This window comes from Nitrosomonas mobilis (genome assembly GCF_900103035.1).
GTDB classification, from domain to species: domain Bacteria; phylum Pseudomonadota; class Gammaproteobacteria; order Burkholderiales; family Nitrosomonadaceae; genus Nitrosomonas; species Nitrosomonas mobilis.
The window spans coordinates 1-56,884 of the sequence record NZ_FMWO01000063.1 but is presented as its reverse complement, the minus strand read 5'-3'; the positions used below and the strand labels follow the sequence as shown (position 1 = coordinate 56,884).

Sequence of the window (56,884 nt, the reverse complement as noted above, 5' to 3'; positions counted from 1 at the left end):
TACGGAATTAGCTATCGTGAATTGGAAGAAATGATGTTGGAGCGTGGATTTGAAGTCGATCACACAACGCTTTATCGTTGGGTTCAACATTATGCACCCGAAATGGAAAAACGCATGCGGTGGTACTACAAGCCGACGATGGGCTACAGCTGGCGGGTAGATGAAACCTATGTGAAGGTTAAAGGGAAATGGACATATTTGTACCGAGCTATTGATAAGCACGGTGACACGATTGATTTCTATCTTTCACCTACCCGTAATAAGAAAGCCGCCAAACGGTTTCTAGGCAAAGCGCTCAAATCCATAAAACCATGGGCACATCCGCAGACGATTAATACAGATAAAGCGCCGACTTTCGGTCCTGCCATTGATGAGTTGAAGGAAGAAGGGAAATGCCCTGAGGATACGGTACACCGGCAGGTAAAGTACTTGAACAATATTGTCGAGGCTGATCATGGAAAACTCAAACAGCTGATAAATCCCGTACGCGGGTTCAAATCCATGAAGACCGCCTATGCAACGATCAAGGGGTTTGAACTCATGCACATGTTCAAGAAAGGACAGATGGATGCATGGAAATATGGGCAAGGTCTCATAGGAGAAATCCGTCTTATTGAAAGACAATTCGATATTTACACCGCATAATCAAAAATATCAGAGATTTACTCTAGCCAACGCTATTTTTTGCAACAGAGCCGATTGTGGAGCTTGGAAAGTGGATTACAGCCGTATTACGCGAGGTTGCAAATTGAGTCCAACAAACGGACGTTTTTTGTACTAATGCTTGCAGTAACCGATTGTGATTACGGCCTAGATTGTCACTTTCTGATAGCGAAACTCTACTAATCTCAGAGCGGGAGAACAGCTTTAATTCAGAATGTAGTTCCATCAGCACGATTTCTCACTCCTATATCCACTTGATACTTTCCTGTAATGAACCATTTCTTCCCACTATCGTATACCCAACATCCCAACTGTCCGTGAAAAAATTGCCTCTGCTTAATACTTGAGGATAGAAATAAGGTTGATCAAATCAATTATTTCGAATATATTAGAAATATGGAAATATATATTGCTACTAAAGCTCTTGCTGCTTTAGCTCACGAAACCCGATTAACGATATTTCGGAAGCTGGTGCAGGTGGGAGAATCAGGAATGTCGGCGGGTGTATTAGCTGAAGAATTACGTATTCCAAACGCTACCCTGTCATTTCATTTGAAAGAATTAAACAGCGCAGAGCTGGTTACTGCCCGACAAGAAAGTCGATTTATTTTTTATTCAGCAAACTTTGAAACTATGAATGGTCTTCTGAGGTATCTCACTGAAAATTGTTGTGCTGGTATGGCGTGCACTTCCACTGACATCTACTGTAATGAAGAAAGAAGCTAAATATTTTTTATATTTCGTTTTAACTAAGGAAGTGATGCTATGAAGCGATTTCATATACATATTGCTGTCAATAATCTGGAAGAAAATATCCGTTTTTATTCGGCACTATTTGGTGCAGGTCCGGTTATGAGCAAAACGGACTATGCGAAATGGATGTTAGAAGATCCTTGTATTAATTTTGCAATATCAACGAAGAGTACCAAAACTGGTGTAGATCATGTTGGAATTCAAGTTGATTCAGACGATGAGCTCAAAGAAATAGATCAGCGGCTTAATGAAGCTTTATTAAGCGCAATCGAGCAGAAAAATGCTCAGTGCTGCTACGCCGCTTCTAACAAATATTGGACAGTTGATCCTCAAGGGATTGCCTGGGAAGCGTTTCATTCATTAACTTCCATACCAACATTTGGCCAAGATGCTGAAATTCCAATCAAAAACGAATCTTGCTGTGCACTCCAGAAATGAACATACTTTTTCTTTGTACTGGTAATTCTTGTCGGTCTATCCTTGCAGAAGCCACTTTCAATCACATTGCGCCCAAAGGTTGGCGTGCGATGAGCGCAGGAAGCAAACCGGCTGGCAAAGTTCATCCCCGGTCATTAGCGTTACTTGAGCATGAAAGAATTTCAACAGAAGGGCTTCATAGTAAATCTTGGGACGATTTACCAATTGTTCCAGATATTGTGATTACGGTGTGCGGGAATGCGGATAAGGAAACTTGTCCAGTTTACCTTGGCTCCGTTTTGCGTACTCATTGGGGTGTCGATGATCCCGCCACAGCCACGGGCACAGAAGAAGAGATTAATGCAGCTTTCGAAAGAGCGTATCGTATTTTACGTACTCGTATTGAATATTTCTTCGATTCAAAGTTAGAAGATTTAATTAGAAATAAATCCCCTTTATTACAGCAAAAATTGGACAGCATAGGTATCTCAGTCACAGGTTAGAAAACGAGTTCTTTCAATCGACCTTTCATTTCAAAAGGGCCTTCTCAATGCTGATTGCTGTTCTGATTTTTACATTTACGCTCGTGTTAGTTATCTGGCAACCGCGCGGTTTGGGCATTGGGTGGAGTGCTTCCATTGGTGCCATGATTGCTTTGGCTCTGGGAATAGTGAATTTTAGTGATATTTCAGTTGTATGGAGTATCGTTTGGAATGCTACTACTGCTTTTATCGCCATCATAATCATTAGTCTGTTACTTGATGAAGCAGGCTTCTTCGAATGGGCTGCTTTGCATGTCGCGCGTTGGGGCGGTGGAAACGGGGGGTTGCTGTTTGTATTTATTGTTTTGTTAGGTGCGGCTGTTTCTGCTTTGTTTGCTAATGATGGCGCTGCATTAATTTTAACGCCAATTGTGATGGCCATGTTAATAGCGCTTAGATTCAGCCCCGCTGCAACCTTGGCTTATATTATGGCTGCGGGATTCATAGCAGATACTGCAAGCTTGCCACTTGTAGTATCAAACTTAGTCAATATTGTTTCTGCTGATTTTTTCAAAATCAGCTTTTCCGAGTATGCAAAAGTAATGATTCCGGTTAACTTCGCATCGATCGCAGGTAGCTTGGTAGTGCTTTATTTATACTTCAAACGAAGTATACCAACGCATCATGATCTAAGCTTACTCAGGGCACCTAGCGAAGCAATACGGGATTTGGCAACATTTAAGGCTGGCTGGATAGTGCTGGTTTTATTGCTCGTAGGTTTTCTTGCATTGGAACCGTTTGGAATTCCAATCAGTTTTGTGGCAATGGTAGGTGCGCTTATATTGCTTATGGTTGCAGCAAACGGTCACATTATCAGCACTCGCAAAATACTGCGTGATGCTCCGTGGCAAATCGTTGTTTTTTCTTTAGGAATGTATTTAGTAGTATATGGACTGCGTAACGAGGGTTTAACCGAGTACATTGCTAATTTATTGAATGTTTTCGCTAATTACGGTGTATGGGGTGCGACACTTGGAACAGGGTTACTGGCGGCTTTTCTTTCATCAATCATGAATAACATGCCAACAGTGCTAATTGGTGCTTTATCAATCGACGCAAGCAGCGCAACCGGAACAACAAAGGAAGCCATGATTTATGCGAATGTGATTGGTTGCGATCTAGGGCCAAAAATAACACCAATAGGCAGTTTGGCAACTTTATTGTGGCTGCATGTATTGGCACGTAAGAATACGATCATTACTTGGGGGTATTACTTTAAAGTTGGCATTGTTTTGACTCTGCCGGTCTTGGTGATAACGCTTTCTGCTCTTGCACTATGGCTTAGCATCAATTGAATTCAATGATTGATTTGAATACGCCCTCATTCGCAGTTATTCCTGGTTAGCGACGATAGAATGCAGGTAGAAGGGGATAAATGCAGGTTCATTTGCAGTTTTCTCTGGTTTGCAGGGGTGGATAGATGCAGTTATTGTTGGTTCAAAACCGCGTTGAATGCAGGTCGGATCAGTTTTAAAAGCAGGTTATTACACTTACCTTGCACTGATTTTCGCTGTTGGGTCGGGAGCCTTGCATCTGACCCATGGAAGAGACCCAGAGGTAAAGGTGCCACTGTTTGTCTTTGGTAGTTTGATTGGCTTCTGCCTTCTGACCGCTAAATTTAGCGCAGCTGTAGGATTTCTTGCGTTGCTAGCCGTCTCGGTGATTTTCATGCTCTCGAGCCTGATTGGCCTCATGAGTGGAGCGACAAACAAATCGAGCATTTACGAACCACAAATGCCTCAGCAGGTGGAATACAACCATTATGTAATCACTGAGGGGAATGAAATGTCGGAGCCCATGAGACAGCTCAAATAAAAAACCGGCCATTAGGCCGGTTTTTTTGCTGCGCCGTGAGCCCTTTTACTGACCCGAGCGCGGGATACTCAAACTCATGCGATCTGTTACCGAATCACGATCGTTTAACGTACGAATATCCGCGAGCTGTGCTCCTGACCCGTTATCGTGCAAGCCAGCTTGAATCAGTTGCTGGTACATGCCGTCACGCAAGTCATGGTCCATTCCAACCGAATCCGCATAAGCGTCCCAGTGATCTTTGGAGTTGTCACCGAAACCACCAACACGCGCAGTCGCAAAGACTTCAGCTTGCGCGTCATTCAACCCCAGGTGACGGCCTTCCTCAAGGTATTCCTCCCTGTTACCTCGCATCCCAAGTGTGCTACCAATGTTGTTGGTGATAGCAGCAATCCCCCCGCCGGAGGACTCCCCAAAATCATGCACGTCCTTAGCCAGGCCACGAATGCGACTCTCGGCTTGATCAACTGCAGGTTTTATAGCTGATTGGCCGTACACCTGCGCGTCGTTTTCCACCACCGGCTGCATGCGCTGGTACTCACCACCAGGATTGGAATTATGGATCGCAGCATCTTTCCTTCCAGCGAATGAAGAATTGAAGCTGGACGTATCAACAGAATGGCCAGCACGCTGCGTTTCTCCTTCGAGGTTACCGGCGGCAGGTGCTCGAAGATTTGCATAGCGGTCGTAATCAACAGCTGGACCGTCAAGCGACGAAAAATCACCATGCTTAGCAAGTGTCATAAGAGCAGCAGCAGCATCAGCTCGACGAGGATCAAGCATTGTGTTGCTCAATTGGCGCTGATGCTCCTGGAACTCTTCACCGTACTTGTTCATCGCATCGGAAACGACAGCACCATCGCGACCCTCACCAACAACCTTACCTGCCCAGGAATCCAATTTAAAATTCTCACTGTAGCCGGCGGACCGCACAAAGGATTCAGCTTGTTGGAACGCCTTCTGATCGGATAGCGTTTGCTGAGCTGATTTAGAAAGACTCTCCTGATCTGATTTGGAGACACCAGATCTCTCTGAATGGTCAAAATTTTGAGCGAGGTTATAACCCTGTGTACGATTCAAAGAGTTGGCAATTCTCTCGCCAAGAACGGCTTTTACCGCATTGTTAACGTTCTCGGAGCTGTTCATGTTGTCAGATCTGGACGACTGACTGGTATTGGATGCATCCACACCACCGCTAACACCCACCCCAGCACTCCCTCCAGTTCCGCCTGGTGCTTCGGCCTTAGCACTTAGCCCCGCGGTACCAGAGGCACCGCCACGCAAAGCGACACTGGCAATGCCGGCCTCAATTTGAGTCGAGGAATACCCTTGCTGCCGTAACTGGTCGATACCGGCTTGAAAGCCAGCATCGCTATTCATACCAAAGGAGCTCTGCAAACCACGGCCAACTGCTGCCTGGTCACCGATGCTGTTTGAACTGTCCAGTTGACGGCCGTAGGCGCTGGTAAGTTGTTTCGAGAAACTTTCAGCGGAAGCTTCGGCACGAGTGCGCGTGCTGGAGAGCCCCTCACTCATCATTGAGCCTACCGAAATATCGCCGCGTTGATTTTCTGAACCATTAATACGCAGGCCTTTGTCGTAATCACTGGTAGCGAAAGGCGTCGTCTGAAGCCCTGCTGCAGGCGTGATGACGTCGGGAGAAGCTATTTTTTCGTTGATCTGATCGGAACCGTTCATACGCCCGGCGATACCAGATGCAGCGATGGCGGTTCCCGAAACAAGAAACAAGCAGATTGCTGGCACTGACGAGGCCATCAGGCCTGCAACGCGAACAGCTTGCTCAAGGGCTGGCTGCATTTGCTTCAGCATCTCAAAAGATACAGCCGCACCGCCCACGTCAAATGACGAGGTATTCAACAACCCCTGCATCACCGACGCGGTGGAGGACACAGTGTATAAATTCACGATGGACAGCGCCGGCATCCACAACACCATCCATGCGAGCAGCATCATGTACTTACCGATCAGGCTAATGCCAAAACCACCCATAGCAATTAAGAACGCCATTAGGGGGGTGATCGCATAGATCAAACCTTCAAAGAACGTCATAAAGGGCCGAACGTACTTCGTGAACATCGTACCTTCTGCTGCCCACTGGGTGTTTTGCTGAGCTTGGGCCTGACTCATCATCACTGCATAACTACCCTGAAGATCCTCAACCGCCTTTTGACCAGGTGCTTGAGTGAAAATCGGGTAAAGGATGGAAGCCATCGTGAACGCGCGGGCATCCATCGAGGAAAGGTTCAAAGCATAAAGAGAATCACCGATCCGTGTGGTGACCTCATCACCACTCACAATCTTGCCTGGACGCTGGAAACCAGCCGTAGCCACTTCCTCCATCACGTTGTCAGATGACGAATTAGTTGCAGAGACCAAAGCGCTATGAGCATCTGAACAACTCAACGTCCGGCCGCCGGCGGTACCATCAAAAATTTGTGTGTAATAGACGTTGCTGGAGAATTTCGCTGATTGCATTGGATCGTTGCTACGAGCGACATTCGCATAAACCGTCATGTCGTCCCCCATGCCAGCGAGGGTGCATTCGCGAAAGTAATTGGACCAGGATGAAAGTAGGTCCTGATTGACGGTACCACCGTTTGTAAAGGCAGGTATCGACATCAAGTTGCCCGTCACCGACCGAACTCTCATAAGAGTCTCGATTGGGTCAGCAAAACCATAATTTGTCATCGAAGGTGTAGAGAACGCCTGCTCCATCAGGTGGGTGATGTTGTAGCCGACGTTGGAGATGGTTGAGCCAACCATCAGCGGCCCCAACGGAACATTGTCTACGACCGTGACGGTGCCGTCATACACGTCTTCGATGATTGCGCGTCCGGACGGACCATACATCGCCAGATAGAGGATTAAGCAAACGCCAACCTGGTGGAATGGTATCGCCTGATTTTTATATACAGCCTGGAAACCAAGGAAAAGCGTGCCAATCAAAAAACCAATTTTGGCCAAAGACTCAACATCACCGGTGCCGCAGATCATGGCCACGGCATTCAAGACCTCTTCAAGGTAGGAGGCTGAACCTACCGAATAGATAGTGAACTCCATTACTGAGCCCTCACAGAACGATTGCCCATAGTCGAAATAAAATTCGGAGGCGGGATAACTTCCATGCGGACAGTCCAATCCTTATACATGTCATTATCGTTACCGTATTTAGCTTGAAGTGCCAGATGCTCCGAGGTTAAACGATTACGTGCGTCGACAATAAAATCTCGACTCTTCTCGCCTAATTGATCAACCATTTTCCCCCGTTGAAGCACAGATTCAGCGGTATTAATGTAGGAGGATGTGAGCGAATAAGCCCCTTCCAAAGCAAGCATTTTGGCGTGTGCGGCAACAAATCCTTTTGCCATCGACTCACTTCGCTGAGCAATGCGTTGAATCATCGCGGAGAAACCAGCTTTCTGCAGTGCGCTAATAACAGCTACTTCATCTGCATTGAAAGAACCAACATTGGTTGCCCACTTATAAACGATACCTGGAGAGTTCGAATTACCATTGAATGACTTAACAATCTTTTCGGCAAGACCATCGAATGCAATTTGCTGGCTCTTGATCTCCATGCATGCAGCTTCATCTGCAGAACAGTCGTAGATCGACACCTGTTCTTCTTTTTTCCCCTCAACAATATCCTGTAGTGTAATACCCGTGGGACCGAAATACTGGGTCTCAGGAACTTTCCCCTTACCGTCTTCGGAATCAGTCAGTGACTTAATAATCACGGTCCCCGTAAAAGACATGATCATTTCATCAGTCTGCCTTGAACCGTATGTGAAGAAACTTCTTGCACCATACTGCTCCATAGAGCACCAGAGAACGTTGCCGATATCTTCGCAGGACTTAAAATGCCCGGCGTCGTTTTGCTGTTCTTTAGGAGATTTCGAAGTCAAGCTACCAGGCATAAGAGAAGCAAACGCATCGCCCACCCCCGAAGTGACGTTGATGTTGGCTGCGCGCATTGTCTCCTTAGAGGTGAACGAACTGAAAGCGTCAGTTACCAAACCTTGGGCGAGTTGGCAGGAGTTAGACATCAAACTATTGATGTCCTGCATAACCTCCTGGAGATTCTGAATAACGTTATGAACTGTAGGGCCCATAGCATTCAGTGCAAGCTTGAATGCGTAGCCAGATGCAACGCCGACGGCGTTCGACGCTACAGACCGGAGCGATTGAACGAATTGTTGTGCGTTGATAAACGAGAAAGACCCCGCGAACATATCGATCCCGCCACACCCAGCCTGAAATGACGGTGGTCTGAAGGATACAATAGGTGTAGTTGAGATCTTATTGCGAACTCGTAAGGAGCCCCCAGTGATGACGCCTCGTGTAGCTGTCTCATAAGCACCGGCGTCGGTAACATTCGACATCGAATCAAACATTGAGTCGAGTTGAGACTGTATATCCGCGTGTGCACCAAGCGGCGCTAAACCCAATAGCGCAGCAAAGATTAAGGTATTACTTTTCAGTCTCATTGTGAGGCTCCCCATCAATAGCCTTGCGTGCCAATTTCTTCTTCATTGCTTCAACGAATTTCTCAGGACTATTCAGAAGATCTTCATCAATGCCGTCGTTATCATCTAGGGATAGAAGTCCGTTATCAAAGAATGGTTGTGTACTGTCAAACGTCTTCTTATCAATAAGACCTGTATCGCGCGCAGCAATTAATATTCGATTAAACAGTACGTCAAGCGTAATTGCGCCATAGCCGACTATTTCAGTCTTATTTGGAGGAATCGCAAGCGCTAAAGCCGGGGTTTGAAACACTTCGAGTTTTTTAGACTGGCCATCGTCGATACGATAATCAGGAAAAGCGTTGTTATCTAGAGGCTTACCATCCACTGAGACTGGAATAATATTTATTCCAGTGGAATTTGTCAGCGATTGCAAGACACTGGCCTGCTCAGCACAAAGAATGCAGTTCGATTTAAAAAAGAAAAATAAACCAACCTTGTTGCCAAGACCTCGAAGAACCTTGTCTTTGTTTGATGTAACTTCCCGATTTAGAGCATTAGCTGCGTAAGTTGCAACAGGGCGACGACTATCCTCATCCAGGAATGGATCCTTCATGATTACTCTCGACGAAGCTTCAGAGAACTGTGAGGCTTTGTCCATCATGACGCGCTGCAAGTAATAATAGGCCTGAACGTTAGCGTCAGTCGGGTTATCAATTGCTCGATCACGATAGACGGGGAGATTTTTCTTAATCCACGCCACGCTGAAAACCTCCGGACCTTTTGGCGCAGGAGGTTCTTGTTTTTCCGGCTCTTTCTCAGGAGCGGGGGAAGGCGGAGGAGGGGGGGGAGGCTTTAAAGGTTCCTCAGGAATCTCCTCAGGGGGATCTTTGTACCAAAACCAGCCTTCTGCCTTCCCTTTATAGAAATTTTCACTTCCTGCAGATGGCAGAGAAGGTTCTTCTTGAGTATCCGCTTTAACTGAATGAGCTAGCGAAATTAACAGAGCCGAAGCTAATGCTAATGAAACCCGCATATTCAACTTCCTTTGTAGTGGTCAAGTGTTTTAGGCCACCGTCTTTTGAGTTTTCCAGTAGGCCTTCTCTGCCGCATTCGGCGGCAATCCACCGTTGTGTTTGTGCGGTCGCAGCGCACTGTAATAACCGATCATATAGTTTGTGACCGATTGCTTCGCTGAGGCAAAGCATGGATACCCAATTTCTGGCACCCATTCTGTTTTCAGACTCCGGAAGAAGCGCTCAGTCGGGGCGTTATCCCAGCAATTCCCTCGCCGGCTGAGGCTCTGTTTCATTTGATAACTCCAGAGCAACTGCCGGAACCTCAGGCTTGTGTACTGACATCCCTGATCCGAATGGAACATGACTCCTGATGGCTTCCCACGGGATTCATACGCAATCGTCAGAGCCTTCTTCACCAGGTCTGTATTCGGCGACAGGGATATGGCCCAACCCACCGGTTTACGGGAGAACAAATCGATCACAACAGCCAGATAAGCCCAGCGCGCACCGGTCCAAAGATAGGTGATGTCTCCGGTCCATACTTGATTGGGCTCCTCTACGTCGAACTCCCGGTCAAGAAGGTTTGGAATATCCAGGTGCGGCTGATCGGCCTTCTTGTAACCGTGGCTTGGCGGCTGCGTACTTACCAGTCCCAGCTGCTTCATCCGTCGGCTGGCACGGTACCGGCTCAGCGGTATTCCGGCCTGTGTCACCATGCTGGCAATCGTTCGTGCCCCAGCTGAACCATTGCTGGTCTCGTGTGCCTCGATAACCTGCTCCTGGAGCGCTTGCTCAGCCTCACAGGGCGTTCTATCCCGGTCACGCCATGCCCGATAGCTACTGCGATGCACCCCAAACACCTGACACAGGCGCTGCACCGCATGGCTCTCTTCAAGTCGCTCGATTATCGAGAATTGCTCAGGGAGTCCGACATCAAGAGAGCGGTAGCCTTTTTTAAGATTTCTTTCTCTTCCTCCGCCCGACGAAGGCGGCGCTTCAGTTCCTGAATCTCACGCTGCTCTGTGGTCAGGGCCTCGCCTCTGGGCGCTTTGCCAGCCCGTTCGGAACGAAGTTTACGGACCCAGTACTCCATGGTGGATTTACCGACACCCATGGCATCGCAGGCAGCTTTTACTGTGTATCCTTGGTCGACCACCAGTTGGGCTGCCTCCAAACGAAATTCCGGACTGAAGTTTCTAGTTTTCGCCATTGTCTTCACCTGATTCATTATGTGAGTGATCATACACTCAAAATCAGGTGGCCAGATCCACTATGCCACTACACTTGCCCAAGATAAGTGGCGACAGCAGCAGTTCCATATACCCAGAATCTGCCCTTTTTTTTGCGTGCTGGGTTGATCACCTTTACCCAAGCCAGGTGTTGATATTGAGCATTACCTATTTTTTTCCTGAAGTAGTTTTCGGAATAATTAAGCTCGCGAGAGACCTGTTCGCTCGTCATGTAATCGCCGTATAGGGCAAATAAGCGCTTGAGGGTTTCTTCAAGAAGTTTTTCATAGTTAATGGCCACAACCGCAGCTGAGGACTGCTGTCCATGGTCAGACGTGAGTTGAAGCATCGCAGCACCGCATTGTTGATCTGATGCCTTAATGCTATTGACCGAGCGCCTCTGACGGAGGCCAATTGGCACCCTGCCGGGGTACGGAACGCGTCATGTCTTAATTGTCTACGTTACGTCTAACAGCACGTTTTCTAACAAGAACAATTTCTGAGACACGTTCCAGGCGCAGCACAGGCAGATGAGATAGACTCGAAATTTAATGTCTACGTTATGCAGGAAGACCAGTATGGCCACGTCGAAGTGCGTAAACCGCTGAAGGTTGCCACCCATTCCACGTGAAGCCTGCCACCCGGACCGGGGCAAGGCTGCCACCCATCGGAGTGTAGCGACGCGGGGTTTCTCTTCTTACTCCGAAGTCTCAGTGCCCGTCAACTTTGCCTGCTGTTTTCGCATGGATTCGCCCCGTAGATTGATCTTGTAAGCGTTGTGAACGAGTCGGTCCAGAATGGCGTCTGCTAGTGTGGCGTCACCGATCACGCCGTGCCATTCCTCAATGGGTAGTTGGCTGGTGGCAATGGTGGAGCGCCGGCCATGCCGGTCCTCCAGTACCTCCAGCAAGTCTCGCCGGTTCTCGGCGCTCAGCTTCATCAGCCCCCAGTCGTCCAGGATCAGCACGTCGACCTTGGCCAGGCTGGTCAGGAGCTTTGAGTATTGGCCATCGCCTTTGGCGATGGTCAGTTCCCGTAGCAGTCGGGTCAGGCGGACGTACTGGGCGGTGTAACCCTCCCGGCAGGCTTTGTGTGCCAGAGCACAGGCCAGCCAGGTTTTCCCGACCCCGGTGGGACCGGTGATCAGCGCGTTCAGGTGTTCCTTCACCCACTGGCAGCTGGCCAGGCTCTGGATAAGCCCTTTATCCAGCCCGCGTGAGTTCCGGTAATCAATGTCTTCGAGGATGGCGGCGTGTCGCAGTTTGGCCCGGCGTAGCCGGCTGCTCATGCGCCGGTTGTCCCGTTCCGTCATTTCCCGGTCGACCAGCAGCCCGAGGCGCTCCTCGAAGCTCAGATCGGTGATGTCGGGGGTGGCCGACTGATCCTCTAGGGCGGCGGCCATGCCGGTCAGTTTGAGGGCGTGGAGCTTATCCAGTGTGGGGTGTTTTAGCATGTCAGATTCCTTCAGTGGTAGTAGGCAGGGCCGCGGATGTTGTCGTGTGTGTCGGGTAAGGCCAGGTCTTGTTGCTCTTCCAGGGGCTGCTCATCCAGGCGGTGTTTGAGGATGGATTCGATGCTCTTGTATCGGCAACTGCCCAGCATCAGGGCGCGTTGGCAGGCACGTTCTAATCGTGCCTCGCCGTAACTCTGGCCCAGCCGGAGAATGCCCAGACAGGACCGATAGGCCTGTTGCGGGTGCTTTCTTGCCCCCAGCGCGGTACGGATAAGCTTTTCAGTTGCCGGTCCAGTCTTGGCTGCCCAGGCGGTCAGTCGCTCTGGGGTCCACTCGCCGGCTTGGCGATGGGACTCCGGCATGTGAGCGGCGATGGTGCTATGCCGACCCTTCTGATCCGAACGCCGGTGGCTGGCGATCCGGTTGCCCCGGTGGAAGCATTCGATGGTGTTGTGGGTGATCCGGACCTCCACCTCTTTCTTGATCAGGGTGTAGGGCACCGTGTGCCCAGCATAGTCCACGAACAGCTTTTCACCGGCTCGGTGGTCCTGACGCATCACCAGATCCAGTTTGCCCTGCCAGGCCCGGTAGTGCTCGCAGAACCAGCTGTACTGGTAGCCATCCGGATTGGCTTCCCGGTACTCCTGCCAGAGCAGGAACAGGGTGACGTTCTTGCCCCGGAGCTCATCGTGGATCCGCTGCCAGTCCGGAATGCCTCGGGCCTGTGCCGGCAGATCCGGTGGTGGCGGGAACAGCCGTTGCTCCAGCTGGGCTTCACTCAGATCCTCTGGCAGCGGCCAGCCAAGCTCCGCCTCAGCAGCGCGCCGCAGATACTCGCTCACAGTGGGGCGACTGATGCCGCAGGCTGCGGCAACCTGTCGGTTGCTCAGACCTCGCTCCCACTTGAGCCGAAGGACTTCTTTGATTTTACGCATGGATAACCTCATCGCTGGCATCTGGCCCTCTCCGGATGAAAAGGAGCAGAGTACCGTTAGTTATCCCGCGCCGGACGTTTTGATGGGGAAATCAGGCAGCTTGCCAAGGTGGCAGCTTTGCCGTGGAATCAGTGGCAGCTTTCGCGTGGAATGGGTGGCAGGCTTCGTCTGGAATCAGTGGCAACCTTGGTCTGGAATACGCAGTCGAAGGTAGTGAAGGCCGAAATCAGCGCTGAGCACGTTCGCATAGACGGCGGTATGGACATGCTAGTCAAATGCACCTTGATGGATTCACAGACCAAGTGGATGGCTTACCGATCGACAAGCGATTCCGCATGCGTAGTTCATCAGCACATCAAGCGAGATCAGGGGAGGAGGGGGACGTGCCTCAGCACCAAACCTGCCCCTGTACCAGTTGAAAGCATTGAGAGGAAAAGAACCTTTCTATCAACGACCAGAACAGCGCTGACAACCGCCAAATATGCCTTTAAAGCAGAATACTCAGACGCCTTCGCTGATTTTCTTCTTCTGAAAGGCGATGATGAATATGCGCGACAACATATCGTCAACCTTAAAAGGGTATGGCGCATCCATGAGCTAATGTGGCCCAAAGAAAAAGGCCATGACGGTGGCAGATTCCTAGCTCGACTATCCTGCACCAGGAGTGACAGTTACAGCTTTGCGACCACCCAATTTGTTCTAGAGGCGGCCCGGTTTGGCCAGATCGGCCTTCGTAGTCTAGACCCCCGCGGTTACTCACCAGAACCCGAATATGACAAGAAAATTATCGAAGGGATTTCCAACGCTCTGCTGAAAGATAATCAACGAATCCTTTCACAGCTATTAGTTGATCTCGAAAGAGGAATAGAAAACGCCAGAGACGCGCAAATTGTGTTCGACCGCCGGCGCAAAGAACTCGGTGACGGATTTACGTATCTCGACCTGCAACGGCCAAACTCAGTTCGACAAAAGGGCGGTGATCTTGAAGCCCGACTGGAGGTCATCCACTCGTACGATGGGCGACTAGCGCAAGCGTTCTTGATGAAAAACGACGAATTCTGGTTCGTACTACTCGTCTCGCAAAATGTTTTTGGCAAGGAAAAGATGGCCAAGATCACAGGAGGGGACGGGCACTACAAGGAGGTTGTATTCACCACTCCTATCGAAACAGCGCGACGTTTGCTTGGTCTAGCATCATCTGAAAAGACCGAGGCAGAAGCAAGAATTGAGCTCCAAAAAACGGTTGATCGCGATTTCCAACGGTTGCTGACCGATCACAGCTCAAGGGCTCTAATCACCATCTGCGAAATTGCTGAATTAGGGAGCGGAGGTGCTGCTGCCTTCTACTCAGTCCTACCATCAACCCCGATGAGCTTGCCGGCGAATTGTCCGCGGCCGATCTATCGAATCAAGGTGCTACAACCTAAAGATTCCAAAGTTGGCACAAAAAAAATCTACAGTCTCACGACCCTCCCATCAGGCAAAGATTCATCTGCATTTAATGGAAAGGCACCTAGGGATGCTCCGATCAACTTGCTGCGCGGCGGCCGCAAGTCGTAATTTGCACGGCACGCAGCGCTATTTGCTCAAAACGACCTGATGCAGTGTTCATCGAGGGCGTTTTTCGCCCGGTTTTCCATGTTAAGCGCGCAACTCGCCCATACCCATCAGTTGTTTTCGAGCCATCCACAGGTTCGACAGGGCGAACAATGTGGTCAACTGAGCCGTGTTTTTCATCAGCCCACGAAAGCGCACTTTCACGTACCCAAATTGGCATTTGATCACCCGAAACGGATGTTCGACCTTGGCCCGTGTCTGGGCTTTGCAGTACTCAATCTTGCGCTTGGCCTTGTAGAGCACGCTGCGTTTATTCAACTTGGAATAGGTGCTGCGGCGCGCCGCGATTTGCCAGATCACTTCACGATTTTCATGCTCTTCACGCTTCTCAACGCCGGTGTATCCGGCGTCTGCATACACTGCATTTTCTTCGCCATGCAAAAGCTCGGCGACCTGTGTGACATCGGCGACGTTGGCGGCGGTGCCGTGGACGTGATGAACCAAGCCGGACTCGACATCAGCGCCAATATGGGCCTTCATTCCGAAGAAATACTGGTTACCTTTTTTGGTCTGATGCATCTCGGGGTCGCGCTTTCCCTCTTCGTTTTTAGTCGAACTGGGAGCATGAATAATGGTGGCATCGACGATAGTGCCCTGACGCAGAGACATGCCTTTGTCCTGCAAATAACCATTGATGACCGCGAGGATTGCAGGTGCAAGCTGATGCTTTTCCAATAAGTGCCGGAAATTCATGATCGTGGTGTCTTCAGGTATCGGGGCGCTCAAGGTCAAACGTGCAAACTGGCGCATGGGCGTGATTTCGTAGAGCGTTTCTTCCATGGTCGGATCGCTCAGGGAAAACCAATTCTGCAACAGATGAATACGCAGCATGGTTTCCAGAGGATAGGGTTTTCTGCCGCCACCGGCCTTGGGGTAGAACGGCTCGATCAGGCCCAGCAGACCCGTCCAGGGCACGACCTGATCCATCTCGGCGAGGAAGCGTTCGCGGCGTGTCTGCTTGCGCTTGCCGGCGTATTCGAAATCGGAAAAGCTCATCTGGCTCATAGGCGGCTCGGATCAGGTGGTCAGGCGTATTTCAGCACATTTGAAAACTTGTTCGGAGATTCCTTAGAGGGTGTAGACAAAATCAAGTAGTAAGTCGACGAGCGAGCATGCGAGCCTCAGCCAGCCATACCCAAGCCTCACTCACATCCAGTAACCGATCGTGGTGCATGATCAGCCGCCTGGCTCGCTCATTCCAGGCATGAGTCCGTTCCACCACCCAGCGCTTGGGCATGACCACAAAGCCGCTCGCAACCGGCGCTGCCGTGAACAAATCGCCTTGCTCTGAATGCCATTTCCCGGTGCGGCGATTGTTCGCTCCTCGTATGACCTGGATCTCGAGCGAATGAGTGTGCTGCATACGCTGGGCCCACTTTCCAGCGTAGGCACTGTCGACGAACAGGGTATTTAATGACGGGTACTTGTCCATCGAGGAGGTCACGGCGTCGTCTGCCGCATCTCGATCCTGCACACTGGCTGCGCTGATGCTCACGGCCAAAAGAAGGCCCAAGGTATCTACGATAAGGCTTCGCTTACGTCCTTTTACCTTTTTGCCTGCGTCGTAACCGCTTTCACCGCCTTGGGGAGAGCTGCGCGTTGATTGGGAATCCAGAACAGCGGCTGACGGCCGCTCATCACGATCCACCCGCTCTCGCCATTGGGCACGGAGCCGGTCGTGCATTTGCTCAAACTTGCCCTGAGCGCTCCAGCGCCGAAAGGTTTTATAGACATTGTCCCAATGGGGAAACTCGCGAGGCAGCATTCGCCAGGAGCACCCTGTGCGCACGACATAACAGCAGGCTTCCAAAAGAGTGCGCCGGGAGTGGCGAGGCGGTACGCCTCGACCTCCCGAGACTTCAAATAAATCAGCGACCAACGTCCATTCTGCATCAGTCAGGCAACTGGGGTAGCGTTGCTCCGGCAACTGACGCCGGTGTGCCTCGGTATAGCCATAAGACTTACGAGGCTCGGGAGGCTGGAAGCTACCTTTGGCACGTTCCTTTACTCGAACGATCCCGGCCAGTCTCAGCGCTTTTGCAAAGGTGTCGGGATGCGCGGTGATGCCCGTTTCTGCATGGAATGCTTGCGCCAGTTCGGCTTGACTGGAATAAGGCTGCGTATGAGCGAGCCTGGCCAGCAGAGGATAATGGTGCGCAGCGATTACCGGTGGGCGTCCAGTTTTAGGCATGGCTCAATGCTGCATAGAAAGGAGGCAAGAAGTTTACTTTATTTTGTCTACACCCTCTTAGGGGCATATGATTTAGTTATAAATTTCAGAAAAAATCGTTGACAGAAGGGGTCCCTTGTGAAATTCTGTCGTAAGGAATAAAACGCCCATAAAACTGAGGCCTCTAGAACGAGGCGTTAGAGATAAGTACGCGTGATAAAACGGACCATTTACACCTTTCTCCCCGGCCGTTGATAGCAAGTACCAGTTCGATTATCTCAAGTCGGTAACGGCGACTGGAAAAAGCAACCCTGTGCATACTCACTTCAAGCTGCGTGGCGTATTCAAGGGCGATCCAGTACCGGCTGTTCGCGCAACACTTCAGGAAGATGCGCCTGAGCCTGAATAGCGATGAAAGTTACGCGAGGACGTTTTAACAGCCTGGATCCTGTTCAAGAAATGAGGAATCAAATGAATAGTCTTATCGACGAAGCAGTTGTTGGAAGAATCGACCAGTCATTGGCAAGCAGCCGTGTATATAGCTTGCTTGCTATTGGATTGGGATTTCCTGATCTTGAAAGCTATGCCGGCTTTTCGGACGGACGGCTAATCATTGAGATGCAACAGGCACTAGAGGTCTGTATGCCCGATCTGGCTGATTATTTTAGCGAGCAGATTGCTCCTCGCCTTACGTTGACATGCTCGTTCGAGGATTTCGAAGCATTGTTTCTTACTGCTTTCGAGACAAACATGCCGGTACCCAGCGCAGCCTTGTATGAGGGTGTGCATGTTCAGCAGAGTAACCGTCCGGCATTGATTCTCGAACTAAAAGGCTTTTATCGGAATTTCGGACTAACTATGGACGCCCGAGGGAATGAACTCGAAGACACGCTTACCGCTGAGCTTGAGTTTATGCATTTTCTTACGGCAAAACAGGCACAGGCAGAATTGGAAGGCCTGCCCCCAAATGCATACCAACGGGCTCAACGAGATTTTCTGGAGCGTCACTTGGTGGTCTGGTTACCTCTTGTGCGTGAAGAGGTAAAAGCAAAGGTGGCAACCCAGTTTTTTGTTGCTTTGACAGAGCTGGCTGAACAATTTGTGACGGCCCATCTGCAACACGTGTGCTGCGGGAAATTGATTCATAGATTCAGTTAGCCAAGAGTTTTTATGTATGAAAACACCAATTTTTTAGATTCTAGAATTTCATTTATTCATTTCACACAAGGGGATATCCATGACCAACATGTCGATTCGCAGTTTCAAATTGAGTCTCGCTGCCACTGCTATCGGGGCAGCCATAGCGATGGCTTCGTCACCTGTTGTTGCTCAGCAGGCAATGCAACCCATGCAACCGATGAAAATCGAGCGGGGAACCATCCTGACCCAGCCCGGGGTCTTCGGCGTTTTTACAATGTTCAAATTGCGCCCTGATTGGAGCAAGGTGCCAGCAATGGAACGCAAGAGCGCCGCGGAAGAAGTTAAGAAACTAATTGAAAAACATAAGGATAACGTTCTGGTTGATCTCTACCTAACACGTGGCCTAGAAACCAATTCCGACTTTTTCTTCCGCATCAACGCCTACGACTTGGCAAAAGCCCAGACCTTCATGCGCGAATTCCGCTCGACAACGGTCGGGAAGAATGCCGATGTTTTTGAGACCCTTGTCGGTGTAACAAAGCCCTTAAACTACATCAGCAAAGACAAGTCTCCAGGGCTGAATGCGGGACTTAGTTCGGCTACCTATAGCGGGCCGGCACCAAGATATGTGATCGTAATCCCCGTCAAGAAAAACGCGGAATGGTGGAACATGTCGCCGGAAGAGCGTCTGAAAGAGATGGAAGTTCACACGACACCTACCTTAGCCTATCTCGTGAACGTCAAGCGTAAGTTGTACCACTCAACTGGCTTGGATGACACCGATTTCATCACCTATTTTGAGACCGATGATCTGACAGCATTCAATAATTTGGCGCTGTCTCTGGCGCAGGTCAAAGAGAATAAATTCCACGTTCGTTGGGGCAGTCCGACAACGCTCGGAACCATTCACTCTCCGGAAGACGTGATAAAGGCGCTTGCCGAGTAAACGGCAAGGCTGTTCCTCCCATGCGCGCCTGGAACAGCCTTGTCTCGCGATCCTTGGGCCAGACCCAAGGATCGCCATACCCCAGTATTTGAGCATTTGAGAGTCTGAAGCTCACCTTGCTCGTTTCAGATCGCCGAGTAACCGACTCGCTATTATGCATGCCAATTAAATGACAAACATTCTCAAATCGCTGCGCCAACCAAGCACTAAATACTCACTATTGGGTTTGCTCTCGGTCGGCTTTATCGCAGGCATCTTCTTTTGGGTAACCGGAAAATCTGGTTGATCTCTAGGTATTGCGGGGAGGTCGCAATCCCCCATCTCAACGGATTTATTGGTTGATGTGCCCCAATACGATTAAGGTGTCTGTCAAGTTGGGAAATGACGCTTTCCTGGATTGATGGATGCGGATTTAATTATGGCTGGGACGTTTGCGTATTCCGGCAAACGTGGCACCACCCTAGGGCGCTTTATAGATCAGAGAATATGCCCATCAACCATCAACCATCAACCATTTGTCATCGTTCAGGATAGTTGTTATATTGCCTCCTCTTTGGGGAGTAGCCTGCTTCCGAAACTCGTATTTTCTTTAATCGGTTTTGAGATAAAACATTGCAACGCCTCAGAGTTTCTGTCGTTGTTGCCGATAAACTTTGTCATGTGACTGTAGGCGGAGGCGGTGACGCGCTGAAAGCCGAAAAAGTGGCGTGTGACGCAGGGCGTTACTTCAAAAACTAATGTAGGAAAACGTGGTGTGAGCCAGATTTTAATAGTTACCGACTTTATTATCAGAAGGTACCTGCCCTGTAGCGATTTTTAGTTACCAATTTTTTTACGACCCCACAGACGTGGCCAAGAACCTCGGCGTGTCCGTTCCTACGCTGTACCGCTGGGTGCCAGCCTCGGCACACGCTTAGCGTACGATTTTTTTCGTTTTCTGAAGCAACCCCTAACAGAAAAAATTGAAGATTACGCAAAAAACTATAAACTAACATTAGCTGTATAACACATGAACAGTATCATTTATTAGAAAAAGAAGCGGTGATCATGGTAAACAAATTCGTCATTGCACTTAAAGGGGTTGTCTCAGAAAACGGAATTGGCGGCAAAACCTCGAGTCTTTGGATCTCTTGCGTGCCACGTTTGCAAAGGAGGAGATTCCCCGTGAATTTTTGTAACATTACAAGCTGTATGAACCCTTTACATTCCTTAGAATAAATTACGGGTTAAGTGACAAATTTTGACGGTCTAAACTTTCCGGTGCATACTGTCACATAATCGAACGTATATGTGACAGGAGGAATAGGTGCTGATTGGCTATATGCGTGTTTCAAAGGTGGACGGATCACAGTCGACAGATTTACAAAAAGATGCTCTGCTGTCTGCGGGTGTTGATCCTTCTCAACTCTATGAGGATAAAGCTTCCGGTAAGCGCGAAGATCGTCCAGGACTCGCAGCGTGCCTCAAAGCACTACGCGAAGGGGATACGCTCCTGGTGTGGAAGCTGGACCGCCTCGGGCGCAACTTGCGGCACTTGATCAACACGGTGCACGACCTTACCTCGAAAGGAGTTGGACTCAAAGTGCTCACCGGGCATGGCGCGGCCATTGATACAACCAGAGCTGCCGGGAAACTGGTTTTCGGAATATTTGCCGCCTTGGCTGAATTCGAACGTGAATTGATCTCAGAGCGCACCATCGCGGGACTTGATTCTGCGCGGGCTCGAGGCCGCAAAGGTGGACGTCCGTTTAAGATGACTACTCCCAAACTTCGATGGGCTATGGCGGCAATGGGTCAGCCAGAAACGAAGGTGAGTGATTTGTGTCAGGAACTCGGTATTACACGGCAAACCCTGTATAGGCACCTTTCACCGAAAGGTGAGCTGCGCCCGGATGGGAAAAAATTGCTGACCGGGCAGTAGATTGTTGGTGAAAGTATTGTACTTTTTAAAGAGGGAAAGAAAATAGCCGCTACATTTAATAAGGCTATGTCATCGTTAATTGTTGGTTACTGTTTATAAATGATAACCTGTGTTTATTTACAGTAACCAACAATTAGCGCGAACATAGCTCTGGAGAAACAGGTAAGAATAAACAAACGTGGGCTGTGTAAACTGTCTGACAATGAAAGAGTGCCGCCGCGGTTATGGCCCAGGCATAATTAAAAAAAAAAGCGGAAGAGGAGTTAGAGTTTTTTACTTTTTTAACAAAACAACTGTGAAGAAATTATCGAAGCACAGCAAGATAAAATTACTACGTAGACTTAGAGCAATCCAGAGAAAAAATCACAAAGAAAGTAGCAGGAATAACAACAAAAGAAGACTTTCTTCTCTATTGGATGGAAACAAAGGCACTTGCAAGGTTATTGTTGCTCCTAAAATTTTTGACTTAGGCGCAGATGAAAACCGGAAAAATTTAACAAAATTTCTTGAAAGATTGAGAATATTTGTAAAACACAATAATTTACGAAAAATAACCATTGATTTTACGAATACCCATAGATTTATCGCTGCGGGAACACTGTTATTTTATTCGGAATTATCTTACTTAAAGCAGCTTATAAATAATAAAACAAAGCTCAGGTATATACCACCAAAGAATCCTAAAGCATTCGAAGTACTTATCCAGATCGAACTTCATAAACTTTGTGGAATACGAAAACCAAAATCAAAAAACGCCAATAAGTACGATGATGTATTGAATTGGAAAGTGGCGCATGGCATCGTAGTAGATAATCAACAATGCGCGCCAGCAATTGAGCCACACGAGGGGCAGCTAGCCGAACCCCTAATTAATGGAATATTTAAAGGACTTGCAGAAGCGATGGCAAATACGGTTCATCATGCCTACGCTGAGATCCGAAAAGATGGGCTAAACCATAAACCCTCCGAGAACAATTGGTGGATGTTTTCTCAAGCAAGAGATGGAGAACTCACTGTTGTTTTTTGTGATTTAGGGATAGGTATACCAAGATCATTGCCAAAGAAACATCCATCAATATTTCATAAGATGCTTTCACTTGGCAAGGTTAGCGATCACCAATGCATTGTTTCATCTGTTGAGTTAAATGCTACAAGCACTAAGATGCCTGGCAGAGGGAAAGGTCTTACGAATATCATAGAAATTGCCAGCAAGAACAAAGCAGGTAGCGTCTTCATTTACAGCAATAGAGGGATGTATAAACTCACCCCAGGTGCAACCAAACCTTTCTCTTGTGATCTAAAAGATAGTATATTGGGAACAATTATTTGCTGGAATGTAACGCTAAGCAAGGTGGTTTCATGAAAATTATTAATATAAAGAAAAATTTTTCCAGATACCCTGCAGGAAGATATTTTACCGATGGCCCATATAATGGTCAAAAATTCAGAGAAGAATTTCTCATTCCTGCTCTGTCCGAAGCCATAAACAAAGGCGAAAAGGTCAAGGTAGAGTTAGATGGTGTACGTGGTTACAACTCTTCATTTCTAGAAGAGGCGTTCGGTGGATTGGTGCGATCAAGTCAGTTTGCATCAACCCAGGATTTACCAGAAATACTTGAGTTCGTCTCCACAGACAAGAGTTTAATTGAAGAAATACATGGATACATGGAAGAAGCTGCAACTGCAGTAGCGCAATAATGCCTTTTTGTTACCAGAATTACTGGTCATTGGTTCCACCTCTGTTCTCAGGGGTGTTAATAATAGGCGGGTGGTTCGTTGTACATAAAGCCACCCTTAGCAGAGAAAGAAGAAAAGAGAAAAGGGAAATAATTAATAATGTACTTGAAGAAATTAGAGCCATAGAAAGTATCGCAGTTGATTTCCACAACTCGGTAATCTTTGATGGAAAAGTTAACAGCAATATCACTCTTAGAATAGACAGGCTCAGCAGAAAACTACAAGCCACTCCCTTCGCAGAGCTTGGGATTTCAAGAGATTTGATGATCCAGATTAGGCAAGCAATTACTCTCAAGCATTTCGATAAATCAGATTTCCCTACCGTATTCCAACGTATCACGCAACGAAACCCTTACTCAGCTTCTCATATTGAGATTTTGATTAAAGATATTAATGCCGCTACTGATGATTTGATAGATTGTATAGAAACCGCAAAAAATACTAATTTTCCATAGATTTTCTCCAGGGCCTGTTCCTGTTTGGCCGCCGTCATAGTAATAGATTAAATTGTCCTTCTCGCCAAGTGCATCACCATTTGAATACACTCTGGCATAGTACCCAAAAACATCCGGTTTTTCGGCCATGTGCGGCGCATAGACCGTGGAGCGGTTAACTCCCGCCAGTTCGCATTGCCGCGCTTGGAATCAAACAGGCTGGATGCCTGCTCTTGCAGTTCCTTCTTCCACATACCAACCTGCGTCGGATGAACCCCAAACTCCTGGCCAATTTCGTTAACCGTCTTGATGCCACGGACCGCTTCAAGTGCCACCTTGGCCTTGAACTCGCCACTAAAATTCTTGCGCTTCGTTTCGCTCATAACCTGCTCCTCAATTGCAGCAGGTTACCACCTTAATTTATTGTCTGAAAATCGGGGGCCACTATATGGTTCGGGAACATGTTCGGACATGTAATAATGATTTCCGCTCATAATTATGCTAGCCGATGTGATATTAAAGTTATCATTATCATCGAAAAGCGTTATGAAAAACGGACCACCAGGCGACCTCGTTTGTATTGGGCCCTTTATCATTTTATCCTGCCCTAGATGGGGTTCAAAACTAAATTGCATGCTGACTATATTCCCTAATCTTGTTGAATTTACAGGCTTGATCGAAATACCATTCGGTGAATCAAAGAGTATTTGTTTCCATGTCATTGTTCCTGCTGAATCAATTGAGAAAAAAATGTTAACTAGTGTGATATCGGAAATTTCGTAAAAACAGTTTGGGATGGGGGATCGAGCAGGCTCAGATTCTAAATTTATTCTAAACTGAAAATCGTTGAAGTGACCTGCATTTTCTGCTGGACGGTAATCTGCAGGTAAAGCGGGGTTCACTAAGCGGGCAAACGAATCTCACGGAACGCCTCGCCAAGCTGAAGCGCCGCACTTCGCCGGTCTCCCATGTCGACTAGCATGTCAAGGATTCGCAGGAATTTCTGTGCCAGGGTTAGCGTCATCGGCGCGTCACGATGTGCAAAGTGTTGCACCAGCCCTGCAATGCGTGCTGGGATGAATGTTCCATGCCAACCTTTAATGCCACCGGGACCGTCGCCTATAATTGCGAGCACCTGCTCTGCGAAGGCTTCGGCCGGGTAGTTCGCTCTAGCTCGTTCACAGAGCGTCAAGAATGGGCTCATCACTGAAGCAGCCCATCCGCCAGCGCGAATGAAACGATCAATCAAGGGCAGGATGCGGGTGATTTCAGACCAGTCGCCATTCACATAGCGAGCGGCCAAATCCGCGCGTTCGACTGAGACGAACATCAACGTGTGAACAAGCTCGGGTTTACCGAAGCCTGAAAATTCTCCGCTCCGGTAGGTGTCGCGCTTGAAGGTAGGGTCCTGGAGGAGCCGTCCGAGACAGAGATCGAGTATCGCAACTGTGTCGACTGGAACGACCGGAGCATCGTACACGTAAGCGCAGACAAAGGTGCTCGAGAATGGCGAAAGAAGAGACCAGCAATTGTCGCCTTCGAGGTCCAAAATCGGATCAAGAAAGCGCGCCTGAAAGTCGGCAAGCGGCATAAGGCCAGCCATGTATCCCAGCCTTGATCCGAGCGTATGCGTCCACTCAAAGATTTGGGTCTCCGACCGATCGCGGCGTCCGGGCTTCACCCACGGTGGTGCATTCTTCTGGTTGGTCCAGTCGAGAACACTGGCAAGGAAGTCGAGAAGCACGCTCTTTGCACTGCTGTTTAGAACCTCGTCCAAGGGGATGCGCTGAAGGACTTCTGCAGCCTGCTTTGAGTGCCAGAAGACATCCGGTTCACCCCATACTTCAGCAGCGTCGGTTGCATCATCCAAGTCGTAATCTTCATATTTTTGAAACCCACGCCGGCCCTTCCCAGGTTCGACCTTCACCCAGGCTGGAGGCGGCAACGGGAGAGGCGCCCATTCGCTTTCATGTTCATAGAACGCAAGCGCCGAGTTGACAGCGGCTTGTGCTTCATTTGATGTATGGAGTGCTTCACCGTGTTGACGGGGCTGGTCACGCGGCCGCGAAGGAACGTGGCAGAGTGAAAACGCCAAGATCAGCGCGGCCCAAGTCAACTTCGAGTCATTAGGCCAAAGCTTGCAGGCCTCTTCGAGTGCGGTCAACGCAACAATTTCAAGTGGGTGCGCGATTAGCCAGAGGAGGTCATTAGCCGTGCTGCGCGCTGCTGTACCTTCCCGGAGATCCGCTGCGAGCCCCCGTGCCACATAGATCCCCTGGTGCCACGGGACGACGGAACCAGGGAACCACATCGAATCGAACTTTTCTGGCAGACGGATTGCGCGTCCTAGGACACCACGAGCCCACTCAAGGTCTTCGTGTGTACACCCTTCTCTAAAGTTAAGTGCTATGGCCGCTGTGGCGGCGACTGCACCCCGACGCATTCCCAACTGCTCTTCTTCATTCTCGCTGTTCGGGTGGTCGAATAAGTCGCTGGCGTCCGCTTCCTTGGACAATACGATGGCATCCTCGATCGTATAGGTGTCGTTCAATGTCGTTTCTTCGAATGATTTGGATGCCCACGTCCAAATTCCGTTAATTTTAAGGTACTTAATAGCATTTTTGGCCCTAGAGATATTTTCAGGCTGCGCGGCAGATGGGCTGACGTGGACAATCGCTACTTGGTCCGAACCCTCTTCGGTGCGGTAGGCCTGATAGTTTTCGAGGTCTGCCAACTCGGCATATTTGAGTGCCTGCTTTGTGAGGTGTTCCCGCACCTCCAGATTGTCGAGGTGTTCTTCGTACTGGAAGGGCAGATCGTTCTTGAAACTGAGGATCGCTTCGCGTGCTCGATCGCGGAGCGGCTCCGTCGCAAAGACAAACCTGGGTAGCATCCAACTAAGCTGTGTCTTGCGGGTAGCCCTAGCATTTGCCGTCTGGATTGCTTCAATGTGGGGTTTGTCAGTACTACTTCTGAAACCGATCAGGTTCGACGCTGACGAAAGGTCTTGCGCCATTCGATTGTGATCTGCGGCCAACAGACTCTGCGAGGTGAAGAGCGGTAATGTTGTTTCGGACACTGTCTCGGTGTGAAGCGCGAGCATCGACGCTATACCTAGGATGGCGATGCACTCGTTTCCCTCGACGATTTTCTGGATCAGCTCGTCAACGGGACGGCCGTGCTCAAGCTCGGCAAAGCACCACTCCTCGAGCGCCATAAATGCGCAGCCGATGGCCTCAGGCGCCCACGTTGATCGAAACCAAAGATACTCTCGATCGGTGCCCCAGAAAATTTGGGTACCCCAGGGAAAGGTGAGTTCGAGCGGTATAGGGGTACCTCCACGGTCGCACGAGTGATTATGCAGCTGTCGCCATGCGGTCATCGAATGATTGCAGAGTTCTCGAAGGAGCCGCAGTGCATGGTCGGGAGATGATTGGGAAAGCGAATGAAATGGCTCTCGAAGTGGCGAAGGGGGCCAGAAGCTTCGGTAGTCGTCGTGGATCGAAAGCCTTTCCCAGTCGTGGTAGTTGAAATCGCCGACGGTTCGCAGATATAGTCCGCCCGAAAACGCCTTTTTTTCTGTATGCGTCCGCTCGGCTTCCGGCTTTGCTAAAACTGCTTTGCGCCACTCAGCCGTGTCATGAAGTTCCTGTTTTTTTCGGGCAACTTGCTCATTCGGAAGCTCCCCTAGCAGGAACGCTAGTGAAAGCTCGACCACTGACTGGGGTAGCGATTGGGCGAGGACGGGTGAGTAGGCGATGATGTCATGAAATGCATCGCCTCGGATGCGCTCCGAGTTGGTGACCCGTCGCAAATAGACGGCTGCAAGGGACGGCTCGGCTCTCGACGATCTTAAGAGGAGCTGGCCCAGCGATTTTCTGAGAGCATCCAAGCCGGGAACATCCCCCCAATAAGCAGAGTTCTCGTCAGGTTTATCGGCGATACTGATCGCGTCGATGGCGGCGAGCCAAGTAGCGCATTGTTGCAAAAGTGCATGAGACGTCGGGTCGCGGAAGTCGGCCAAGGCATTCTGCCAGACCTTGAAGATGGAGACGATATCTGGATAAAACCGCTGCGGAATGTCTCCAACGCGCCGTAGTATAAAATTGATGAGTCGACGCCACGCGGAGAAGTCGGAAGGCCATCCGAGAAGATCAGCGAACCGTTGGCGTTGTTCTTGTGGGAGACCGCCGGTAAGGATATTCTCATTCGGGGTGGTCTTCTCAGCCTGAAACCAGACGAGCATCTTCCTGAAAAGTCTGAAGTCGTTGGCAAAGACGGCCGACGCGAATTGGTCTTCATCAACTTTGAATCTCGCAGTTCCGAGGGGACCAACCAGCCACGCTCGCAGCCATTGTGACCTAAATTCCGAATTCTCCGTTTGGGCAAGGTAAGCCGGCCAGTTTGTTCCCTGCGTATACTCCCATTGAGAGGTGAGTTCGACGACGCGCGCGACTGCCGGTGGCTCTCCGCAGGCCTTGATAACCTCCATCCATTGTAGTCCGCGATCGGCTAAGACATGAAAGAAGGCCCATTCGAAAAAGATATCGTGGGCGAAGCTGACGGAAACCCCTTCACGGGCATTTTGGAGTATGCCGTCTGATTTTAGGTCATCGATGTGTGCAACTGAAGTTAACTGGCCAAGGGCAATCGGTTGGCTAAGCTGGCGGGCACGAACACTTGCCAAGTCGAGTAGTCCGCGCTGGCGTTCAAGTGCGTTTTGACCCGTTTCATTGTAGCCGCCCCGCCGCCACCAATTCTCAAGCAAATCGACTTCAGATTGGGGGGCGAATGTCGAAGCGCTGGGGTCGGCCATGTAGCTCTGGTTCAGCACTTTCGCGAAAAAAGGCCGTCGGACTATTTCTTGCACTTGAGCGGATCCAAACAGAAGCGATCTCAGGTGTGGCTTGGCTTTTGCAAGCGACTCGGCCTCATCGCCGCTCAACTGACCAACGCTTAGCGTTTCGACCTTCAGGGCATCGAGGAATTCGCCCAACCAATTGCGAAGCATCTCAATGCCGGTGTCGCGAAGGGAAACGACAATGCGCCAGTTATCAAGCTGTGGTGATTTCACAATGGTGTGGATCACATCGACGATGATGGGCTGGTGTTCTTTGTCGATGCGGTCGATCGCATCGACAAAGAGTACCGGAGTACCGGCAGCGCCGATCTCTACGAGAAGTTGCTCTAGGTGAGCACCCGATAAACCCTGCGAGGTCGCATAGCTGATCCAGCTGGTCCCTTCGAGCTGTTCGGCTTTGAGGAAGATGATCGGCCCGTTTCTCAGCGCACGCTGCACTGCTCGCCTCACCACGACTGATTTGCCACTTCCTGGCAGGCCGCGGACCTGGACGACACGGGCTGTTGTGAGTTTTGCGTCCATGCTCTTAAGGAGAGAAATACGGTCGAGCCTTGTTCCCCCAATATCGTCCGGAATGAGGTTAGCGCAGCTCTTAGCTAGCTCCGTTAACTTGTCGAGGTCGAGGCGTAGTGAGGACGCACTGCGGAGTCGTGCGACAGGTGAGATCAAACGAACAAGTCGTATGCGATCAAACTGACCTGATTTACCGGCTGATGAACGGGCTAGCTGAACTGCTCGCGACCAGACAAGCGGCGCCTTGGCTGCGTCATCTGGCGCGAGGCAATCCTGAATACGATTAATGGCATCAGAGGGATCAGTGGCACCTTCGCGGAGGAAGTCGAATTGTATGAGCACGAAGTGAGCAAGGAACTGATGCTCTTCTTCACTCGTGCACGGTGCCCCCTTCGCTGCTTTCAGTAGATTAACAATTTCTTTATTAACCGTTTTGATGTCTTTGCTGGCGCTACCACCATTCGCAAAGCGAGCGTGGAAATGCTCCGCCGTCAGGCTTTCGCGGGCCCAATCGCAAAGGGTCTTTAATGCCCGCTCTTTGACAGGAGTGACCGTACCAACCGCGGCCCCGTAGCGGTCAACGTCGAAGCGAAAGTCTGACTTGTTGAGGGTTGCCCAACTATCGCGGATGATTTCGCGAAAGTCTTTGTTCGTTTTTGCACTGCTGATCGTGAGCGAACGCTTTACTTGGAGGCTAAGTCTGGAGAGGTTCTTTGAGGTATCTTCAAAATCGACGATTACATCATCTAGTGGTTCACCGAAATCGCGTTGCTGAACCGAAACTCGAACAACGGTTCGATCATCGATGCCGGGTGCATAGGCCTCGGCTAGCAGTGCGGTGAGATAGAATGCAGCCGCATCGCCCTCAAAGGTGAAACCTTCGCCGCCAGCGAGTTCGGGTGATTGTGTCATCGGCTATCTTGAAACCTTCGCTAGTTGTCCGCTTCCACTGTTTACCATGATTGGATTGATTCCTGTGTTCTCTTCATCGTGTTCATCCTAAGTTGGGAAATTGAGAGACCGTATTTGTAGCTTGACGGGCTCTGTTGCAAAAACCAATCAACTTGGTGCATTATTGAATTTTCTCAGGGTATTTCTCGATGACTGATTTCAAATGGCGTCATTATCAGGGCGCTATAATATTGGGCTGTAGCTGGCAGGTAGATGAGACCTATGTGAAAGTTAAAGGAAAGTGGACCTATTTATACAGGGCTGTTGATAAGCACGGCAACACAATTGATTTCTATCTGTCGTCTACCCGCAACAAGAAAGCGGCGAAACGGTTCCTTGGCAAAGCGCTCAAATCTATTAAACCATCGGCACATCCAGAAACCATCAATACAGACAAAGCGCCGACTTTCGGCCCCGCCATCAATGAACTAAAGGAAGAAGGTAAGTGCCAGAAAGATACGGTTCACCGGCAAATAAAACACCTGAATAACATTGTTGAAGCCGATCACGGAAAACTCAAGCGGCTGATAAATCCTGTGCGCGGTTTTAAATCCATGAAGACCGTCTACGCAACAATTAAGGGATTTGAACTCATGCATATGTTAATAAAAGGACAGATGGATGCATGGAAATATGGTCAGGCATTAATAGAAAAAATCCGTCTTATCGAAAGACAATTCGATATTTATAGCACATAATAAAACAGATCAGAGGCATACTCTGAAATACGATATTTTTTGCAACAGAGCCAGGAATTTTACATTTTAGACCGGTGCTGATTTCGGGACGGATCAGAGGAACTTGAGTGAAACGTATAACACTGTTACTTTTTGGTTTTATAAGCCTGTTACCACAACTCATTTTTGCAAGTCCAATCCATGACCATTGTCAGATCACACCTTGGTTACAAACCAATTCTACGCTATTCGACCCTACCTAACAAAGTTGCCATGGATAAAAGCGGCGCCAACTACGCGGGTTTGGAGAGCATTAATATGTTGCTATTGATGGCAGGTTTATTGAGTTTTATTGAAATATGCCAAGTGAAGTATTTGAACAATATCATCGAGCAGGACCACCGTTTTATCAAGAAAATCACGAACCCCATGATGGGATTCAAAGCCTTTCATTCAGCGCAAGCAACTATCGATGGCATTGAAACCGCACATATGGTCCGAAAGAGGCAACTGTCTGATAAAATATACCCGCTTATAAGCAATTTATGGATTTAGCAGGATAACTGTGCCCGTAGATGAGTGTGGCTTGCACTTTACGAATATTTGCGACAGAACCCGTAATCTTGGATCACCGCGCTGTTTGGGGAAGGCGAATATCGAGGACTTCCGGTTCAAACTGTACCTGAAAGCAAGTCCGGTGAATCCCATGCGCAGCCACTGCGCCACAAGAAAGACCCCCGGTCAGTGGTTGTTTGTCGCGCCACGGTGCCACTACATCGATAGGAAAAGCTTCTTCCGTAACCAGACTCAATAACTGAACCAGTGTCCACGCTGTCGAGCGAATTGACCAGGTAACCCTATACTCAATGAGCTCGCCGTGGCGGGTCAATACTTTTATGATATGCCGGATGATCTGGTCAAGCAGTATCTGTAGTTGTTCAGTCGCCGGTGTGCGCACGCTGTGGGACATCGGCACATCGTCTAAAGTGCAAATTAGATAATAAATTTGACTAGTGACTGTAACACGGGCTGTAGAATAGAAAGAACCACATACACAATACCAAATAGCCAGAACGGCGCTGTAAAAAACCCGATGATTAACAGAATAAACCAGCTTTCATCTGCTTTACTTCTTCCTTGCCTTTTATACCCTCTATGGTCGTAATAAGTACTTGGTTTAGCCCTATGTGGTTCTGGTTTGGTAACATCTTTTATGATTACACCTATCCTATCGATCAACCAGAATATTAAAAAAGCAACTACAGCAAAACCAATTTGTAAACTTACTATGCCCATTGGGATAAAGATTCCCCAAAACTCAAGAGCATCTTTGTAATCACCAGACGGCAGAATGAGCGATATTACTATTCCTACATGCACTATTAACAAAGGAACTATGATAGTCCAGAACCCGATGTTTTTTTTCATCATTCACCTGTGTGATATCTGTAATCAAACATTTCATCTTCTCGCATATTCAATTAAGGGCACCTCTAAAAATCCACATTTCGCCACAACACTGTGTCGCTTAACAAGTTTCAGCCAATGAATTCAGAGTGGTCCGTTCTTGGTTGCTATAACGCAATTCATATTTATCTTTGATACGTTCCCAGCGCTTCCCATACTCACACCAAAATGATTTCATAGGCGGTAGCCATTCATGCGGCGCTTTGTCTGATTTAGCCTGGTTGGTTGCGTCATGCACCACAAGCAGATTTTCATAATCGTTCGCAAATACTCGTCGTTGTGCTCTTGTCCATTGGTCAGCGCCATGCCGATGCGCATGAGCTAAAGGCACAACATGATCAATATCCAGGTCTGATGCGCTGGTAAATGTTTGTCCGGTGTAGACGCCAACCCATTTGCCTTGCCTGACGGTGCAACGGCGATAATCTTTGAATTGAACGGGCACTTTGCTGGTGGCAATCAATAATTCCTGCCTGGTATTCTGACAGTCCCCATCTGAATCAATCCAGTGCGGCCAATCTTTCCGGTTATAGACCCTGCTGTATGTGCCGGGTTTTGCCTGTTCGTATGCTTCTTTTGATTGCTGTTGGATTGAAAAACAAGGTTCCTTGTGGCATTCGTAAGTGTTGGTCTTACGATTGAAATGACCACCTTGCTTATCCAGGCCACCGCCATGTGAGAAGGCGAGGGCAGGGAACAACAGGCACAGCAGAAAAAGGAATTTCATTTATAAGAGCGGGCTCAGCGGTGTGGGGGCTAAAAAACGATTAACGGCAAATAACGTTAAGCCTTAATTGTAAGGGCTCTCAAAAATCATTTACTGATATATACAATATTTTGTATAATCCGGGTATGGGAGATTTCAAGCCGATCGAATTCCGTGGCCGCTCTCTTGATGACCTTCAAGCCTTTCCGCTCGCGGCCAGGCGTGAGGCTGGCCACCAGGCGTTACCGCGATTTATTGAAGGAGCTAGACCAATGAGTAACGAACGATTTTCCAGTGTCTGGGATGCCATCGAAGATACCCCGGAGGAAGCGGAAAACATGAAACTGCGTTCCGTCCTGATGAAGGCGCTGAAAAACCACCTTACCCGGACTGAAATGAGTCAGACGCAGGCCGCCAAACTCTTGGGGGTGACCCAACCACGTGTCTCGGACCTGATGCGCGGCAAGATCGATCTATTCGGCCTTGATGCACTGGTGAACATGGCGACTGCCGCCGGGCTTCGTATCGAAATACGAGTGCTTGAAACTGCCTGACCGGGGGTATTCAGATTTTTTATGTCTCTTTCTTACTGGTACCACCTGTTTCCGGCTGCGACTTAATTTCTAATAGTTCTTTCTCGCTTTCTGAATCGAGACGTGAGCCCAGGATATGAAGAATCTGCTCTGAAAACTCACCATTGTTCTCAATATAATCCAATATTATTGCACCCGTAAGCATGCACTTCTGAGTTACTTTTTCCTTCTCTTTTTCTTTTGCTTTTTGCTTTTCAAGCCTAATCTTCTGATTTAGCTTTTTTTGTCTTTCGAGTAACTTCTGTAAATTAATATTCTTGTTTTCAGTATTTTTTCTTACCATCACGTTCTGCTTTTGGGGATTAACGGGTTGTTTATAGATTGATACTATTTTACATAGTTAAAAAAATATAAAGAACAATGACAGCAGAGGCGGACGTAATGAGTGCGGCGATGACGTTTAATACCGCAGTTTGTTTAGCTGCCTGGAGTGCCTGATGTACCTGGCTGAATCCAGCGTTTAATTCATGCTTCCATTGCTCAATAATCACTCTCGATTGCGCTTCCATGACCCTCGCGACCTCGGCCTTGCTTGAGACAATAGAGGCGTTCAGAATCCTGTCGGAATGGTGCTTGGCTTCAATAGCCCATTGGCTATAAAGCACCTCCATTTGACTCCTGAAATTATCCAGCAAATCCTGCTGCGTAGATTTACTATCCTCAATAAGACGCTTATTCAAGGTATGCATGATCATGATTGGATCATCTTTTGATAGAGCAATCCCATGAGTGGCTGCAATCTCCTTGACTACTTCATCAAAGCTGTCGCTTGTATTCATGCCAGAACGGACGATACGCTTTCTAATTTTTTAAATAGATCGTCCTTAATTATTTTGAGCCGCTGTCGAACCATGATCATGATTTCCGGCTTGGCGATCGCCTCATCAAACGTCAATTTGTCCTGCAACATTTCTCTTAAATCAAGACCGAAGGTTTCCGGCTTGTATTCTGGAATCGTAATCATGGCGGAGATACGCTTTTTGTTATCCAGGTAAGCTTTCATTGACTCAAAGCTTTTACCATTCATTTCTATCCTTCCCCAGAACAGATTGAGCCATACAACAAATGAAACGCCGTCCGGAAACTGTTTCATTATCCTGTCAAACCCATTCAATGTATCAGCCAGCGATTGCCCACCGGTAATCACCGTGTGGATGACCAATTCATGGCCTTCTTCCTGAAGCAGTGCAGAAACATGATTACTGATCAAATAATGTGACAAACCCACAAATGTGCTCGCACCATTATCGATGATCACATCAGATTTACTTTTCGATATTAACTCGATCAGATTATCAAATTTTCGGGGATCCACATTATCGCCATTCATTAAATCCAGTTTTTTCACGTTTAATTTTCTAAAACTATGAAATGATGAATTGACAGGATCGGTGTCGATACAGAGAACAGCTTTACTCTTGGAGTAATAATATTGTGCCATGATCGATGCAATAAAAGATTTTCCGACTCCCCCTTTACCTTGCAGGATCATATGTATTTTTGCCATCTGTAACCGCCTTATTGTTGTGTGAAATTGGAAGAGTAAAGTTTGAATTTAATAACGCGTAATGATGGATTAGATAGTAATGATCATACTAGATCATCAATATTATATTCGTTACTCCACTCGAACCCTTTCGGGTTGTCGGAACCAGCGTATTCATCTGAACCAGAGGGGAGGGTACGATCTTGTTTCTTACTTGAATGAGTTTTAATTTTTATATTGTCTTCCGGTTCAGATAATAGATTATTTTTTATTAAAATATTTTCTTTTTTAACCCGGTTTTTTGATTCGTAGCTGGTGTATTTTTTAACTAATCTCAAAAATATCTGATAACTGATATCGATCTTTTTTTCATCCTGAAATAGCTGCCAGATATCTTTAATAGTCCAGCCGCTATCTATTGCCACTTCGATCTGATCGCGTAGCGCCAGAACAACAGAGAAGTTCTTTTTAGCGCGGGTAGAACTGCTCTTTTCTGCTCCTTCTGCCAGCCTATTCAAAATATCTTTTTCCATATTTCCGTATAGTTTAATAAAAATAGTATGATGCAATAATGATTACATTTCGATTAAGGAATGATTAAGAAGTAATTAAGAAGTAATTAAGAAGTAATTAAGCAGTAATTAAGGATTGATTAAGGAGTGATTAAGATCAATTAAGGACGATTATGATCAATTCTAATGTAATTATGGAGTCAATTTTTCGTCATAATTAATCCTTAATTGATCATAATCGATTGGTAATCATTTCTTAATCATTACAAAACAGGGCAGGATATGTGAAGTTAGCTAACAGATGAATCTGTCATCAAATTTCACCCTGATCTTATTCGCACGGTGTGCTCAACGATATCCTGCTCTGCGAGGCAAGAACGAAAAAAGCAGCGGGAGGGAAGGGCAGTAGGAAACGGAATGCAATGGAAACGAAATGCAAGGAATAAGAAAAAAATGACCGCAACGATATAAGTAAAAATAATAATAAAAATCAGAAGAAAATTAGAAGCAAAACTAAACAAAAAACTAAAGGCAAAACGTAATAAAATTACGCCAAAAAATAAATAAAATAGTCACAATAAATGATTAAATAATGGTTAATAAAATATAATGAATAAATTAGCGTTAACCAAACAAAACCATGCAAGAAAATCTAGACAAGAAAAAAAGAAAACATAAACTTCATCTACGGGTACCGGTAGATCATGAAGATGAAAAAATCATTAAATCCAGAGCAAATGATTGCGGGTTAAGTATTTCTGAATATCTCAGAAAACTGGGAATAAATTACGAACCTGCCAGCATTATCGATAACGAGAAAGTAAATGAAATGGCAAAGATCAATGGTGATCTCGGTAGATTGGGTGGGCTGTTAAAACTATGGTTAAGTGATGATCGACGGGTTGCCAATTTTGATAAGCGAGCAATCAATAAATTGCTCAATGATATTGAGCTAACCCGGTCAAAAATGGCGGGTACGATGATGCAGGTAATAAAATCAAAAAAATAGAAAAATTACTGTCTTCATGATTGCTAAACACATTCCAATTAATTCAGTCAGAAAAAGTAATTTTGCTACTCTGGTTAATTACATCTGTGATCCACAAAGCAAGACTGAGCGTGTTGGGTTGGTGCGCGCGGTTAACTGTTACTCGGATAGACCGGATTGTGTGATTGCGGAAGTGCTGAATACGCAGCAGATGAATCAACGGGCGACATCAGATAAAACCTATCACCTGGTTGTCAGTTTTCGGGATGCTGTTTTAGCAGACCATGTCCTTCAAGCGGTAGAAGATAAACTGTGTGAGGGATTGGGATTTGGTGAGCATCAGCGTATGAGTGCGGTACATCATGACACGGATCATTTACACATCCATATTGCTATCAATAAGATTCATCCCACCCGGTTCACGATTCACAATCCGCATTACGACTATAAGGTCATCGGCGACCTGTGTAAGAAACTGGAAGAGGAATATGGACTCACTCCCGATAACCACGACACGCAAAAGCGAGGCGCACAAGGCAAGGAATCCAATATCGCGTTTAAAGCGGGCTCTGAAAGTTTAATTGGCTGGATGAAACAAGAATGCCTGGAACAGATTCACGCGACGGTAAGCTGGTCTGCATTACATCAGCTCTTGGCAGATCATGGTCTGGAATTAAAAGAACGTGGCAGTGGTCTGGTGTTTGTTTCAAACAATGGGGTGGGCGTGAAAGCCAGTTCGGTGGATCGTGCGTTATCAAAATCCAACCTGGTTAAGAAATATGGCGCTTATGAAGCGATTGACGGTAATGAGTCAACCAAAACAAACGAAAAGAATAAATGCTCCAGGCAATATGAAAAAAAACCGCTGCCTGGCAAGCTGGATACAACCGAACTTTATGCGCAGTACCGGGCTGAGCAGCATGCCGCAGCCGTCCATGGGAAGAATGAATGGATCAGACTGCGGGATAAGAAAGATCAGGCCATCGAATCCGTTAAGAAAAAAGCGAAGTTAAAGCGCTTACTGATCAAAAATGTGACGGCTGGCAAGCTGGCCAGGCAATTAATGTATGCGTCCGTTCATCAGGAAGCCAGGGCGCGTATTGAATCCATCAAGAAAGACTATCAACAAGCCTATCAGGCGTCTAAAGCGCAGCATAGAAAAATGGACTGGTTAAGCTGGTTGGTCAACGCAGCCAATCGCGGCAATCAGGCAGCATTGGCAGTCTTGCGTTCCAGAAAAGATGACCGGCGGACAGAGGATTATGTTTCTGGCGCACAGGGCAGGGCCACGGATGGTTCGGCGAAGTATCCTGAAATGGTCGAGACCATTACCCGAACCGGCACGATCATCTTCAACATGGGGTCAACGGCTATTCGTGAGGGTGGACAAGGGTGGATGGTGAAGGCAGGCACGGCCAAAGATAAAATCCTGGCTATCTTGACCGCCGCCATCAAACAATACGGCAATCAACTGACGATCAACGGCAGCGATGTTTTCCGTGAGCAGGTTGTGCAGGTCGCGGCTGAGACGGCGCTGGAGGTGACCTTTGTTGATGAGGCACTGGAACAAAGGCGACTGGCTATCGTAAACAGGGCGCGTGGTCCAGGACGCAGTCATCGCGAAAAAATGGATACGGTCAAAAAAGCCAGCGCATTGAAACCAAAAACACTCAAAGCAAGGAACCATCCCGCTGGAAAAGGGCTGTCAGGATGAGCTTCACCAATCAACCCACCGGTCGTCCCCAAACCGGGCATGACGACCAGAAGAAGCGTCGGCTTATCCAGTGCATGGCGGTTTTCTTCCTGCTGGGCGGGGTGCAGATTGCCACACAGTACTTTGCGTATCGGTTTCAATACCAACCTCAGCTAGGGGCGCATTTCAATCAGCTATACCCGCCCTGGTCGATTATTGAGTGGGGTAGCAAATGGTATGCACAGTATCCCGGTATCTTCGATACGTCGATGAATATAGGGATGGTGTTTTCTGCTATTGGACTGATTGTGACGCTGGTGGTCAAAATGGTTGCCGACAACTCGGTGCGGCTGAACAGCGGGTTACATGGCTCAGCCCGTTGGGCCAATGTTAAGGACATCCGGGCGGCAAGGTTGCTGCCGGTCAAGCCGTCTTTTTTTAAAAACCGCTTTGCCAGGCAATCCCTCAAAGATGATTATGTTTACGTTGGCGCCTGGCAGGATAAAAAGGGCACGACCCATTACCTGAAACACAACGGCGCTGAGCATGTTCTATGTTACGCGCCGACCCGTTCGGGCAAAGGGGTAGGGCTGGTCATCCCGACCTTGCTCTCATGGGGGCAAAGTGCGGTCATTACTGATCTGAAGGGCGAATTGTGGTCCGTCACAGCGGGTTGGCGAAAGCAATATGCGGGTAACAAAGTCATTCGTTTTGAACCGGCTTCCTCCACAGGGAGCGCCTGCTGGAATCCCCTGGATGAAATCAGAATGCACGATGGTTTAGAGGTTGGCGATGTACAAAATCTTGCCACGTTAATTGTAGATCCGGATGGGAAAGGGTTAAACGATCATTGGCAGAAAACCAGTCAGTCGCTGCTGGTTGGGGTGATTCTGCATGTCTTGTATCGATCAAAGCATGAGGGCACGGTCGCCACGTTGCCTTTGGTGGATGCCAGGCTGTCTGATCCTGAGCGCGATGCGGCGGAATTATGGATGGAAATGGCGACTTATGAGCATATTGATGGCGCCAATCATCCCGTCATTGGCTCGACCGCGCGGGATATGATGGATCGCCCTCCTGAAGAGGGCGGATCAGTGCTATCGACCGCTAAATCCTATCTATCCTTATACCGTGATCCTCTGGTTGCCAAAAATGTCAGTCGCTCGGATTTTGCCATCCGTGATTTGATGCACTACGCGCAGCCGGTCAGTTTGTATATTGTGACGCATCCCAATGATAAGACCCGTTTGCGGCCACTGGTACGCATTATGGCCAATATGATTGTCCGCATCCTGGCGGACAAGCTTGAATTCAAGGACGGCCAGCCTGTGGCGCACTACAAGCATCGGCTGTTGTTGATGCTTGATGAATTCCCCAGCCTTGGCAGGCTGGAAATCCTGCAGGAGTCGCTGGCTTTCATTGCGGGTTACGGGATCAAAGCCTATTTGATCTGCCAGGACATCAACCAGCTTAAAAGCCGTGAGACGGGGTATGGGCATGATGAAGCCATTACGTCCAATTGCCATATCCAGAATGCGTTTCCCCCGAACCGGATTGAAACCGCCGAGCATTTATCCAAGCTCACGGGACAAACCACCATCTTCAAAGAGCAGATTACCACCAGTGGTAAGCGGGTAGGGATGATGCATGGCAATGTCACCCGCACGATGCAGGAGACGCAACGCGCATTATTAACGCCGGATGAGTGCTTACGTATGGCCGGGCCAAAAAAAGACGATGACGGACTGATTACTGAGCCGGGTGACATGATTATTTATGTGGCCGGGTATCCGGCCATCTATGGCAAGCAGCCGTTGTATTTTAAGGATGATGTGTTTTCTGCACGCGCGGCTGTTCCTGCGCCGGCGTTTAGCGACAAGATCGCCCGAGCAGCATGAAAAGAATGCTCAACACCCTCGCAGGGCTGGTTTTGTTTATGAGCGCGGGTATATTTCTGTCGGCTGTGGTTTGTCGTGCCGCTGGTATCTACTACAACCATACGCCAAGTTTTCCGGTGGGTTTTTACAAGATCATCGATGCGCCGGTAGGGAAGGGTGCGTATGTTTCTTTCTGTCCACCACAGGCCAAAGTCTTTGATATAGCCATGGCGCGACAGACCATCGATAGAGGTAACTGTCCGGGTGGTTATGGCATGTTACTGAAACGTGTTTTTGCGCAGCGTGGGGATACGGTTTCTATTGAAGCGGCCGGGATTACAGTGAATGAGGATTTACTGCCTAATAGTGCCCAGATAAGCGGCCTTGAATTGCCGCCATATCGGATGGAGCAAAAAATGCTGGATGATTCAGAATATCTGCTGATGTCCGATGTGAACCCGTATTCTTTTGATGCGCGGTATTTTGGATTGATTGCACATGCGCAGATTCAGCATGTGGTTGAGCCGCTTTTTACCTGGGGTGACTAAAAAGGACGGTATGACTCAAACTAAAAAGTCTCCGGAAAAATCGGGCCGATTCATTCCTCAACCTTGTCTTGTTCCAATGCTTTTCCTGATTGTTTAATTCCATTAGTAGCTGGGCATGGAGTGCTATATGTCCTTCTATTCCAGAGTAGTTTGTCTCATGCATAAGGTTTTCTTCACTGGTAAAATGGAACTTAACTTCCTGAACGATGGGTGAAATCGTTGTCTCAGACTCGCGAGTCTTGATAGCCACGTCGAGCTTGCGAAACAGCATGACTAGCAGGCGGTGTTCTGCATCAATCAGAGGGTGACCTGTTTCATATGACTTTTTCCACTGGATATACATCAGAAGCTTATAACGATACTTCGTTACCCATACAAAATAGTATTCAATCTGATAAACCGTATGACCCTCATTTCTACAGCCCATGCCACCTCTCCTGGGTGGCATATTCTCGCGGCTAAAGCCGATGACTTTAACCTTATGGTGGACAACAAAAAGGTTGGTGCCCCCTTTTTTCAATGAAAATTATTTAAGCACAAATTTTTATTGCTGCCCTGGAAATGAAATACCCAAGGTGGATTTTAAGTACCATCGCAGGCAGCTTATTTTTTTTGAATACGTATTCCCTGACGCTTTATGCAGGTAACCTGAAGCATCTACTGAAAGACAATCGGATAGCATTGGGCGGTTGGGTAAATGGAGGAGTGAATTTTAATCCTAGTCAGAAAAATGGATTTAATGGTCCGGTGATTATGGCGGACCAAGCCAACCAATTTCAGTTGAATCAATTAAATTTGTTTATGCAGCGAGCGGTTGTATCAGAAGGCAATATCTGGGATTTTGGCGGACGCTTCGATTTTATGTTTGGAACAGATGCTGTCTTTACCCAGGCTTTTGGTGTGCCTACGCTGGATGTACATTCCGGAGAGCCTTTAGAAAGAAGTAATTGGGATCTTGACCTGTGCTGTGCTTCTTCACGAACTTATGGAATTGCGCTTCCGCAAGCATATCTGGAGACATATGTCCCTGTCGGTAACGGACTTAACATCAAATTGGGCCATTTCTATAGCCCTATGGGTTATGAGACGGTACCGGCACCGGATAATTTCTTTTATACGCGAGCTTATAACCTGAATGTGGGAGAGCCCTTTACTCATACTGGTCTGCTTTCGGAATATAAGATTAATAAAAACTGGTCCGTTATCGGCGCAGCGGTTACGGGTAGCGCGAACGGTGGATGGGATGGCGGCTGGGACAAACAACTGGAAAACTGGAGTGGAGTGGCTGGTTTTAATTGGACCAGCGATAATAATTTAACTTCGCTTAAAGTTATTGGTAGTTATGGTAAAACTTCAACACACAGTAATGAACCATGGGCAACGTACAATATTGTATTGAAACACAGAATTAATCCTAAAACCTCGCTAGCTTTGCATCATGTATGGGGCTATGCTGGTGGCGTTTTATTGAACAATCCAAAATATAATAATGTCACCAAAGATACGCAATGGATTACTTTAATGGCCTATTTATATTATGACGTTGCGGATAACGTATCGATGGGTGTACGCGGCGAATGGTTTCGTGACAGAGATGGCTCCCGCAATCCATCACCCTATCGCATAGCGGCTACTACCAATATAGTTAATGGCAGGACAGTTAGTTATGCGGGCGATCCTGCTCGGGTGACTATTATGCCCGCAGATTATTATTCAGCAACCGTGGGCATTAACTGGAAAGCAGCCAAAACGCTAAAACTTAAATCGGACTTAATAAGGGAGCTAACCGTTCGTTCAAATATCCGCTACGATCGAGTAGATGCTTATCACGCACCTGCGTATAGACCTTTTGCTGGAAATAAAGACCAGATTTTATTTTCGCTTGATTTTATTCTGCCTTTTTGAGCACGGTTAATGGCGTTACTGAATTAATAAAATTACCTGATTAGCAACGAACGTCAGCCATTCGAATAGAGTGCAAGGGCTGCGGAGTGGTCGAAGCAGCGGCGATCAGCAATCGTTCGTGCAGTGAGCAAAGATCAAAACGTCGGTTGAATCGGTAACTGAAGGCGGCAAGATAGCGAGCGGCATACTTGCGGAAGTTGAAAGCATGGTAACAACCCGACAAACCGGTCTTGGCCTGACTAACCAGATAAATTGCCAAGAACCAGACGGTCAGCGGTAGTTTAGTGCCCTGAAAAACTGTCCCGGCAATCAATGAGGTCTGATGTCGGCAGGCTCTGCATTGAAAAACCTTGCTGACGTTCGTTGCTAATCAGGATGCTTTTTTAATTACTGTGCTAATTGTAACGGCTCACGTTTAAAAACAGCCGCTTGCATTCAACGTTTTTTTGGACTCACAATAAATGTAAATGCACTTGGGCTCAAATTCAAATTAAAACGCCAGTTTTAGCGTAGCACCCTCCTAATGGTTACCCTTAGAGAAGAATAATAGTTATCCCAATATACTCATCAGGTTGACGGACATACAATGGTTCCAAAGGGAAGTTATAGGAGAAACCATCATGAGAACAACGACCAAAAAATATGTTTTAGTTTTTTCGTTATTTATGTTCCTGATCTTCGGTGCATCTATGAATTCTGTTGCATCTGATGATGTAAATCATGAGGTCCTGGCTAATAAATTTGAGTCCATGGCAGCAGAAATGGACGCCAAGATTACCGAGCAACAAGAAATCTTCAAAAACAAACCACGTACCAGTTATTTCGGTATAAATGGTAAGAACATTAAATCGCACGTGATTTACAAGATTCGTAAATACGAAAAAGCAGCGGAAGAATATTTGGAGCAAGCTGCTCTTCATCACGCGATGGCAGCGGAGCAATCCGATATGAAATCAGTTTCAACCACAAATAAAACGAGTGGTAACGACGATTCATAAATAACGAAAATAACTGGTTTGGCTAAAAAGGGCAGTGCGTAGAAATACGCATTGCCCTTTTTATTTCTTTAGCTCCTACTAATTCTAATCCTTCACAGGCCGGATCAAGTGTTCTCCTTGATTGGCGTCAGATTTGACAATACACCTCACTTTAAGGAGGCCGGTTTTGAATAGCGTCTGGCGGGATGTTCGATGTGTCTGGAGATAAACCCTGATCAGTTGAAATCCGGTGAACGGTGCGCGGCAACGTCCAACCGCAATTTTGAGGGTCGTCAGGGCCGTGGCGGTCGCACGCATCTGGTTTCGCTAGCAATGGCGGCAGCGGCAGCTATTACGGGGCATCTGACAGAGTTATCAGCACACTTGAAGCCGAACTGGCCTGAGCCGTTTTGGGAGCCCTTCACCGCGTGATAAGATCACGGCGAAGGGTTTTTCAAAAAAGGAAATTAGATCATGGCTTTCAAACTTTTATCATGTGATGGCGGTGGCGTGCGAGGGTATATCTCCAGCTCGCTTATTCAGGCGTTGGACAAGGCGACTGATGGCAAACTGTTGAATAATGTTCAAGGGTTTGCGGGGACGTCTACCGGCGGGTTGATCTCGATCGCACTGGCAAATGGTGTGTGCATTGATGACGTCGTCAATATCTATAAAAATCAAGCCGCGACGATCTTTACCAAAAACGGATGGTTCACCGAGGCGGATCGGCGCGCGCAAGTAAATGCCGCGATGGCTGCTGGCGGCGAGTTGGAAGGGCCGGGGAAATTTAGTTCTGCGTACAATGCGACGGGGTTGGTTAAAATCCTGACACATTATGTTGGCACGAAAACCTTCGGCGATGTCAAAAAAGTGCTGGCGGTGAATACCGCGCAGCTGCAGGACACATCACTGACACCTCCGCGCTGGGTACCGCAAACGTTTAACAATTGTAAGGTTGGCGGGGATTTCGGCGCTGTGAAGCTGTTGGATGCGGCGCTGTCGACATCTGCTGCACCATGCTATTTCCCGCCGCATGAAATCAGCGGACTGGGCTATTTCGCGGATGGCGGCACATTCGCCAATGATCCGGTCCTAAACGGGATCGAGGTTGCTGTGGCCGGTGGTCACGCCAGCAGCATCACCGATGTCGAGGTTATTTCGATCGGGACAGGAATTTCACCCGAAGGGATCGCAGCGGGTGATGTAGGCCAGCCACTGAACTGGGGTGTCACGACATGGATGTGGCCGTTTGCAAGTGGAGGCGTTCCGGCGACGGCGCTGTTGAATATGACGCTGGATTTGACGTCACAAAACCTTGAAAGAATCACGCAGAATTTGCTCAAAAAACAGATCACCCGAATCAACCCAGTGCTGACAGCACCAGTGGCTCTGGACGAATATACGCCTAAAGACTATGCGATCATGGACGAAGCGATAAAAGCGGCCATGGCATCTGATGACTGGAACACAGCTATAAATATGGTTAACAGCTGGTAATAGAGGCCGCGAAGGCGGGTATAAGTTTCATAAAATGAAGGATGCCTGAACGATGAGCAGTAATTGTCTTTGAAAGCTTAATGATCAATTGACACCAGGAACGGCAGGCTTTTTAACCTACTTAACGCGCATGGACAATCGGCACATCGTTCCAGCTTGTCGTGTAGCAGGGCGACATGCATTCCCTGCGCATACGCCATGCTCTATTGGTCCCGGCAGAAGCGATGGCGATCGTGTTGCGTCCAAATCTCCGGTTCAACGCATCCATCACTTCCATCAGCTTTTCAGATTTCTCGCCGACGCCATGCTGGACGAGAAGGGAACGTTGAATCACGGCTGCGTCGCCGATGCCGGTTAGCATCACTCCGGCTTTTTTGTAGGCAAGGCCGGGGCGGTAGATTTTTTTAAGGCCGAATAGTGCGGCACGCACCAGCAGGCGCGTGTCACAACTTGGGTTAGGCAGAGGAACGGTGATGCTGTTGCTGTATTGCGCATCTTGCTCGCGGAAAGGGTTGGTCGCAATAAACACCTGTACTGCTTCACATACGGAGCGCTGCCGACGCAGCTTTTCCGCTGCGCTTGTCATATAGCTGGTAACCGATTCACTCAGTACCGCCAGGGTATGAACCAATTGTCCGAAAGATCGAGAGGACACAATTTGTTTCCTGGGCGCGGCAATTTCTTCGAGCGCCAGACATGAGGTGCCGCGTAACTCATTGCCGGTGCGTTCCATCACGACTCCGAATTTTGCACGCAGCCACGAGAGCGGAGCATCACGCAACGCTTTCGCTGTCTTGATACCAGCTGCATCCAGGTGTGCGCCAATACGGCGTCCTACCCCCCACACTTCACCCACTTCGGTAGTAGACAGATAGGCGTCAAGCTCTGCTTGCGGCATGGATACCAGGTCGCAAACGCCCTCCATTTCTGGCCGTGTTTTGGCAAGATGGTTAGCCAGCTTCGCAAGCGTCTTGGACGGTCCGATCCCAACGCAGACCGGTAAGCCAGTCCATTTGCGTACTCGATAGCGAATCGACTGACCCATATCAACCGTGGCTGGCCAGAGACTGCTCATGCCATTCAGACTGAGGAAGCTTTCATCGATGGAGTAGATTTCCACATTCGGGCTGTAGCCGCGCAATATCGTCATGACGCGATCCGACATGTCGCCGTAGAGGGTGTAATTGGACGAGAGCACAATAATATTGTGCTCCTTGGCCAGGTCCTTAAATTTAAACCAGGGCGTGCCCATCTTGATGCCGAGCGCCTTGACCTGATTGGAACGCGCTACCGCACAACCGTCGTTGTTGGAAAGAACGACTACAGGCTGATTTTCAAGGGCAGGATTGAAAACCCGTTCGCAACTGACATAAAAGTTGTTTACGTCAACCAGTGCAAAAATCTGGTTGCAGGCGGTCGCGCCGATTCCAGCCATGGCTACACAGCGAAGCGTGATACTGCCCCGACCACAACGCCCCATACCTGCAATTCATCATGCTCACCGAAGCGGATAGGTGGGTAGGCAGCATTTTCAGCATGGAGCTCGATTACGCCATCCTGATGATAGAGCCGTTTAACGGTATATTCGTTATTGATGACGGCAAGCACGATGTGCCGGTGCTTGGGCTCAATGGAGCGATCTACCACCAGCATATCGCCATCATGAATATTGGCACCTGTCATGGAATCACCGATTACGCGGAAGAAAAATGTTGCTGTCTTATTACGTACCAGGTAGGTATTCAGATCGAGGCTTTTCTCTATGTACTCGTCTGCTGGAGAGGGGAATCCGGCGGAGATGCGATGTTGTAATAAAGGCAATCGAAAAACTACAGGAGCGGTCGCTGCTGGCTGTAGGCGAGGCAGGGCGGTCGAGGTGCTGCGAGGGATGAACGGGATTATGGTTGGCATGGTAGACATTCAAATTTTTTTAGTTCGCATCTTTATTACTTTGTTACCAACTTTATTTCGTACCATACACGCCCGCTGGAATCCGGTCGGCAGGGATTTGCGTGTATTCATTTTTACTCCAAAAGTATATAAGCAGTTTCCTGCTAAACAATCATTTACACAATATTATTTACGCCCCATTTACTCCGCCATCACTTTAAAATTTTGGCTATATGCATAATAAGGTTGGAATCCCGAAGCTACGCCAAACGTGATAACTCTCCGTTTTGTGCAAAACATGGTTGAAAGTTTCCGTCAGTCTGGTATTCTGTTTTGTGCAAAACTTGGTTGGAGAACCACATGGCAGAACAGACAGGCTCGGGCGCATCGCTGGCGGATTTCATCTGGAAAAACGCCGAAGACCTTTGGGGTGATTTCAAGCACACGGATTTCGGCAAGATCATCCTGCCGTTCACGCTGCTGCGCCGTTTGGAATGCGTACTGGAGCCGACCCGCGAAGGTGTCCGCGAAAGCCATGCAGCCTTCAAGGATGCCGGAATCGATATTGACCTAGTTCTCCGGCAAGCAACACGCTACCCGTTCTACAACACCTCCGAATACGCGCTGGCCACACTGGGTAGCACCAAGACCCGCCAGAACCTCCAAGACTACATCGCCCACTTCTCGGACAACGCCCGCATCATCTTCGAGCAGTTCGACTTCACGAACACCGTCATTCGTCTCGACAAGGCCGGTGTCCTCTTCAAGATTTGCAAGAATTTCGCCGGTATCGATCTGCATCCGGAGGCGGTGCCGGATCGCGTGATGAGCAACCTCTACGAGCATCTGATCCGCCGATTTGGTGCCGAGGTTAATGAAGGGGCTGAGGACTTCATGACGCCTCGCGATGTCGTGCATCTGGCCACGGCCCTGTTGCTCGACCCTGACGACGCTCTGTTTGAATCGAATCCCGGCCTGATCCGCACCCTGTACGACCCGACTTGTGGCACTGGCGGCTTTTTGACTGATGCTATGAACCACGTTGCCGAGTATGGCAATCGCTTTAAGGTGCCACCTGTTCTTGTTCCGCACGGGCAAGAGCTTGAGCCGGAGACCCATGCTGTCTGCCTGACCAGCATGTTGCTGCGCACCCTCGAATCCGATCCTGGCCGCGATCTGTCGAAGAACATCCGTCTGGGCAGCACGCTCTCCAATGACCAGTTCGCCAACGAGCGCTTCCATTACTGCCTCTCCAATCCTCCTTTCGGCAAGAAATGGGAAAAGGATTCTGACGCCGTAAACACCGAGCACAAGGAAAAGAAGTACGACGGTCGTTTTGGCCCTGGCCTGCCTCGGATCAATGATGGTTCGATGCTTTTCCTTATGCACCTGGCCAGCAAACTGGAGTTGCCCGAGAACGGTGGTGGCCGTGCCGCCATCGTGCTATCAGGGTCGCCATTGTTCAACGGCGGGGCTGGCTCAGGGGAATCAGAGATTCGCCGTTGGCTGCTGGAGAACGATCTGGTTGAGGCCATCGTGGCGCTACCTACGGAAATCTTCTTCCGCACGGGCATCGGTACTTATCTCTGGATTCTCTCGAACAAGAAAGATGGGCGCAGGGAGAAGCGCGTCCAACTCATCAACGCTACGGGCTTCTGGTCGTCGATCAAGAACGAAGGCAACAAGCGCCGGATCGTGGATGACGAGCAGCGTCGCCAGATTGTCGACATCTATGCCGCTGCCGAGACAAACGATGTCTCGCGGATGATCGATTACCGCACCTTCGGCTATCGCCGTATCAAGGTGTTGCGCCCGCTGCGCATGTCGTTGGCTGTTGATGACGCAGGCCTGTCCAAACTGCAAGGCGAAAAGGCTTGGCAGAAGCTCTCGCCGGAGCATCAGCAAGTCTGGCTGGGAGCATTGCAGCAGCACATGGGCGCTACGCATCCTTTTGGCTGGGCCGAAACCTTTGCCGATGAAACAGTGCGTTCTGCGCTGGCTTCTGGCAAGGTCATCAAGGCGGGGAAAGCCTTCGTCAAGGCATTGAGCAACGCCTTCGGCGTGCGCGATCCACAGGGCGAACCAGTGCTCGATGCCGATGGTGCAGTTGTCGCCGATCCTGATTTGACCGACTACGAGAACGTGCCGCTGACAGAAGACATCCACGACTACCTGGCCCGAGAAGTCCTGCCGCATCTGCCGGATGCCTATATCGACGAAACCTTCCGCGACGACAAGGACAAGGAAATCGGTCGCGTCGGCTACGAGATCAACTTCAACCGATTCTTCTACCAGTACGTGCCGCCGCGCAAGCTGCACGACATCGATGCGGAACTGAAGCAGGTTGAGTCGGAAATTGCGGCGCTGCTGGCTGAGGTTGCGACCGAATGAGCATCGAGGCATCCATGATCCTCCCCAATGGCGAGGTCGATTCGATTTCGTTGCCGGAAGACGAAGAAAGCCGCCTGCGCCAGCTTCAGGATTTGGTCGGCGGCTATATCGAGGTTGTTGCCTTGCCTGGTGAGCGCCACATGGTCATCAATGAAAACGGTAAGGATGGCCCGCACATGATCAACCATACTGCCACGACAATCGCCCATGAGGCAGAGGCCATCATGCCTACCGATTACATCGCTGGGGTTGCCGTCATTCTTCCTGCTGAGGTGCTGCAATGATTCAACCAGTCGCTACTTCAGATGCACTTCTGCACGAAATCCGTGCGCTGATCGAAGATGCACGTCGCCAAGTAGCCCATGCCGTCAATGCTGGCCTTACCATCACCTATTGGCAGATCGGCAAGCGCCTCCTGACGGAAAATTTGACTGATGGCCGGGGCGAATATGGGCAGAAGATTCTTGCAACACTGTCGGCAGAATTGGTGCGCGAGTTTGGTAAAGGCTTCAGCTATTCAGCGCTGACGCGCATGACCCGGTTTGCAGAGCAATTCCCAGACGAGAGGATTCTTGCGACGCTGTTGCAAGAATTGACCTGGAGCCATTTCACGCTGTTGCTACCCCTGAAAGACCCGCTCGCCCGCGAGTTCTACGCCGAAATGTGCCGAGCGGAGCGCTGGAGCGTTCGCACCCTGCGGCAAAAGATTGGTGGCATGCTGTTCGAGCGTACAGCCCTGTCGAAAAACAGCCCGGAAGTCGTCCGTCAGGAACTGGCCACCTTGCGCGATGGGCAAATGACGCCGGATATGGTGTTCCGTGACCCCTATCTGCTCGATTTCCTTGGCCTGTCTGGCGCGTACAGCGAGAAAGACCTGGAAGCAGCCATTCTTCGAGAAATGGAATCCTTCCTGCTCGAAATGGGCAATGGCTTCTGTTTCGTTGAGCGCCAGAAGCGCATGAGCGTCGGTAAGGACGATTTCTACCTCGATCTCCTGTTCTATCACCGCCATCTGCGCCGCCTGGTAGCCATCGAACTCAAGCTGGAATCCTTCCAGCCCAACCACAAGGGGCAGATGGAGCTTTACTTGCGTTGGCTGGACAAGCATGAACGGGCTGCGGGAGAAGAGCCGCCTATTGGCTTGATCCTGTGCGCCAGTGCCGATGCCGAACAGGTTGAACTCCTGCAACTGGATGAGGCATCCATTCGGGTGGCCGAATACCTTGTTGAACTGCCCCCGGTGGCGGTGCTGCGGGAACGCTTGCACCGTGCCATCGAGCATGCGCGGGAACGCACTTCATTGGGCGCATCTGAAGGAGATCAGGAATGAGCCACTACAAGCCTTACCCGGCCTATCGGGACTCCGGCGTGGAATGGATTGGGCAGGTGCCGGAGCATTGGGAGGTGAAGCGCCTTCGTCACGTTGCATCGTTCAAAAACAGCAACGTGGACAAGAAGGCATACGAGGGCCAAGAAGCTGTCAGCCTGTGCAACTACACCGATGTTTATTACAACGAATTCATCACGCCGGATTTGCCGTTTATGCAGGCAACCGCAAGTGCTACTGAGATCGAACAGTTCTCCTTGCGCAAGGGGGATGTGATCATTACCAAGGATTCGGAAGACCCATCCGATATTGGAATCCCCTCGTTGGTAAAGAACGACTTGCCGGGTGTTATTTGCGGATACCACCTAACGATGATCCGAGGAGCGGATTTCGACACGTCGCGGCTTCTTCATCGAATTCTTCAGTCCAATCCAACTCAAGCTCACTTCTATGTCGAAGCCCCTGGAATTACTCGCTATGGATTGAGTCAAGATGCAATTGGCGATTTGCCGGTCAATTTGCCTCCTGAAAATGAGCGAAATGGCATTGCCAATGCCGTTGACCGCGAAACCACCCGCATCGACGCCCTGATCACCAAGAAAACCCGCTTCATCGAACTCCTGAAAGAAAAACGGCAGGCGCTCATCACGCATGCCGTTACCAAGGGGCTTGATCCGAATGTGAAGATGAAGGATTCAGGCGTGGAATGGATCGGGGAGGTGCCGGAGCATTGGGACGTGAAACCTTTGAAGATTATCGCCTCTTGTAATGACGACAGTCTTCCGGAGTCCATGCCGCTGGACATGCCGATTCGCTACGTTGATATTTCAGCCGTTAGCCACGATGGGGGCATTTCCAGAGCAGAGTCTATGATGTTTGGCGATGCGCCTTCCCGCGCACGTCGCAGGGCCAAACTTGGCGATGTAGTTGTGTCTACCGTCAGGACATACTTGAAGGCCGTGGCGTCCGTTGATGAGGCTCACACAGATTGCGTTTATTCGACAGGATTCGCAGTTCTTCGAGCCCGCAGCGAGCAACTAGCTCCCGAGTTTCTAAAGTGGCTGGTGCTCAATGACTTGCTCATCCAAGCCGTTGAGTCTCATTCCGAGGGCCTTAGTTATCCAGCGATAAACTCATCGGAGCTAGTAAATCTCAAGACAGTGGTGCCTGGATTACCGGAACAGAAGCGCATTGCTGCGACTCTCGACCGCGAAACCTCGCGCATTGATCTTCTTACCGAAAAAACCCAGCGCAGCATCGACCTCCTCAAAGAACGCCGCGCTGCCTTCATTACCGCTGCCGTCACTGGCCAAATCGATCTCCGGGAGTCCGCATGAGCGACACCGCACACCAAGAAAAGCACTTCGAAAACTACATCGTTTCCAAACTGGAGGCGCAGGGCTGGAAGGTTGGCGAAACCACGAAGTACGACACCGAACGGGCGTTGTATGCCGAGGACTTGATTGCTTGGCTGGAAGCCTCCGGCCAAGGTGAAAAGTGGGCCAAGCTCAAAAAGGACAACGGCGACCGCGCCCTTGAGGTGCTGATGGATCGGCTGGCCAAGGCGCTGGAAACGCACGGCACGGTACAGGTGCTCCGCCAAGGTTTCTCCATTGCCGGGTGTGGGCATATCGACCTCTCGGAAGCCGCGCCGGAGGACAAGCGCAACGCTGACGTGCTCAAGCGCTACGCCGCCAATATCCTGCGCGTAGTGCCGCAGCTTCAGTACCATCCGTCGCGCAAGCTGGCGATTGATCTGGTGCTGTTTATCAACGGCATTCCGGTGGCAACCGTCGAACTCAAAACCGACTTCACCCAGTCGGCAGAAGCGGCTATGGATCAGTACCGCACTGACCGGCTGCCCTACGATCCCAAGACCAAGCGCCGCGAGCCACTGCTGACCTTCAAGCGGGGTGCTGTTGTCCATTTCGCCATGTCGGATTCTGAAATCCAGATGGCGACGAAGCTCGATGGAGACAACACCTTCTTCCTGCCGTTCAACAAGGGCAATGATGGCCATGCGGGCAACCCAGAAGGCGAGTTGAAGGCTGATGGCACCCGCGAATACCCTGTGGCTTACTTCTGGGAAGCTGTCTGCCAGCCGGATGCCTGGCTGCGCGTCTTCCACAGCTTCGTCTATGTCGAGAAAAAGAATGTCGTCGACCTGAAAGGCAACTGGTCGAAGAAGGAGACGCTGATCTTCCCGCGTTTCCACCAATGGTCTGCGGTCAATGAAATGATCGCCGATGCCAAGCAGAACGGCCCCGGCATGGTCTATCTGGCCGACCACAGCGCCGGTTCCGGCAAGACCAGCACGATTTCCTGGACAGCCCATGATCTCGTAAAGTTGCGCAGCGACAACGGTGATTCGATCTTCAGTAGTGTCATCATCGTCACCGACCGAAACGTGCTGGATGGCCAGCTTCAGGATGCCGTCAAACAGATCGATCATCAGTTTGGCGTAATTGCAGCCATTGATCGGCAGAAATCCTCGAAGTCGAAGAGTCAGCAGTTGGCCGACGCCCTGCTGGCCGAAACGCCCATCATTGTTGTGACCATCCAGACCTTCCCGTATGCGATGGAAGCCATCGTGACGGACAAGACGCTCAAGGGGAAGAACTTCGCGGTCATCATCGATGAGGCACACAATTCCCAGACCGGCACCACGGCAGCCAAGCTCCAGACGGCGCTGGCAATGAGCGGCCAAGGCAAGATGGCTTCGCTGACGGTAGAAGAACTGCTGGAGCAGCTTCAGAAGTCGCGGGCGCGTCCGGACAACATCAGCTACTTCGCCTTCACCGGCACGCCTAAGCATTCCACGTTAATGCTGTTTGGCCGCGTTCCTGATCCCTCGCAGCCGCCTTCCAAGGACAACCTGCCGGAAGCCTTCCACAAGTACAAAATGCGCCAAGCCATCGAGGAAGGTTTCATCCTGGATGTGCTGAAGGGCTATGTGCCGTATAAGACCGCCTTCAACCTCGCGAAACAGATCGAGGATAACAAGCGCGTCAGCGGCAAAGCCGCCAAACGAGCCTTGGCGCAATGGATGTCACTGCACCCGACCAACGTCACGCAGAAGGTGCAGTTCATCATCGAGCACTTCAGCAAGAACGTGGCGCACCGGCTGGATGGCAAGGCCAAGGCAATGGTCGTGACCAGTTCCCGCGCCGCCGCGATCCGCTACAAGAAGGCATTTGATCGCTATATCGCCCAGCATGCCGAATACAGCTACATCCATTCGCTGATTGCCTTCTCGGGCAAGATGACCGGCAAGCAGGTAATGCATGGCGACGACGAGCAATTCAAGGATGATGTGTTCATCGTCGATGAGAACGAGGAATTCACCGAGGAAAGCATGAACCCGGAGGTTAAGGGGCAGGATTTGCGTCTGGCCTTTGATCGCCCGGAGTATCGCGTGATGCTGGTGGCCGACAAGTTCCAGACCGGCTTCGACCAGCCCAAGCTGGTGGCTCAGTACGTCGACAAGAAGATCGCCAACGATGTCGAAATCGTCCAGACCTTCTCCCGTCTCAACCGGATGGCACCGGGCAAGGATGAAGTCTTCATCATCGACTTCGTGAATGACCCGGAGAACGTTCGTCGCGCCTTTGCCATGTACGACGACGGGGCACAAATCGACGACGTGCAAGACCTGAATGTGGTCTATGAGATCAAGGAGCAGCTTGACGGCCAAGGCTTGTACGAAGCCTCTGATCTGGAAGCCTTCAAGGAGGCCCGTTTCAAGACCATCCGCGACATCACGCACGCTCAGGAGCCGCAGCACAAGGCGCTCTATACCGCGACCGATGGCCCCAAGCGCCTGTTCGAGCAACGACTGAAGATGCTGCGTGAGGCTATTGCGACCTGGGAGGCGGCATTCGACAAGGCGCACAGCCAAGGCGATCAGGCAGGCATGAAGTCGGCTGACCATCACCGGCAGGAGCATGCAGAGCAGATCAAGACCCTAATGGCCTTCAAGGCCGGCCTTGGCCGGTTCTGCCGCACCTATGCCTATGTGGCCCAGTTGATCGACTTCGGCGACCCTGAACTGGAGAACTTCGCCGCCTTTGCCAAACTGCTGCAAAAGCGCCTGTCCGGCGAAACGCCCGAGAGCGTGGATTTGAAAGGCTTGGTACTGACCGGCTTTGACATCAAGGGCAAGGACGACGCGCCCGGCGAAGAAGGCGATGCGCCTGTGCTCAAGCCCATCGGGCCGGGCGGTGGCAGTGGTGCAGGTGATGCACCTCGATTCCTTATGGAAATCATCGACAAGCTCAATCACTTGTTTGGTGAGGCGACTCCGCTTCGTGACCAAGCTGCTTTCGTGAATCAGATTGCCTCCATCGCTCGTGAGAACGATGTGGTGATGGCGCAGGTTGAAAGCAATACGCGGGATCAGGCCATGAAGGGCAACCTGCCAGGGGCTGTCCAGCAAGGCGTGGTTCGCGCTCTGACCAGTCACCAGAAGCTCGCTACGCTGGTGCTGAAGTCCGACCGGCAAGCAATGGCCGCACTGACCGATGTCATTTACGACCTGATCAGCAAGCAGCGAAACATCGACTTGGATAGCACCAGTGATTGACCTCTTGAACCTCCCCGGCGTCAAGCCGGTGGATTACTTCGCGCAGAATCGCGGACTCACCGTCGTTGCCGAAGCGCTCGACGGTGATTTGCCTTCATGCCCCGACTGCTCCAAAGCCATGTACCGGCATGGCAAGCGATCCAATATCTTTGCCGACACCCCGATGCAGATGCAGCCGGTGCGCCTTGAAATCTTCCGGCCACGCTTCCGATGCGATAGCTGCGGCAAGATGTTCTCTCCTGAATTGACGTTTCTGGATGAGAAGCGGCGGGCAACCAAGCGACTGGTCGACGCCATTCGGGAACGATGCCTGGACATGACGTTTCATGCGCTGGCCGACCAAACCGGGCTTGCCGTCAATACCATCAAAAATATCGCCCACGATCTGATTGAAGAACTGGATCGAACGGTGCGATACGAAACCCCGGTCATCATGGGGATCGACGAGGTAAGCATCGCTGGGAAGTATCGTTGCGTCATCACGAACCTCGCCACGAACAATGTTTATCAGATGCTGGAGCTTCGGACGCAGGATCATCTGAAGCCGTTCTTCAAGAACCTGCCTGACAGGGATCGGGTGGAATGGGTATGCACGGATATGTGGCGACCCTTCAAGCGTTCATTCGCCCAGTACCTGCCCAATGCCCGTTTGGTCATCGACAAGTTTCACGTCGTCAAAATGGCCTCCGAAGCACTGGAGGAAGAACGCAAAAAGTACCAGGCGACGTTGAGCAAGGAAGAGCGCGTCCATGTGAAGAAGTCGATTCGCTGGCTAACCCTAAAGCGGCCTGGCAACCTGAATGCTGATGAACTGAAGGCGCTGGCAGTGGTTCGACAAGCCATCCCTGAATTGGGCAAAGCCTACGACTTCAAGGAAGCCTTCTTCCGCATCTACGACGATCCCAACAAGGTATCTGCCCAGCATGCCTTCGAAGCATGGGAAAACACCCTGCCAGAAGGCGAGCTTGAGAAATTTCACGACCTTGCCAAAATGGTACACAAACACTACGAAGACATCTTCGCCTACTGGGATTCGCCGGGCCAGATCACCAATGCCTACACCGAATGCCTGAATGGCCTGATCAAACTGTCGAACCGGTTGGGGCGCGGGTATAGCTACGAGATCATCCGGGCCAAAACGCTTTACGCGAAACATGCCCGAAAAGTGGGAAGCGGAGTGAGACTATCCAAGCCCTCTGAAGCGAAGATTCCAACCAAGAGCACTACCGAGACAGTTGAGTACGGGCCGCATATTCCAACCTTGTTGGAACTTGCTGAGTCAGGCGTTTTGGACTGAGAAATTATCGATTTCCAACCTCAGAATGCATATAGCCCAATTTAAACGGGATTATAAGCGGGAACTGAAAGGCCGCCACCGCGCGACGTTAGAAACTGCCTTGGTTGAAATATTGCAAACCATTTTAGAAACAATAAGAAAGAAGATTCACATTACAATTGCCTTAAAAATTTAGTTTTACTAATGACGATAAGTAAAATACAATGTATCTTTACAACATGATAATAGTAAAGACTGCGGAGGTTTACGATGCCAAGAGTAAGTGCAAAAAGACAAATTACATTACCTGTTGCCGATTGTGAAGAACTAGGCATCCAGCCAGGTGATGAAGTGGAAATTTTCCGTCATGGGAATCAATTCAATATCATTAAAAAAGAGGTTGGTGTGGCAGCGGGTCTACTAAAGGGAACCAAAGTAAACCATGCTGTCAGCGATGGTCAGTCAAGACAGAACCATTTTGAATGATTTCAATAGATACCAATGTGTTACTTCGGTATCTATTGGCAGACGATGCAGTTCAACATGCAAAGGCAAAAAGCTTAATTAAAAATAAATGCTCTGTATTGATTACAGATGTTGTTTTAGCTGAGACAGTGTGGACACTAACTGGAAAACGATACAACCTAGACAAAGCCGCTGTATGTGTTGTTGTGCGCGGCTTGATTAGTGATGGCGCTTTTATCTTTGAGAACTCCCAAGTGATTTGGTCTGCACTGTGCGATTATGAAGAAGCTAAGGCAGTAAGTGGCAAAGAACTCGATTTTGCCGATTCACTCATTGTCAACAAATCGCACTTTGTCGCAGAGGATATCGGCTCTTCATTGTCAGCTTTCTACAGTTTTGATAAAGCGGTAACACAATTAAAAAATGC

At 49.4% G+C, this 56,884-nt stretch carries 51 protein-coding genes and 4 pseudogenes; 33 read left to right on the top strand and 22 right to left on the bottom strand.

Annotation, left to right across the window (positions count from 1 at the left end):
* From NSMM_RS11255 to NSMM_RS11230, 6 genes are all read left to right on the top strand, one after another.
* On the top strand, positions 1-645 hold a 645-nt coding region (locus tag NSMM_RS11255), incomplete at its 5' end, for an IS6 family transposase (protein ID WP_090284061.1).
* Positions 646-1,059: 414 nt separating this feature from the next.
* The gene (locus NSMM_RS11250) at positions 1,060-1,389 is read left to right on the top strand and encodes an ArsR/SmtB family transcription factor (RefSeq protein ID WP_090287513.1); all 330 of its coding nucleotides are present in this window, start codon (positions 1,060-1,062) and stop codon (positions 1,387-1,389) included.
* A gap of 39 nt (positions 1,390-1,428) precedes the next feature.
* Entirely contained in the window at positions 1,429-1,854 is a 426-nt protein-coding gene (locus tag NSMM_RS11245; protein WP_090287511.1) for an ArsI/CadI family heavy metal resistance metalloenzyme, read from the top strand.
* Entirely contained in the window at positions 1,851-2,336 is a 486-nt protein-coding gene (locus NSMM_RS11240) for an arsenate reductase ArsC (protein ID WP_090287509.1), read from the top strand. The genes NSMM_RS11245 and NSMM_RS11240 overlap by 4 nt, the downstream gene beginning before the upstream one ends.
* Before the next feature lie 47 nt (positions 2,337-2,383).
* A complete protein-coding gene (locus NSMM_RS11235) occupies positions 2,384-3,670 on the top strand; it encodes an arsenic transporter (RefSeq protein ID WP_090287507.1) in 1,287 nt (428 codons plus the stop codon).
* A 157-nt stretch (positions 3,671-3,827) separates the two neighbouring features.
* Positions 3,828-4,190, top strand: a complete 363-nt coding sequence (locus tag NSMM_RS11230) for a hypothetical protein (RefSeq protein WP_090287505.1) — start codon at positions 3,828-3,830, stop codon at positions 4,188-4,190.
* 45 nt (positions 4,191-4,235) lie between these two features.
* Here NSMM_RS11230 and NSMM_RS11225 read toward each other — a convergent pair whose 3' ends face one another.
* From NSMM_RS11225 to NSMM_RS11195, 7 genes are all read right to left on the bottom strand, one after another.
* Positions 4,236-7,268, bottom strand: a complete 3,033-nt coding sequence (locus NSMM_RS11225) for a conjugal transfer protein TraG N-terminal domain-containing protein (RefSeq protein ID WP_090287503.1) — start codon at positions 7,266-7,268, stop codon at positions 4,236-4,238.
* The gene (locus tag NSMM_RS11220; protein ID WP_090287501.1) at positions 7,268-8,695 is read right to left on the bottom strand and encodes a conjugal transfer protein TraH; all 1,428 of its coding nucleotides are present in this window, start codon (positions 8,693-8,695) and stop codon (positions 7,268-7,270) included. Before NSMM_RS11220 ends, NSMM_RS11225 begins: the two co-directional genes overlap by 1 nt.
* Positions 8,679-9,710, bottom strand: coding sequence for a conjugal transfer protein TraF (gene traF, locus NSMM_RS11215; protein ID WP_090287499.1), 1,032 nt, complete (start codon positions 9,708-9,710; stop codon positions 8,679-8,681). The genes NSMM_RS11220 and traF (NSMM_RS11215) overlap by 17 nt, the downstream gene beginning before the upstream one ends.
* A 30-nt stretch (positions 9,711-9,740) precedes the next feature.
* Positions 9,741-10,903 (bottom strand): IS3 family transposase gene (locus tag NSMM_RS11210; RefSeq protein ID WP_090287496.1). Its coding sequence is split into 2 segments (ribosomal slippage): positions 9,741-10,654 and positions 10,654-10,903, totalling 1,164 coding nucleotides; the frame shifts between segments, so codons are not numbered across the junction.
* 68 nt (positions 10,904-10,971) lie between these two features.
* Positions 10,972-11,271, bottom strand: coding sequence for a hypothetical protein (locus tag NSMM_RS11205; RefSeq protein WP_090287495.1), 300 nt, complete (start codon positions 11,269-11,271; stop codon positions 10,972-10,974).
* A gap of 348 nt (positions 11,272-11,619) precedes the next feature.
* On the bottom strand, positions 11,620-12,375 hold the full coding sequence (istB, locus tag NSMM_RS11200) for an IS21-like element ISSpu5 family helper ATPase IstB (RefSeq protein ID WP_090287493.1): 756 nt from the start codon (positions 12,373-12,375) through the stop codon (positions 11,620-11,622).
* 11 nt (positions 12,376-12,386) lie between these two features.
* Entirely contained in the window at positions 12,387-13,331 is a 945-nt protein-coding gene (locus tag NSMM_RS11195) for a Mu transposase domain-containing protein (protein ID WP_090287491.1), read from the bottom strand.
* An 87-nt stretch (positions 13,332-13,418) separates the two neighbouring features.
* Here NSMM_RS11195 and NSMM_RS11185 point away from each other — a divergent pair, with 87 nt between their 5' ends.
* Positions 13,419-14,870 (top strand): hypothetical protein, encoded by a 1,452-nt coding sequence (locus NSMM_RS11185; protein WP_176753954.1) that lies wholly within the window; start codon positions 13,419-13,421, stop codon positions 14,868-14,870.
* 81 nt (positions 14,871-14,951) lie between these two features.
* Here NSMM_RS11185 and NSMM_RS11180 read toward each other — a convergent pair whose 3' ends face one another.
* Positions 14,952-15,932, bottom strand: a complete 981-nt coding sequence (locus NSMM_RS11180; protein WP_026140357.1) for an IS5 family transposase — start codon at positions 15,930-15,932, stop codon at positions 14,952-14,954.
* 82 nt (positions 15,933-16,014) lie between these two features.
* Entirely contained in the window at positions 16,015-17,118 is a 1,104-nt protein-coding gene (locus NSMM_RS11175) for an IS5 family transposase (RefSeq protein WP_046487324.1), read from the bottom strand.
* Between the two features lie 450 nt (positions 17,119-17,568).
* Between NSMM_RS11175 and NSMM_RS11165 the strand changes: the two genes are divergently transcribed.
* The 7 genes from NSMM_RS11165 (at position 17,569) to NSMM_RS11140 (ending at position 23,296) form a co-directional block, all read left to right on the top strand.
* Positions 17,569-18,255, top strand: coding sequence for a molecular chaperone TorD family protein (locus tag NSMM_RS11165; RefSeq protein WP_218121098.1), 687 nt, complete (start codon positions 17,569-17,571; stop codon positions 18,253-18,255).
* A gap of 79 nt (positions 18,256-18,334) precedes the next feature.
* Positions 18,335-19,183: a chlorite dismutase family protein gene (locus NSMM_RS11160; RefSeq protein WP_090287485.1), complete on the top strand. Its 849-nt coding sequence runs from the start codon at positions 18,335-18,337 to the stop codon at positions 19,181-19,183.
* Between the two features lie 400 nt (positions 19,184-19,583).
* On the top strand, positions 19,584-19,847 hold the full coding sequence (locus tag NSMM_RS15270) for a hypothetical protein (RefSeq protein WP_143001935.1): 264 nt from the start codon (positions 19,584-19,586) through the stop codon (positions 19,845-19,847).
* Positions 19,848-20,489: 642 nt separating this feature from the next.
* The gene (locus tag NSMM_RS11155; RefSeq protein ID WP_090287482.1) at positions 20,490-21,104 is read left to right on the top strand and encodes a recombinase family protein; all 615 of its coding nucleotides are present in this window, start codon (positions 20,490-20,492) and stop codon (positions 21,102-21,104) included.
* 202 nt (positions 21,105-21,306) lie between these two features.
* Complete coding sequence (locus NSMM_RS11150; RefSeq protein WP_143001934.1) at positions 21,307-22,467, top strand: hypothetical protein; 1,161 nt, start codon at positions 21,307-21,309, stop codon at positions 22,465-22,467.
* Complete coding sequence (locus NSMM_RS11145) at positions 22,464-22,802, top strand: STAS-like domain-containing protein (RefSeq protein WP_090287478.1); 339 nt, start codon at positions 22,464-22,466, stop codon at positions 22,800-22,802. Before NSMM_RS11150 ends, NSMM_RS11145 begins: the two co-directional genes overlap by 4 nt.
* A 29-nt stretch (positions 22,803-22,831) precedes the next feature.
* Entirely contained in the window at positions 22,832-23,296 is a 465-nt protein-coding gene (locus tag NSMM_RS11140; RefSeq protein ID WP_143001933.1) for a hypothetical protein, read from the top strand.
* 176 nt (positions 23,297-23,472) lie between these two features.
* On the opposite strand, the pseudogene NSMM_RS16545 reads toward NSMM_RS11140, so the two are convergent.
* Positions 23,473-23,658 (bottom strand): annotated as a pseudogene (locus tag NSMM_RS16545) (transposase); the annotation flags it as partial.
* A 518-nt stretch (positions 23,659-24,176) separates the two neighbouring features.
* Positions 24,177-29,561 carry an NACHT domain-containing protein gene (locus tag NSMM_RS11125; protein ID WP_090287471.1) on the bottom strand — a complete coding sequence of 1,795 codons (5,385 nt, stop codon included), beginning with the start codon at positions 29,559-29,561 and terminating at the stop codon, positions 24,177-24,179.
* A gap of 188 nt (positions 29,562-29,749) precedes the next feature.
* Between NSMM_RS11125 and NSMM_RS11120 the strand changes: the two genes are divergently transcribed.
* Together NSMM_RS11120 and NSMM_RS11115 are read left to right on the top strand one after the other, a co-directional pair.
* The gene (locus tag NSMM_RS11120; RefSeq protein ID WP_090287469.1) at positions 29,750-30,298 is read left to right on the top strand and encodes an IS6 family transposase; all 549 of its coding nucleotides are present in this window, start codon (positions 29,750-29,752) and stop codon (positions 30,296-30,298) included.
* Between the two features lie 207 nt (positions 30,299-30,505).
* Positions 30,506-30,832, top strand: a pseudogene (locus NSMM_RS11115) (DDE-type integrase/transposase/recombinase); the annotation flags it as partial.
* A gap of 73 nt (positions 30,833-30,905) precedes the next feature.
* On the opposite strand, the gene NSMM_RS16160 reads toward NSMM_RS11115, so the two are convergent.
* The 3 genes from NSMM_RS16160 to NSMM_RS11100 form a co-directional block, all read right to left on the bottom strand.
* A complete protein-coding gene (locus NSMM_RS16160; RefSeq protein WP_218121097.1) occupies positions 30,906-31,247 on the bottom strand; it encodes a hypothetical protein in 342 nt (113 codons plus the stop codon).
* Between the two features lie 23 nt (positions 31,248-31,270).
* The gene (locus NSMM_RS11105; RefSeq protein ID WP_143001931.1) at positions 31,271-31,705 is read right to left on the bottom strand and encodes a hypothetical protein; all 435 of its coding nucleotides are present in this window, start codon (positions 31,703-31,705) and stop codon (positions 31,271-31,273) included.
* Between the two features lie 100 nt (positions 31,706-31,805).
* Positions 31,806-32,471 carry a GmrSD restriction endonuclease domain-containing protein gene (locus NSMM_RS11100; protein WP_090287465.1) on the bottom strand — a complete coding sequence of 222 codons (666 nt, stop codon included), beginning with the start codon at positions 32,469-32,471 and terminating at the stop codon, positions 31,806-31,808.
* Positions 32,472-32,596: 125 nt separating this feature from the next.
* Here NSMM_RS11100 and NSMM_RS11095 point away from each other — a divergent pair, with 125 nt between their 5' ends.
* The gene (locus tag NSMM_RS11095; RefSeq protein WP_245654781.1) at positions 32,597-33,004 is read left to right on the top strand and encodes a helix-turn-helix domain-containing protein; all 408 of its coding nucleotides are present in this window, start codon (positions 32,597-32,599) and stop codon (positions 33,002-33,004) included.
* 19 nt (positions 33,005-33,023) lie between these two features.
* Here NSMM_RS11095 and NSMM_RS11090 read toward each other — a convergent pair whose 3' ends face one another.
* The 4 genes from NSMM_RS11090 to NSMM_RS11075 all read right to left on the bottom strand — a co-directional run bounded on the left by NSMM_RS11090 (position 33,024) and on the right by NSMM_RS11075 (position 35,062).
* Positions 33,024-33,326 carry a hypothetical protein gene (locus NSMM_RS11090; protein WP_090287464.1) on the bottom strand — a complete coding sequence of 101 codons (303 nt, stop codon included), beginning with the start codon at positions 33,324-33,326 and terminating at the stop codon, positions 33,024-33,026.
* A 49-nt stretch (positions 33,327-33,375) separates the two neighbouring features.
* On the bottom strand, positions 33,376-33,822 hold the full coding sequence (locus tag NSMM_RS11085) for a hypothetical protein (RefSeq protein ID WP_090287462.1): 447 nt from the start codon (positions 33,820-33,822) through the stop codon (positions 33,376-33,378).
* On the bottom strand, positions 33,819-34,550 hold the full coding sequence (locus tag NSMM_RS11080) for a nucleotide-binding protein (protein WP_090287460.1): 732 nt from the start codon (positions 34,548-34,550) through the stop codon (positions 33,819-33,821). Before NSMM_RS11080 ends, NSMM_RS11085 begins: the two co-directional genes overlap by 4 nt.
* A gap of 83 nt (positions 34,551-34,633) precedes the next feature.
* The gene (locus NSMM_RS11075) at positions 34,634-35,062 is read right to left on the bottom strand and encodes a TraK family protein (RefSeq protein ID WP_090287458.1); all 429 of its coding nucleotides are present in this window, start codon (positions 35,060-35,062) and stop codon (positions 34,634-34,636) included.
* A 619-nt stretch (positions 35,063-35,681) separates the two neighbouring features.
* Between NSMM_RS11075 and traJ the strand changes: the two genes are divergently transcribed.
* Genes traJ through traF (NSMM_RS11055) form a run of 4 tightly spaced genes read left to right on the top strand, consistent with a single transcriptional unit; the run spans position 35,682 to position 40,147 of the window.
* Positions 35,682-36,050: a conjugal transfer transcriptional regulator TraJ gene (gene traJ, locus NSMM_RS11070; protein WP_090287456.1), complete on the top strand. Its 369-nt coding sequence runs from the start codon at positions 35,682-35,684 to the stop codon at positions 36,048-36,050.
* Positions 36,051-36,066: 16 nt separating this feature from the next.
* Positions 36,067-37,743 (top strand): TraI/MobA(P) family conjugative relaxase, encoded by a 1,677-nt coding sequence (traI, locus tag NSMM_RS11065; protein WP_090287455.1) that lies wholly within the window; start codon positions 36,067-36,069, stop codon positions 37,741-37,743.
* Entirely contained in the window at positions 37,740-39,620 is a 1,881-nt protein-coding gene (locus NSMM_RS11060) for a type IV secretory system conjugative DNA transfer family protein (RefSeq protein ID WP_090287453.1), read from the top strand. The genes traI and NSMM_RS11060 overlap by 4 nt, the downstream gene beginning before the upstream one ends.
* A gap of 5 nt (positions 39,621-39,625) precedes the next feature.
* Complete coding sequence (gene traF, locus NSMM_RS11055) at positions 39,626-40,147, top strand: conjugative transfer signal peptidase TraF (protein ID WP_245654780.1); 522 nt, start codon at positions 39,626-39,628, stop codon at positions 40,145-40,147.
* Here the strand turns inward: traF (NSMM_RS11055) and NSMM_RS11050 are convergent.
* Positions 40,131-40,574: a bacteriohemerythrin gene (locus tag NSMM_RS11050; protein WP_176753953.1), complete on the bottom strand. Its 444-nt coding sequence runs from the start codon at positions 40,572-40,574 to the stop codon at positions 40,131-40,133. The two genes, traF (NSMM_RS11055) and NSMM_RS11050, sit on opposite strands and share 17 nt — an antisense overlap.
* A gap of 134 nt (positions 40,575-40,708) precedes the next feature.
* Here NSMM_RS11050 and NSMM_RS11045 point away from each other — a divergent pair, with 134 nt between their 5' ends.
* Positions 40,709-42,052 carry a porin gene (locus tag NSMM_RS11045; protein WP_090287447.1) on the top strand — a complete coding sequence of 448 codons (1,344 nt, stop codon included), beginning with the start codon at positions 40,709-40,711 and terminating at the stop codon, positions 42,050-42,052.
* A 40-nt stretch (positions 42,053-42,092) separates the two neighbouring features.
* Here the strand turns inward: NSMM_RS11045 and NSMM_RS11040 are convergent.
* Positions 42,093-42,404, bottom strand: a pseudogene (locus NSMM_RS11040) (hypothetical protein); the annotation flags it as partial.
* Between the two features lie 268 nt (positions 42,405-42,672).
* On the opposite strand from NSMM_RS11040, the gene NSMM_RS11035 reads away from it, so the two are divergent.
* The 3 genes and pseudogenes from NSMM_RS11035 to NSMM_RS11025 all read left to right on the top strand — a co-directional run bounded on the left by NSMM_RS11035 (position 42,673) and on the right by NSMM_RS11025 (position 44,526).
* Positions 42,673-43,050 (top strand): hypothetical protein, encoded by a 378-nt coding sequence (locus NSMM_RS11035; protein ID WP_090287445.1) that lies wholly within the window; start codon positions 42,673-42,675, stop codon positions 43,048-43,050.
* Positions 43,051-43,200: 150 nt separating this feature from the next.
* Positions 43,201-43,461: pseudogene (locus tag NSMM_RS11030) on the top strand (aconitase family protein); the annotation flags it as partial.
* A gap of 42 nt (positions 43,462-43,503) precedes the next feature.
* Entirely contained in the window at positions 43,504-44,526 is a 1,023-nt protein-coding gene (locus tag NSMM_RS11025) for a patatin-like phospholipase family protein (RefSeq protein WP_090287443.1), read from the top strand.
* A 121-nt stretch (positions 44,527-44,647) separates the two neighbouring features.
* Here NSMM_RS11025 and NSMM_RS11020 read toward each other — a convergent pair whose 3' ends face one another.
* Both NSMM_RS11020 and NSMM_RS11015 read right to left on the bottom strand, forming a co-directional pair.
* A complete protein-coding gene (locus NSMM_RS11020) occupies positions 44,648-46,006 on the bottom strand; it encodes a Y-family DNA polymerase (RefSeq protein WP_245654779.1) in 1,359 nt (452 codons plus the stop codon).
* Positions 45,964-46,437: a LexA family protein gene (locus NSMM_RS11015; RefSeq protein WP_176753952.1), complete on the bottom strand. Its 474-nt coding sequence runs from the start codon at positions 46,435-46,437 to the stop codon at positions 45,964-45,966. The genes NSMM_RS11020 and NSMM_RS11015 overlap by 43 nt, the downstream gene beginning before the upstream one ends.
* 339 nt (positions 46,438-46,776) lie before the next feature.
* Here NSMM_RS11015 and NSMM_RS11010 point away from each other — a divergent pair, with 339 nt between their 5' ends.
* The 8 genes from NSMM_RS11010 to NSMM_RS10975 all read left to right on the top strand — a co-directional run.
* Positions 46,777-48,807 carry a type I restriction-modification system subunit M gene (locus NSMM_RS11010; RefSeq protein ID WP_090287439.1) on the top strand — a complete coding sequence of 677 codons (2,031 nt, stop codon included), beginning with the start codon at positions 46,777-46,779 and terminating at the stop codon, positions 48,805-48,807.
* The gene (locus NSMM_RS11005; protein ID WP_090287437.1) at positions 48,804-49,091 is read left to right on the top strand and encodes a DUF3846 domain-containing protein; all 288 of its coding nucleotides are present in this window, start codon (positions 48,804-48,806) and stop codon (positions 49,089-49,091) included. The genes NSMM_RS11010 and NSMM_RS11005 overlap by 4 nt, the downstream gene beginning before the upstream one ends.
* Positions 49,088-50,137, top strand: a complete 1,050-nt coding sequence (locus NSMM_RS11000) for a PDDEXK nuclease domain-containing protein (RefSeq protein ID WP_090287435.1) — start codon at positions 49,088-49,090, stop codon at positions 50,135-50,137. The genes NSMM_RS11005 and NSMM_RS11000 overlap by 4 nt, the downstream gene beginning before the upstream one ends.
* On the top strand, positions 50,134-51,471 hold the full coding sequence (locus tag NSMM_RS10995; RefSeq protein WP_090287433.1) for a restriction endonuclease subunit S: 1,338 nt from the start codon (positions 50,134-50,136) through the stop codon (positions 51,469-51,471). Before NSMM_RS11000 ends, NSMM_RS10995 begins: the two co-directional genes overlap by 4 nt.
* Positions 51,468-54,716, top strand: coding sequence for a type I restriction endonuclease subunit R (locus NSMM_RS10990; RefSeq protein ID WP_090287432.1), 3,249 nt, complete (start codon positions 51,468-51,470; stop codon positions 54,714-54,716). The genes NSMM_RS10995 and NSMM_RS10990 overlap by 4 nt, the downstream gene beginning before the upstream one ends.
* On the top strand, positions 54,709-56,013 hold the full coding sequence (locus tag NSMM_RS10985) for an ISL3 family transposase (RefSeq protein ID WP_090287430.1): 1,305 nt from the start codon (positions 54,709-54,711) through the stop codon (positions 56,011-56,013). The genes NSMM_RS10990 and NSMM_RS10985 overlap by 8 nt, the downstream gene beginning before the upstream one ends.
* A gap of 249 nt (positions 56,014-56,262) precedes the next feature.
* Positions 56,263-56,478, top strand: coding sequence for an AbrB/MazE/SpoVT family DNA-binding domain-containing protein (locus NSMM_RS10980; protein ID WP_090283998.1), 216 nt, complete (start codon positions 56,263-56,265; stop codon positions 56,476-56,478).
* Positions 56,475-56,884: type II toxin-antitoxin system VapC family toxin (locus tag NSMM_RS10975; protein ID WP_090287429.1), on the top strand; the 410-nt coding region annotated here is incomplete at its 3' end. The genes NSMM_RS10980 and NSMM_RS10975, both read left to right, overlap by 4 nt.

Bases quoted from the DNA above. Each gene is read 5' to 3' on its own strand.
- NSMM_RS11205 (WP_090287495.1), bottom strand. From the start codon at position 11,271: ATGCTTCAACTCACGTCTGACCATGGACAGCAGTCCTCAGCTGCGGTT.
- NSMM_RS11060 (WP_090287453.1), top strand. From the start codon at position 37,740: ATGAGCTTCACCAATCAACCCACCGGTCGTCCCCAAACCGGGCATGAC.
- NSMM_RS11035 (WP_090287445.1), top strand. From the start codon at position 42,673: ATGAGAACAACGACCAAAAAATATGTTTTAGTTTTTTCGTTATTTATG.
- NSMM_RS11125 (WP_090287471.1), bottom strand. From the start codon at position 29,561: ATGACACAATCACCCGAACTCGCTGGCGGCGAAGGTTTCACCTTTGAG.
- NSMM_RS11025 (WP_090287443.1), top strand. From the start codon at position 43,504: ATGGCTTTCAAACTTTTATCATGTGATGGCGGTGGCGTGCGAGGGTAT.
- NSMM_RS11010 (WP_090287439.1), top strand. From the start codon at position 46,777: ATGGCAGAACAGACAGGCTCGGGCGCATCGCTGGCGGATTTCATCTGG.
- NSMM_RS11020 (WP_245654779.1), bottom strand. From the start codon at position 46,006: ATGGGGCGTTGTGGTCGGGGCAGTATCACGCTTCGCTGTGTAGCCATG.
- traJ (WP_090287456.1), top strand. From the start codon at position 35,682: ATGCAAGAAAATCTAGACAAGAAAAAAAGAAAACATAAACTTCATCTA.
- NSMM_RS11220 (WP_090287501.1), bottom strand. From the start codon at position 8,695: ATGAGACTGAAAAGTAATACCTTAATCTTTGCTGCGCTATTGGGTTTA.
- NSMM_RS11230 (WP_090287505.1), top strand. From the start codon at position 3,828: ATGCAGGTCGGATCAGTTTTAAAAGCAGGTTATTACACTTACCTTGCA.
- NSMM_RS11165 (WP_218121098.1), top strand. From the start codon at position 17,569: ATGAATAGTCTTATCGACGAAGCAGTTGTTGGAAGAATCGACCAGTCA.
- NSMM_RS11240 (WP_090287509.1), top strand. From the start codon at position 1,851: ATGAACATACTTTTTCTTTGTACTGGTAATTCTTGTCGGTCTATCCTT.
- NSMM_RS11005 (WP_090287437.1), top strand. From the start codon at position 48,804: ATGAGCATCGAGGCATCCATGATCCTCCCCAATGGCGAGGTCGATTCG.
- NSMM_RS11160 (WP_090287485.1), top strand. From the start codon at position 18,335: ATGACCAACATGTCGATTCGCAGTTTCAAATTGAGTCTCGCTGCCACT.
- NSMM_RS11095 (WP_245654781.1), top strand. From the start codon at position 32,597: ATGGGAGATTTCAAGCCGATCGAATTCCGTGGCCGCTCTCTTGATGAC.
- NSMM_RS11080 (WP_090287460.1), bottom strand. From the start codon at position 34,550: ATGGCAAAAATACATATGATCCTGCAAGGTAAAGGGGGAGTCGGAAAA.
- NSMM_RS11120 (WP_090287469.1), top strand. From the start codon at position 29,750: ATGACTGATTTCAAATGGCGTCATTATCAGGGCGCTATAATATTGGGC.
- NSMM_RS11085 (WP_090287462.1), bottom strand. From the start codon at position 33,822: ATGAATACAAGCGACAGCTTTGATGAAGTAGTCAAGGAGATTGCAGCC.
- NSMM_RS11245 (WP_090287511.1), top strand. From the start codon at position 1,429: ATGAAGCGATTTCATATACATATTGCTGTCAATAATCTGGAAGAAAAT.
- NSMM_RS11090 (WP_090287464.1), bottom strand. From the start codon at position 33,326: ATGGTAAGAAAAAATACTGAAAACAAGAATATTAATTTACAGAAGTTA.
- NSMM_RS11225 (WP_090287503.1), bottom strand. From the start codon at position 7,268: ATGGAGTTCACTATCTATTCGGTAGGTTCAGCCTCCTACCTTGAAGAG.
- istB (WP_090287493.1), bottom strand. From the start codon at position 12,375: ATGCTAAAACACCCCACACTGGATAAGCTCCACGCCCTCAAACTGACC.
- NSMM_RS11150 (WP_143001934.1), top strand. From the start codon at position 21,307: ATGAAAGAGTGCCGCCGCGGTTATGGCCCAGGCATAATTAAAAAAAAA.
- NSMM_RS15270 (WP_143001935.1), top strand. From the start codon at position 19,584: ATGGATGCGGATTTAATTATGGCTGGGACGTTTGCGTATTCCGGCAAA.
- NSMM_RS11075 (WP_090287458.1), bottom strand. From the start codon at position 35,062: ATGGAAAAAGATATTTTGAATAGGCTGGCAGAAGGAGCAGAAAAGAGC.
- NSMM_RS11145 (WP_090287478.1), top strand. From the start codon at position 22,464: ATGAAAATTATTAATATAAAGAAAAATTTTTCCAGATACCCTGCAGGA.
- NSMM_RS10995 (WP_090287433.1), top strand. From the start codon at position 50,134: ATGAGCCACTACAAGCCTTACCCGGCCTATCGGGACTCCGGCGTGGAA.
- NSMM_RS11045 (WP_090287447.1), top strand. From the start codon at position 40,709: ATGAAATACCCAAGGTGGATTTTAAGTACCATCGCAGGCAGCTTATTT.
- NSMM_RS11100 (WP_090287465.1), bottom strand. From the start codon at position 32,471: ATGAAATTCCTTTTTCTGCTGTGCCTGTTGTTCCCTGCCCTCGCCTTC.
- traF (WP_245654780.1), top strand. From the start codon at position 39,626: ATGCTCAACACCCTCGCAGGGCTGGTTTTGTTTATGAGCGCGGGTATA.
- NSMM_RS11195 (WP_090287491.1), bottom strand. From the start codon at position 13,331: ATGCCAGCGATGAGGTTATCCATGCGTAAAATCAAAGAAGTCCTTCGG.
- NSMM_RS11050 (WP_176753953.1), bottom strand. From the start codon at position 40,574: ATGGGCTGTAGAAATGAGGGTCATACGGTTTATCAGATTGAATACTAT.
- NSMM_RS16160 (WP_218121097.1), bottom strand. From the start codon at position 31,247: ATGTCCCACAGCGTGCGCACACCGGCGACTGAACAACTACAGATACTG.
- traI (WP_090287455.1), top strand. From the start codon at position 36,067: ATGATTGCTAAACACATTCCAATTAATTCAGTCAGAAAAAGTAATTTT.
- NSMM_RS11000 (WP_090287435.1), top strand. From the start codon at position 49,088: ATGATTCAACCAGTCGCTACTTCAGATGCACTTCTGCACGAAATCCGT.
- NSMM_RS11175 (WP_046487324.1), bottom strand. From the start codon at position 17,118: ATGCCTAAAACTGGACGCCCACCGGTAATCGCTGCGCACCATTATCCT.
- traF (WP_090287499.1), bottom strand. From the start codon at position 9,710: ATGCGGGTTTCATTAGCATTAGCTTCGGCTCTGTTAATTTCGCTAGCT.
- NSMM_RS10990 (WP_090287432.1), top strand. From the start codon at position 51,468: ATGAGCGACACCGCACACCAAGAAAAGCACTTCGAAAACTACATCGTT.
- NSMM_RS10980 (WP_090283998.1), top strand. From the start codon at position 56,263: ATGCCAAGAGTAAGTGCAAAAAGACAAATTACATTACCTGTTGCCGAT.
- NSMM_RS11235 (WP_090287507.1), top strand. From the start codon at position 2,384: ATGCTGATTGCTGTTCTGATTTTTACATTTACGCTCGTGTTAGTTATC.
- NSMM_RS11105 (WP_143001931.1), bottom strand. From the start codon at position 31,705: ATGAAAAAAAACATCGGGTTCTGGACTATCATAGTTCCTTTGTTAATA.
- NSMM_RS11250 (WP_090287513.1), top strand. From the start codon at position 1,060: ATGGAAATATATATTGCTACTAAAGCTCTTGCTGCTTTAGCTCACGAA.
- NSMM_RS11180 (WP_026140357.1), bottom strand. From the start codon at position 15,932: ATGAGCCAGATGAGCTTTTCCGATTTCGAATACGCCGGCAAGCGCAAG.
- NSMM_RS11015 (WP_176753952.1), bottom strand. From the start codon at position 46,437: ATGCCAACCATAATCCCGTTCATCCCTCGCAGCACCTCGACCGCCCTG.